Below are 56414 nucleotides of genomic sequence, written 5' to 3' on the forward strand. Positions count from 1 at the left end.
ACGATCTTTAAAAGTAACCGAAAAACTGGGGTTTTATAATGAGGGTACTGCTTATAAGTACTTAAAGATTAATGGAATATGGGAAGACCATATCCATATGGTTTTATTAAACGATAAAGTTTAGAAGGAAAGTCTGTTTGAAAAAATTATCTAAGCACATAATAGAGATTCACTGCCATTGATTTCACCGCCAAGGCATTGCCAGCTTCAAGCGGCATCTTTTTTGTATACTCAAGGCATGTGGAGAGTATAATTCTGATGACGTATTGTGATTCAGGGGAAAATAGTAGAATTTGACCACAACATATAGTGGTTCAAGGACGAAAATTGGGTCGAAAATCGGTGAAAAAACACCGTTTTTTGACCCTTAAAAATAGGGTGTTTTATAGATGACATAAGATAATTCGAGAGATGATAGCGGGAAAATGAGAAAATAGGGAGTTAGGAATATGGAAATAATAATTAGAGAAGAAAGAATAAAAGATTATGAATCATCGGAAATAGTAGTAAAAAAAGCATTTAGAAATGTGGAACAAAGGTAAGCGGTTAATAATCACATGGATTTAAAAGTATCATTTAACATGAGATAATATCCCTACAAAATACTTTTAATGTTAACAAAATACTTTGTCAACATTAGAACAGTAGGGAGATGATAATTTGACTACTATGAAAGCAATAAAACATGAGATGCTTAAAGCACAATGGCAAAAAATGATTAAGGATTAAGATGAAATAAGAAGAAAAATCAAAAAAGACAAAAAAAGGAATATAAAATGAAATGTATAAGATGTATTTACAAATATACTTATATGGGATACAATGTAGGTATATTTGTAAAACAAGAAGGTGAAGAAGATGGACTACATTCAAAGAATAGAAAAGATTATAAATGAACAGAATGGAACCTTACTTAGCTCAGATTTAGATGAAAATAAGATCCCAAGAACTTATCTATCTATGATGGTGGCAGAGGGTAAAATAGAAAGAATAGGTAGGGGTGTCTATGTATTGCCTGATTTATTAGAAGATGAAATGTATATAATGCAAAAAAAATATTCTAAATTAATCTATTCACATGAAACAGCTCTTTTTTTACATGAATTATCAGATAGAATACCTTTTGAATATTCAGCAACTGTACCAAGCGGATATAAAGTTGTAAGTAATATAAGTGAAAGATTTAAAATCTATTATATAAAAAAAGATCTACACCTAATGGGTGTAATAGAAGGAAAAACATCCTTTGGGAATACCATAAAGATATATAATGTGGAAAGAACCATTTGTGATATATTGAGAAGCAGGAACAGGATAGACATTCAAATATTTACTGATGCCCTTAAAAGAGTAGCAAAGAAAAGGAATTTAGATTATGCTTTGCTTATTGAATACGCAAAAAAACTTAATGTAGAAAAGATATTAAACACCTATATGGAGGTACTTATATGAGTAGAAAAGCCATGAGTTTAAAGGCTAAAATTAGGAACTTAGCAAAAGAAAAAGATATATCAGCCCAAGTTATACTACAAAACTATATGTTTGAAAGGTTTCTTGAAAGACTATCCAAATCTAATTACAAAAATAACTTTATATTAAAAGGTGGTATGTTAATAGCTGCTCTTGTTGGAATTGATAACCGTTCCACAATGGATATGGATGCTACAATTAAAAATTATCCTATAACCATAGATTCATTGACAAAAGCCATTACAGAAATTTGTAATATAGAAGTGGATGATGATGTAAATTTTTCTTTCATGGGAATTGAGCCTATAAGGGATGATGACATATATGGCGGATACAGGGTAGGGATTAGAGCAGATTATGATACCATAATTACTCCACTTTCCATTGATATAACCACAGGAGATGTTATAACTCCAAGGGAAGTATTTTATTCTTTTAAAATGATTTTTGATGAAGGTACTATTGGAGTATGGGCTTACAATATAGAAACTGTTCTTGCAGAAAAACTAGAAACAATCTTGCAAAGAGGAGAGTTAAATACTCGACCAAGAGACTTTTATGATATTTATATATTGGTCAATACTCAAGAGTTTAACAGCTTAGTATTTTCTGAAGCATTAAAAAAGACAATAGAACATCGGGAAACAATACATATACTTAATGATACATTAGAAAGGATAAAGGCTATTGAAACAAGTGAAATATTAAAGGATAGGTGGGTGAAATATTCAAAAAACTATCCATATGCAGAAGATATTTCTTATGAAGATACTGTAAAAGCTTTAAAAATGCTACTCTGGGGATGAGTTATCTACATTAAACGGTGTGGTTTCTTCTTATCTCGAGTTTGTTGCAATGCAGGCTCGTAGAAAATCGGTGAAAAAACACCGTTTTTTGACCCTTAAAAACAGGGTGTTTTATAGATGACATAAGATAATTCGAGAGATGATAGCGGGAAAATGAGAAAATAGGGAGTTAGGAATATGGAAATAATAATTAGAGAAGAAAGAATAAAAGATTATGAATTATCGGAAATAGTAGTAAAAAAAGCATTTAGAAATGTGGAACAAAGTGACCATAAAGAACATTATTTAGTTTCCAGATTAAGAAAAACTAACTCTTTTATTCCGGAACTTTCTATAGTCGCAGATTAATATATTTCATTGGCACTCGCACCTGTTTCAGTTTTGCCAGAATATCAAGACAGAGGAATAGGAACTAATTTGATTAATAAAAGTATAAATATCGCAAAAAAGCTTGGCTATAAATCCGTAATTGTTCTTGGACATGAAAATTATTATCCAAGGTTCGGATTTAAACCAGCAAGCAAATGGGGAATAAAAGCACCATTTGATGTGCCAGATGAATCATTTATGGCACTGGAACTTAATGATGGAAGCCTTGATGGAGTTACAGGAACTGTAGTTTATGCTAAGGAGTTTTTCGAATAATACTAATAATTATCTCACATTACTTCACTCTTATAACAACATCTATAGATATATTATAAGGGGTGAATTTATTATTTAATTGGAGGGTTACAATGGAAATAAGAGTTATTAAAGTAAACAATATTGGAATTGCTATTGTAAATAGGGATGAAATTTTGATAACAGATGTACAATCAGCATTGGATTTTTTGCTACAGTAGATTATGAAACAGGATGCAGTCGTATGATAATAAATAAATCATCAATATGTGAAGAGTTTTTTGATCTAAGCACCAAGATAGCAGGTGAGATATTGCAGAAATTTATAAATTATCGAAAGAAAATTGCTATCATAGGAGATTTCTCTATATATACAAGTAAGAGTTTGAAAGATTTTATTTATGAATGTAATAAAGGAAAAGATATATTCTTTGTATCAAATGAAAAACATGCTATCGAAAAATTAAGTATGGATTAGCTCTTACGATAATGAATATTATTTATATATTGTAATTTAAGTATTACTTATATTCAAATAGATAAATAGGAATTTATCATTTTACTTGAATGTTAAAATGCGTTGCTTGTGGCAACGGGCAGTTTCGCCTACAATAGTGGTAACAACTGAAAGAAAGGAGGTTATTTCCAATGTTAAACGAAAACATTAAAGCACTTAGGAAATCAAAAGGACTTTCGCAACAAGAACTTGCTATCAAATTGAATGTGGTGCGACAAACAATCTCTAAATGGGAGCAGGGGTTGTCAGTTCCCGATTCTGATATGTTGATTTCCATATCAGAAGTACTGGAAACACCTGTAAGCACTTTGCTTGGAGAAACTGTTGTTACGTCGGAGGTTGATGACTTAAAAGTGATTTCCGAAAAACTGGAAATTATAAATTTACAACTTGCACAAAGAAGCACCACGAGAAGAAAAATGTTTCATTGGCTATTTATCTTATTGTGTGCAGTCATAGTGACAATTTTTGCGGTCTTATGGGTATTAAATAGCCCTTACTTGGATTGGAATTATTTCAACCCTGAAACCGCCGTTTTAGGAGTGGCTTTTCACGCATTTGAGTGGCTATTTGTCAGATTAGCACCGATTATCCTTATTGTGGCAATTGTTGGAATCTTCTTGACACGAAAGAAAGTATAAAAACCACTCTGCTTTTTGGAGACAGCTAAGATGTAAAAATTCCAATTTAAACAGGAGGGAACATCCCAATATTCGCTCTTAAAAAGCAGAATTAAAGCACTCTATATTTCAAAGGCTCTTCTGTTAGGGGATAAAACAATAAATTATACAAGCAAAGATTTGAAGGATGCTCTACCTCCTATAATTTCAATCATAAATAAAACCACAAAGGCTCAAAGTAAATATGAAAAAGAAAACTCACAATTTAATCGTTTTAAACACATAATTCAAGCTATGCTCATTTTAAAAACATTTATCGAGAACCAAATAAATAGTGATTCATAGCTATAATTAATTCCAAGTTCTATAAAAAAATAAGAATATCTAGATAAGATATGCAGTGAACTAGGAATAGGAATGATTACAGAACAAAATTGTTATATTGAAGATAGCATGGATAGAAATTTTCTAGGGATACTGCATGATAAAAATTGCCGAGGTACGACTAGTCATAATCAACTATTGAGTATACTGGAATCTTTAGTCAATAAAGGAGAGAATATTAATCTTAAAAACTATGAAATAGTTTTTAAGAAGCTTATACAATTTATTGAAGAGGAAAATAGATGGGCAATTGAGCTTATGTATGATAGATGTTTATTAGCTATAGGCTGTATAGTACAATAACTGTAAAAACTGCCATAAATTTTGAAAGGAGTGGTTGGTATGTTGAAAACAACAATGAAAACTAAGCGTGCATGGAGGGTACACATGTCATAAACCTTTCAAATAATTTACTGGGGGAAAGTATGAGAATAGAAAAAGCAAGAAATGTAATAAAGTATGTTGGCCCAAAAGGTGGTTTTCGCTATATAAGTTACGAATATATATCGGAGGATGGTATAACTAATCATGTTTCCAATGGCTCTAAAAGCGATGCTGATAAATTAATTGGGGTATTTAATCAGTATGGAATTAATGTTGTAATAAAAACTATCTAATAGTTTATGAATGGGAGGGTAATTATCAAAAATATAATCTTCCACCAAGGGGATACCAGATGATCATGACATTATTATTGTCATCTCAAGACACGTCGAGACAGTTGTATTGATGTCACAGCTTCGCGGATTAGTACAGATGTGCACCTCAACGAGTTTCCTCAAAAAAGCTCTAATTAAGCCACTTCATTCCCCATTCACTCATTTTAATGAAGACCTCTTCGAAGTCACTGCCTTTTTCTGTTAAGGCATACTCTACAGTTATCGGCGCAGCCGAATGAACAGTCCGCGTCACAACGCCGTTTGCCTCAAGATTCTTTAAGGCGTCGGACAGCGATTTGGTACTGATCTCCAAGTCATTGCGTATTTCATTAAATCGTTTGGGACCTGCGTGTAACTCACATATGATGGCAAAGGACCATTTACCACCGAAAATATCCATGACCTGTCTGATGGATCTTGCACAAGGATGGTCAGCGTTTATCATGTTTCACCTCACAAATTCTGCATCAGTACATCAAGTATACTAATGGTAACTTAGTTAAATTATTTTGCGTACTTCACTTTTTATATTACTATGATATAATAAAATTGTCAATATAAATTTTTGTAAGGATGGTGTCAAAATGAAAACAATGGTGATCGCAGGTGCCGGAAAAGGGCTAGGTTTATCTCTAGCTAAGGTTTTCGGTAAAGAGGGTTTTCAAATAGCCCTTATAGCGCGAAATGCGGAAAAGCTCCAATCCATAGTGAATGAATTGCAGGCTCAGGGAATTGAGGCTTCTTATTATCTAGCAGATCTAACGAAAAAAGAAGCAGTTGAAAAAGCTATGACTGACATAAAAGTAAAATATGGCGTAATAGACATCATGGAGCTCAGCCCGGTACCTACAACGTTCTTACCTGCCACAGCAGTAAAAACAACTGCAGAAAATGCAATGGCTCCATTTGAAGGGTTTGTGATAAGTGCGATTAATGTGGCCAACAGCTTACTTCCAGATATGCTGGAACGTGGTGAAGGTGCATTGCTTTTTACCACCGGACTGTCTGCTATGTATCCAATACCTATGCTGGGCAACATTGGCATCGCAATGGCAGGATTGCGCAGTTATATTATGAATCTGCATACAGAATTATCTCCCAAAGGAATTCTGGTGGCGCATCGCTCATTAGGGTTGATGATGAAAGCGGGGACAGGCGCTGTAAATGACCCCGATGTGATTGCGAAGATGTGGTATCAGGTATATTCAGAAAAGCTTGACGGCGAACAGGAATATCCCAAGGGCGTTACCCCGAAAACCATGGTATTTTAATGCAAGGAGGCAATAAAGTATGAATATTCGGGTCATTTACCATTCATCAAAGAGTGGAAACACCGAAAAGCTCGCCAAGGCCATTGCGGAGGCATTGGGCGTTAAGGCTGAACACATTGGCAAGGGCAGCATATCGTTTTCTCGACCGGTTGACCTCCTGTTTGTCGGCGACGGAATTTACTGGGCTAAGCCGCACCGGATAACGAGAAAGTTCTTTAAGAAGCTTAATCCAGCGCCAATAAGGAATGCTGCTGTTTTTGCCACCTACGGAAACCAGTTCAAGATTGGGGACGACCTTAAAAAGCTCTTGCAGGATAAGGGAATCAATGTTGTGGGTGATCCGTTCACCTGTAAAGGAGCTTCCGTAGGCACGAAGAACCATGGGCATCCGGATGAGACGGATTTGCAAAATGTCATGGCGTTTGCTCAGAATATTGTTGCTTTAGTGAAATGATGGAGGTGTGATAATGAAAGCAATTATTTACACCAAGGTCGGAAGAATCGTTCAGAATCGTGGAGATCTAGAAACCTGTACCGAAAAATCAGGTATTGGTAAAAGTTGATGCTTCCGCTATCACAAATATAGAGTATATTCTTATAAAACATCCGCAGGGTAAAGCTGCCTTGCGAATGGAGTTCTAATTCTTGTGGGGATGAAATGGCTTTGAAGGATGGATTGGATGTAACGCAAGAAAAGGTGTATTTCAATTTGTATGTAAACTCATATACAAACAGGGCACGCAGCGATGTAATTTCGCAGAGTGCCTTGCTTGTTTTTTGGCTTATTCTTTCACATCTACCTTCATGTCAGACTTGGGTCAAATGATTATGACTTGTTCCTAATAGGGAGGAATAATGAAACATTTACGAATAATTACGGGTAAAGGCATCACGGGAGTCGAAGCATTGATTTGGTATGTTTCTCATAGTATATCCAGACATGAAGATATCCCTAAATCGTTTGGTGTATTCAAAAAAGTCCACCCAAAAAGCAAAATAAAGTCTTACCTCGCCCTATGTGTTAGGATAGTTTATAGTAAGGTAAATATAGTATATAATATAATTACGACAATAACCTAAGGAGAATAATTATGTCTAAAGAAACGAGTAAATGTAAAAGGTTAATTTTGGGTTAAAGGATTCGGATAGAGTACTAAATTCGATAAGTGGAGGCATGAAATGAACTTTGGTTTTTCATATGTAGGACTGATTTATTTAGTGATGCTTTTTGTTCCGAATTTCTTCTGGACAAATAATCAGCCAAAGGATTATGATAAATATGTTGTAAATGAGAAAAGAGACTGTATAGTCGGTACAATAGAATATGGACCTGCCAGTGACCTATGCACAGAAAATATGGAGGAAAAAATTTGGTGGACCTGAGTATTTTCTAGAAAATTATTGGGGAGAGGGAATCTAATCACAGAAAGAGTAAATAAAGAGAATCCGTTAGATTATAAGATTTTGTTAAACCGGTTAAATGATGTAAAGAAATATAATGGTTTTATATTTTAGGAGTTTGAAGGATTTTATTTATGAATGTAATAAGAGAAGAGATATATTCTTTGTGGCGGATGAAAAACAAGCTATAGAAAAATTAAGTATGAATTAACTCTTACGATAATCAATATTATTTGTATTGTAATTTATGTAACTATTTTAATCAAATAGATAAATAGAAATTTGGGGAGGAGTATAAAGTGGTAATCAATTTTAATGAAATTCCGGAACGTAGATTTCCGGGAATGAATAATGGAACCGGTGAAATGTCAGCAAAAATGTTTATGAATGAAGGTGGGAAGATTATTCCCTGCCGAATCTATAAAGGTGGTTCCATTGGAATGCATCGTCAGGAAACAGGAGATGACATAAATTACATTTTAGCTGGTTTAGGTAAGGCTATATGTGATGGAGTAGAAGAAACACTCGTTGCTGGAGTATGCCACATTTGTAAAAAGGATTCTGAACATAGCATCATCAATACTGGCGATGATGATCTTGTCTTGCTAACAGTAGTTGTTGAAAGATAAATGGGAATTTATAGGAGTAATAAATTTGAAAAAGATATATATTGTTGGTGGAACAATGAACAGTGGAAAAACTAAAATACACAAATTTAAATAGTTTAATTCAAGGTAGGATATATTTTGACTCATTATTGAAAAGAAATGCAGTTATCAAAAGAATTTATAGAATATTGTAAAAGTAAAATTGGGGGAAGTAGACGATATCTTGTAAGTGAAGCAAAAGAGAATAGCCATTAGTTTAACATTTCTTAATTTGCCAAGACTTTCTATAGATATTGATATGGATTATTCATTACTGATAGTAGGGAAGAAATGCTTGAGAAAAGAAATAAGAGGATACGCGTTAGACCTTATCTAGTTATACAGAAGTTGGGATAAAATTATGTAGAAAAGGAAAGTGAGGGGAGTAGATATGAATAAGTGGGAAAATGTAACTGATTGTTTTTCGGAGAATGACAGACATTATAAGAATACTTATCTGGAAATCAGTGAAGTATATGATGACGAGGTCGAAGTGAGTTTATTCTCTTCTAAAGAGGACCCATATGAAATATATTTTTCATATGGCATATTTTATGGCATTATTTATGCCGATGAGGAAAATGCTGTTGCGAAATGTGAAGAAGTAAAAAAAGAACTTGAAAAGGAATATCATAATCATAAGGAACCAACAAATGAATTTATAAATGCATTTGCTAGGAAACACGAGGTGTGTATGCCTAATGATATCCTATTTGATGCATCATCTTTATTTGATTTCTAAATGAAATAAGACAGGGGGCTGTGACAATGTCTTAGAATCAACTTCATATCATAGGGACGTTAGTATTGATGTCAAAAATGGAGAAAATAGATAGGCGAAAACTAAAAAAATGTCGCACCGCAGAGATGTATCAAAAGCAGGGATTTTTAGACTACTTCTAATTGTTTAGACTGGGGAATGGATCGAGGTAAAATTGAATGAAGAGGTTGGATATTGAAATATTAACTGAAATTATCATACATGAGATTAAGTATGCATTGGATAATTAATTTGTCTCACGGTTATCTTCAATACAAATCTAATATCGAAAGTAGAAATTATGAAAATAACTGTTTTTGGAGCAAAAGGACGAACAGGAAAAGAAATTGTTAAACAAGAACTGGTTCGGGATATGATATTATTAATCGCTTACTGTTAAGGATCAGAAAGATTTTCTTAATGACATTGAAAAAATTCAACAATCTTGTTTGTTGGCTTTCTTAATGGATAGACAAGTAAGAACTGAAAGCATGGTCAATTTCTTTTAAAGTATAAGAAATATTAGGGCGCAGGTTTTTTTATAGTTAATAGAATTTGTGTTGATAGAAAGGGTGGTAATATTAATCTGGAATATTTACGTAAATTTATTGTTTTAGCAAAATATTTGAATTTTACTATTGCAGCTGAGATACTTTATATTACACAACCTGTGTTAAGTAGACATATAAAAGTTCTTGAAAATGAAATTGGAGTTAAGATTTTTATGAGAACAAGGCAGTCTGTGTGAAATTAACTGAAGAGGGGAGATATTTCATAGAGTTAGCGAATAATATAGTCAAAGCTTATGATGAAGCTCTAGATAAAATGAGGATTTTCAGAAATGGCTTTTCTGATGATCTTAAGATTGGCATACTTTATTATGCCATTAATCAATATCTTACACCTGTTCTTGATAAGTTTAAAATAACGTATCCAAATATTAATATTAGCATATTTCCTTCATACCCTATACCAGTTATTGAAAATCTACTAAATGGACTGTGTGATGTAGGAATGATACTTAATACGAGGTTCAAGGGGCATGAGAGATTTGAGTTTCAAACAATAAGGCGCGAATTCCTATTTGTGGCAATGAGATATGACCATCATTTAAATAAGATGGAAGGAGTTCAACTTAAAGATATATTTGAAGAAACTTTTATTGATATTGATGATTTTTTCTTTAATAGTTATTCGCATTATATTTACCTATTGTTTCATAAGTATAATTTACATATCAAAAAATCAATTTTAACAAATAATCTTGAATCTGCAATTTTAGCTGCTCAATCAGGAGAGGGTATAATAATTTTACCATCACAATTGGTAGATGTACATTTTTCTAATATTGTTTATTTACCTATCATGGATGAAGCTTGTTACATTGATATGTCTATTGCTTATAAACCTGAAAATGAGAATACTGCAATATATCCATTTATAGATTTATGTGTAAAAACATTTTCTTAATATTAAGAATCTATTCTATAAAGTTAAAGCCTACCGAGCGTAAATATAGTTCGATAGGCTTTAAAAATATTTCTTGATTTTTGATTAAGATATTAATGGTTCAATAGAATGCCTTATTTTTACATTTGCACTTTGCCACATTCTATTTAAAACCATAAGGGATTTTACTAGTATCGACTTGTTCATTACGGTCGGTATCAATATATGGATATCTTGAAACATTAGTCTTGATTTTGATTTGGTCAGTACCCTGATTTCCCCAAAGAACATCAACTTCTGTTCCTAAATCAGAATATTTAGTTTCAATTGTAGCCATTGAGATCATTTTGCGATAATATGGACTAAACATTCTGCCAGAACTTATACCTATTATATCTCCATCTTTGTTAAGTATGGCATCGCTATGATACTCATTACTACCACGATTATTTGAAAAATCTTCTCCCCATTCCATAGTGGTTACGGTTTTGTCTTTGTCAAATTGAGCTCTATATACACTTAAAACACTTTCGGAATTCCACTCCAACATTACTACTGTATATTTCGACTCATCAACTGCCTTTTGCAAAGCTTCTTTACCGACAAAATTTTGATCAAAATTAATCCAATTACCCCAACCAACATCAAGTGGCGTTCTCAATTGTAATTCATGGTCTGCTGGCATGCTACCAACAAAATTAGGTAGTGTTAAATTTGTTAGATTAAGTCCCATATAGTATTCTATCATACCCTCGCGATTAGCAAATGGAAAATGAACTGTAACTTGAGGGAAACCTGCCTCATGCCTCCTTCACTCTGTACATAGGTAAATACATTTGAGTCATAAGGAACATACGGTGTGTGTTTTAATAAAATTTTTTCTTGCATACTAAATTCCTCCTTTAAAATTAATGTTTATTTGTAATTTTGCATAGGGTATTTTGTGTGAGAATTCTTTATATTCAGTATATATCTATCTTTTCATAAAAGGAAATTCTGATTTTGCATAAATTATGCATATAATGCAAAAGGGATATGAAGTAAGTGTAAAAATAGCTGCTAATTAGTATGTCGATTTTTATTATACAGTTAATAAAATGTGTTATATAATTATAATGTGATAATCGTATTAGTAGATAACTGCGAATGGAAGATTACTTATATTATTGGGGGTTCAGAAGATGAACTTGAAGTTAGGGATTTCTGAAAATATTGGTATTAAAGCTGATGATATACTAGCTTCAATCGAATATAGGATAATAGAATCTATAAAAGAATCTGGGTATGAAAGACAGCTTATAGAGTATAACTCCAATGGAGATACAGTCATTGCCTTTCTTTTAATTTCCGAAGTTTTTAATAATAATCCTGCAATACTAATAAATCACCAGCATAACAGTGAGCGTCATTTAGGGAAAAGTGAGGTATGTGGAATAGCTGGTAACCCCTTGTAGGCTTTTGGGCTAGAATTAGCGAGAAAGGGATTTGTTGTTTTAGCATCTGACTCGATATGCTTTGAAGAAAGACGGAAAAATGCACGGGGGATAGTACCTCTACTAGGAGATGAGGATTTTTTCAACATTTAAATGAAATGTGTTACCTTTTTTAAATAGTGATAATCTGATGAAAAAAGTACTACTTGACGCTATGATTGGAATAACTTTATTGTCTAAACTTACTTTTACTGATAATAAAAGAATTGGCACACTGGGGCATTCTTATGATGGAAATACTGTGTTATTCCTGTCTGTATTAGATGAATGGATTTATTTTAGCTGTGCAAGTGGAAGTGCATGTACCTATAAGAACCGAATGCTAAATGATGTAGGTATAGAACTGGCAAGTGTGATTCCGTGTTTCAACAAAAGCTATGATATATTTGATTTAGTACGTTGTATTGCTCCAAGACCGCTATTGATTGTCTCTGCGATGAAGACAAATACTCGAGGGATGCAGACTTTATTGTTGAACAAGCTCGTCCATCATATGCAAAATATGGGACTGAGAATAAATTATGTCATAAGAGATATAGTGGTGGTCATGAACTGACAAAAGAGAGAGGTTTGATTACATTATCGAATGGTTGTGTATTAGTGCTGAATACATCGTATGATGAGCATTATTTGAAGATATTTTACTTACGCTCTCATTATCGTACTTTCAAGGTATGTAGAAGTTGTATGCAAATTAGTTAGGATTTAGCTGAAAACCAAAGATGATTTATAAATAAATATTCTATAGAGTTTTTATCAAGAATAATAAAAATAAGCTAGGTAAAAAATTATATAATAAAAATATAGGACTTAGGAGTGATTATCAATGAGAAGTGCCAAAGAAAACAATTTTCCGTATAAAATGAGTACTATTTGTTATTTTGAGGTAGATAAGGATGGTAATGTATCACAAATTCCACATAAAAACAAATCAGATCGAGCAAGGCTTCTAGAAGTTTATCAAAGAGCTATAGATAAAACCATAACGTTATATGCGGTATGGCCAGGTAATTGGAGTAGTGATTTGTTTATAATTGATGATCTTGATGCCTTTGCGAAGGAATTTGATTTGTTTTAAGAATTATTTATATTTTGTTTTCTCGAACTGTTAGTGCAAAGATGTTAGTTATTGCAGTGTTTAGAATATGTTCTTAATGTGAAATTATAACTTTCTCTGCGACATCTTTATTGTCACCCCAAGGCATGTTGAGGTAGTCGTTAAGCTTCAAAAGCGATAGAATGTAGTAATATCAATAATTTAAGCCATTGAGTGTGTAGATGACCTTTGATGGATTTATGTCTTTGGAACATGGTACTAATTTATATATTGATAATTGAACATAAGTTCGATATAATATATGCAACAGTTTATTTCAATTTATAAGTTGGGAGGGAGCATGTTTGGATACAAATCAAAAAGGTGAAATTCTTATATATCAAACTGAAAAGGGAGAGACTAAGACTGACGTACAAATGAAGGCGATGCCTAGTTAAATATTGGAGCGCAAGAAACTGCGATCCACGCCAAGGTTTAGAAGTAATTTTGCCACAACGAGCAAAGTCGGCAATGACATATGCATCAAGAGGATCAGTTTTATCCATGTCTATGAAAGTCTCAAACGAAATATAGACTTATACCACGAGTTTACTAAATAGGAATTTAGAAGGAGGATTGAGGCTTTGCAAGAGCAGAGATTTACAAAAAGGGACTGGACGCTTTTCAGAAATAAAATCGCTGATTGGCAGGAATCATATATGGATAGGCTTAATAAGGAATATATAGAATTATTAAGTGAAGATGCTAATCCATCAGAAAAGTTTTGGAGCCTGGACAAGAGAATAAAGGAAGATAGGAAGAAAACTGGCGTTCAGTTGGAAATGAGCCGATCAAAACTTATTTATAACATTATTTCCCTTATAAATGATGGCGCGATTAGCTTTGAAGATCTCAAAGAGTTCAGTGATGAGTTGAAGGAAACGGTAAGTGCTTTTATTGATAGATAGTTTAAAGTATATTGAGTTTTGAATTGTAATTCAGATAGAAATATAAACGGAATAGTTCTCAAATGAGAATAAATATTGTGTTTGTGAATTTATATGAGATGGTATTTTACATACAATGAAAATTAACAAGAAAATTAATTTTAAAGGGCTTTCACAATGAAGACAGATTGTAAAACAAAATATTTTTGCATATTGCATATAAACTTGACACGAACTTTGCTGATATTGTTGTTCATAAGCAGAGCCTTCAGAGGTTCTCTCATCTAATAATATAGAAAAGAGGTACATAGAGCATGAGTGAATATAAACCAACGTTTCATATGACGGACAAAATAACAAATTTGGTTGCCTCGATCAGCGAGCAGGTTGGACGTATTACGGTGCTTTCCCACGGCAATCTGAATCCGCATCTGCGGAAGGAAAACAGAATCAGGACAATTCACTCGTCCCTTGCTATAGAGCATAACTCTTTGTCTCTGGAGCAGGTGACGGCGATACTTAATGGCAAGAGAATACTTGGCAATCCGAATGAAATCAAGGAAGTTAAGAATGCCTATGAGGCCTATGAGATGATGCTTGAGCTTAATCCGGCGTCGGTAAAGGATCTGCTGATGGCTCATAAAATGATGATGAACGGTCTGATCCCGGAAAGTGGCAGGTTTCGCTCAGGTGGAGTAGGCGTGTTTGACGGCGATGTTGTTGTCCACATGGCTCCTCCGGCAGAGCTTGTGCCGGGGCAGATTCAGGATTTATTTGACTGGTATAAGGCATCAGAAATGCATCCATTGATCAAGAGTGCAGTCTTTCATTATGAATTTGAATTTATTCATCCTTTTGCTGACGGAAATGGGCGCATGGGAAGAATGTGGCACAGCTTGCTTCTGGGTAAGTGGAATAAGCTTTTCTACTGGCTGCCAATAGAGGAACTTATTCGCTCGCGGCAGCAGGAATATTATGACGCGCTCGGAAAATCTGATAAGGTTGCTGATAGCTGCACCTTTGTGGAACTCATGTTGGAAATCATTCTGGATACCCTAAAAAAAACATCTGTCGTTGGAAGTACGGATGATCCCGCTGAGGATGCTTTACCTGAACCTATTAAAAAGCTCCTGAATGTACTCGGAGATAAGAAACTGGCGGCTGCTGAGATCATGGAACAGCTCGGCCTTTCCCATAGGCCAACATTCCGTAAGAATTATTTGAATCCAGCACTTAAACTTGGACTGATTGAAATGACGATACCTGACAAGCCGAACAGCCGGAATCAAAAGTACAGAAAAAAATAACTTGGTCGCTCACCGCTCAAGAAAAACGATTAAGATACCGACCAAGATAGCTTCGGAGGGAATATCCGATATGAGGGCTGGGATAATGGCAATCCGGGCTTGTTAAAGAATATATCTCAAATTTAATGATATTAGAAAAGGAAGAGAAAGAATTCTTGAAGAGATTTTATAATGGCGAGTATATTCCAGAATTTTTGTTTAAGGATAAGGAATTCTAGGTCGTATTAAAAACCACCCAATGGCTTTGTGGAAAACTAGATAAGTAATAGGAGGGAGTAGAAGAAAATGGAAAACAATATAAGGCCAATAAAAAATGAAATTACCCCAGTACGACTTCATTTAGAATTAAAAGATGACTATCTCACAGATTATCAGAGAAGAATGTTTAGAAGATACGGTGAATCTATTAGTGGTGATTCAATAACTAGGGATATTCTTATACCATCGGATATGCCACTTCACAATCTCCATTATGCAATTCAAAAATTATTTGGATGGAAAAATTCACACTTGCGTAGATTTTATTTGCCAGAGGATATATATAATAAATTAACAGAAAGGACTGTTAAGAGATGGTTAGATTTAGTAGGTATATTATTTCAACCGCCATCTGAAGCAGAAGAAGATGTTTTTTGGGATGATGACTATGAAAGAGGCAGTTTTAAAGTTTGGCTAAGAAAAAAATATACTGGTCCCTATATATATGGGGGAACTATGGAATATCCAGAAGTAGCAAGGCAAAATGTACAAGAACTATTAGATTATTATAGTATGGTAGAAGTAAGAGAATCCTTTAGCGATTATTATAATCGAAAAGAAAAAGATGAAAATGCACAAATAAGAATAATAAAGGAGGCTCCATTAATCGATTTAACCCTTGAAGAGATGAACTCATCCATTATAATTGAAGGTGGTACAGAAAGTCTGTTAGAACGATTAGAGGTTGATAAGCTTTTAGCAGCTCAAGATGAAGATATTAATTTGGATGAGCTATTTCCCGTAACTAAAGAACTTGTTTATAACTATGACTTTGGAGATAATTGGATAGTTAAGATAACTAAGTACAAAGGCTGTGAAGACCTACTTAATGATAATATGATTGATGAGTATGAACTTGAAGAAGCAGAAGATATAGTAATAAATAAACATAAACCAGTTTGCATTAATAAGGAAGGTATATCTGTACTTGATGATGTTGGTGGATTAAGTGGGTTTGCTAATCTCTTAGGAACTATCTATGAGGGGGAAGATAAAGAGGAAGCATCTGGTGCTCGCGCGTGGGCAAAGAGCCTTGGCTGGAGTGCTACAAAAGTTTCAAATAAAATGATGTTGTAGCTATAAATTTGATATTATTAATGAGTTAGATGAAGAGAATTATATTAGGCAGGGGAGTTATCGTTCTAAATTTGTCGCAATTACAGAAGATGGTATAAGGTTAGCATAAGATCTTCTAAATAAATATAATATAAAGGACTGGGACGAAGTATAGAAATTTAATTTAATTGTAGTAAACAAAGCCCTCAAAATAATTTGTCTTTTAGTGGTTTTGTTCAAAATTTATAAAACAGATTCTCCACCAAGGGACTACTATCAATATACGACATCTTTATTGTCATCTCAAGACACGTTGAGGCGGTTGTTTCATTGTCCCACAAAAAAGTAGACACACATATTAACATAAATGTAGAGTTTGGTGATGAGGAAGGGCAAATACCTATTGATAGGATAGTTAGAAAAGCAGAGGAATCAAATCTTACGAAAAGGTAATATAATGGAAATTTTTCATTGAACCATGTATAATAAAGGAAAAGCGTATAAGGGGAATGGATATGAACTCTGAAATTATAATGTATCAAACAGATGATGGTTTGACAAAAATAGAAACTACTTTTGACGGTGATACAGTATGGCTATCTATTGATCAAATGGCAGAATTATTTCAGCGTGATAAAAGTGTAATTGGAAAACATATAAGAAATATTTTTAAAGAAGGTGAACTCGAAAAAAATTCAGTGTGGGCAAAATTTGCCTACACTGCTTCTGATGGTAAGAGTTATCAAGTAGACTTCTATAACTTAGATGTAATTATTTCTGTTGGTTATCGTGTAAAGTCCTTGCGAGGCACTCAATTTAGAATTTGGGCGAGCAATGTTTTAAAAGAATATATGAAAAAAGGATTCGCCATGAATGATGAACTTCTAAAAAATAATGGCGGTGGAATTTATTTTGATGAGTTACTGGAGCGTATTCGAGATATTCGTTCATCAGAAAAAGTATTCTGGAGGAAAGTACTAGATATTTATGCCACAAGTGTTGATTATGACCCCAGAACAGAAGTATCTACTTTGTTTTTTAAAACAGTACAGAATAAAATGCATTGGGCAGCCCATTGGCATACTGCGGCAGAAAAGATTTATTACTCAGCAGATGCAGACAAGCCTTATATGGGAATGCTTAGCTTTAAAGGAGAACAACCTAGACAAGCAGATTCATTAGTAGCAAAAAACTATTGTACTAAAGAGGAGTTAGATGCATTAAACAGCATAGTTTCTGCTTATCTTGAATTTGCCATAATGCAAGCTCGTAGAAGAATACCCATGTATATGTCAGATTGGATTGAAACATTGGATGGATTTTTGAAATTGTCCAAGCATGAAATACTTACACATGCAGGGAAAATTAGTGCTAAGACTGCTGAACTTAAGGCTAAGGAAGAGTATAAGAAATATAAGGAGTTACAATTAGGGGATATTTCTATGGCAGAAAAAGATTATATAAAGGCATTGGAAGATATGGAAATGAAGTTATTAGGTGAAGAAGAAAAAAACAAATATATATTATAGAAATAAAGTAAGTTGAAGAGCAGCTACTGCAATATTTGAAGTATAATGTTTTAGTTTTGAGTATTAAATAATTTAGGAGGACGAATAGTGAAAGTAGGAAATGTATATGTGGTAATGAAAAGAACTATAGGGGCTGTTGCTGTATGAATAAAGAGCAGGAATCATCTTTTATATTAACTAAAGAGGTCTATGAAAGGGATTTCTTACCTGTATATAACTTAGAAAAGTGTAGACCAAAAACTTTTATTGAGTTTGAGGTTGCCTTACCGTTCCATATACCTATGTGTATAGGTAGGACAGTTACGTTGGGGTCTGAACAAGGATATTTCAGCTTTAGATTTGATATGGTAACAACAAATAAATCTTATATGTATTCGTTAGGCGAAGAATTGCCGACATTAAAGGTTCATAAAACTAAAATACATATGATGGCAGCTGTTGATTTAGAATATGAAACATTTGTTAATGATAGAGAACGATATAATAATGATTATTTTGATTTATTACTTGCAGAATTAAACAATATAGTATTGAGCTATATGATAGCGATGAAAGATGATGACTGTCACTATCTCACCAAAGAAATGTTACCTGCAACAATATTAGTAAAGTCAACAAATATAGAAACATGGGAAAATGATATGGGCCTATTTATGCTACATATGCATATACCCATAGAAAAAGAGCCATTAATAGAAGAGGATGTACAAGAAGTTATGAGGTTGCAGTCGGTTGTTGTATGGGATTTGAATCCTTTTGTAAGTAGTGAGGGATTTATATATATGGCAAAAAGGTATTTCAAACAAGGATTCTATCTAGAAGCTGTAAATCATGCTCAGACAAGCGTAGAGATTTTGATAAGAACGCTATTTGAACAATTATTGAAAGATGAAGGTAAATCAGATAAAGAAATAGAACAAAAATTAGAGGACACCGCATTTATGCCAATAATTAAAAATATGATGCCTAGTTTTTTAGGCGGAAGTTGGGATGTTACAAAGGATGCAACAGTAGTTGGTAAGTGGTATAAAAATACTTATACTCTTAGAAATAAGGCAACCCATAGAGGAAGAATACCAAGTTTTCAAGAAGTTGATGAGGCTATATTTGGTGCTATAGAGTTTAGAAAATTCATTGTTCAGAGGATTAAAGCAAATAAAAAGAAATATCCCAAGTTAAATGAGTACTTTCTATAGTATTTCAAAAAAGTATTAGGGTGTATATAAGCTCATTGAAAAAAATGTTCTAGAACAGTTGGTATCCCATTTGATAAGATTTCATGATAATAGTTTGTGGGGATATGTGTTCAAATTATATAACCGTTGAGAGTATAATTCTGATGACATATTGTGGTTTGGATGAGGAATAATAGGGCTTGACCACAACATATAGTAGTTTTGTGGTGAGATTTGGGTTGAAAACGGCAAAAAACACCGTTTTTCGACCCTTAAAAACAGGGCGTTTGACAGATGACATTTGATAATTTAAGTGATAAACCTGATGGGAGTGATACTTTGTTGTTTCGTACTTTTAATTCACAAGAGGAACGAAGAGAATTTGGTGGTTCAGATTTTATAGAATTTCAATACTGTAAATTAGATAAAAGATCTAAAATCAATAAGATCGTATCGATTGATGCTATTGGGAAATGGAAAGATGATTCGTTATATCTATTTGGTGATGACATAGATGAGTTTTTTTCGCATTACGGTAAAATCTTTAATGGTGGGATCTATAATAACGAAAAATGTGGTATTGTAGATTTTTATGGAATAAATTATTATACATTAGAGCAGTCCAATCTAATCATAGAAAGAGTAAATAAAGAGAATCCGTTAGATTATCAGATTTTGTTAAACTGGTTAGACGATGTAAAGAAATATAATGGCTTTTATATTTTAGGAGTTTGAAGGATTTTATTTATGAATGCAATAAAGGAAAAGATATATTCTTTGTGCCAGATGGAAAAGAGGCTATAGAAAAATTAAGTATGAATTAACTTTTAAGATAATTAATATTATTTGTATGTCGCAATTTATGTAACTATTTGCAATCAAATAGATAAATAGGAATTTGTCGAGGTGAGTATATGAACAACATTTATGATGATAAGCACTTTTTTGACCAGTATGCGAAGATGTCACGAAGTCAACAGGGCCTATCCGGAGCAGGTGAATGGCATCAGTTCAAAGCCTTATTTCCAGATTTAAGCGGTAAAAGCGTACTCGATCTTGGGTGCGGTTACGGCTGGCACTGTAAATATTCTGTGGAATGTGGTGCAAAGGAGGTGCTGGGCATCGACTTGAGCGAAAAAATGATACATGAGGCAAACGAAAAAAACGCTGACCCCAAAATTATCTATAGGGTCTGCGGACTGGATGATTATGATTATCCCGCCGATTCTTATGACTGTGTAATTTCCAATCTGGTGCTTCATTACATTGCAGACATTGATTTAATTTTGAAAAAGATATACTTGACGTTAAAAACTGATGGTATTTTCCTCCTTAACATGGAGCATCCCGTCTTTACGGCAGGTGTGAACCAGGATTGGATTTATGATTCGGGCGGCAAACCGCTGTATTGGCCTGTGGATGATTACTTTTATTCAGGAGAAAGAGTTACTCATTTCCTTGGGAAGACAGTCACGAAGCAACATCACACACTGACACAGATTCTGATGGGCCTCATAGACACTGGATTCCGGCTGGAAGTTGTTGAAGAAGCAATGCCGAGCGCTGACATGATGGACATTCCAGACATGCCAGATGAAATGCGTCGCCCGATGATGTTACTAATTAAAGCGCTGAAACAGGGAGCACGATAAATTCCAATTTGTATTGTAGCTAATGCATATAATTCAAAAATATGTAATGTAGGAAATTCTATTTTTGGTTTTGATTGGGTATGACTATCATAACAATATTGTAGTATAATAAAAGCACACAATTAAATATACACCAAAGTATCAAGAGTTAGGGTAGAGATTTAGCTCTATGACCCTATACCAACCTGCAATATGCAAGGTGGTTCAGCTAAAAAACGATAAGGAGGTGAAAATATAGTAATTTCCGGTCTTCTTATCATTGATAAGGAGATTTTTTGTTTTACAAATATTTTATAGGAGATGATTATGTGAATACAACAGGTTTTATAAGAGGCTATATGTCAAAGAATATGGCGGGAGAAGATTTTATCGGGGTGGTTGTTTCAGCTTTAAACAGAGAATTTGAAGAAATAGAAAATGGAGTGAAGCTTGATAAATTTAACGATAAGTTTGTTATAACAATGGATGGATATAGTCTAACACTAAGTAAGGAGTTAATTAATAGCTTGAAAAGTCCTTACGGGATAGACAAATATATTTTAGAAGAATTTGAAAAGCAAGGTTTTGAAGTTGATAGAAATAGAAGCCAATATATTCAATATTGTTTCGGGAATTATGTTGGAGATCAAGTCTTATAGATTTTATAATACTCTAAATTAATAAAAATAATAAATATTATTGTATAACTCAAAACTAAATATAAAAATAGAAAGAAAGGATTGAGAACAATGTTAAAATTATTTATGTATGGAACATCATTAGGAGGCATAGAACAGCTGATGGTTATGGCACCTAATTTCCAACCAAGAAGAAGTGGCATAGTAATTAATAATTATTTTAATTGTGAGGGAGGTGTTAAGGATTGTAATTCCAGCTTAATTAATGTTAGTAATAGATGCAATGATTGTGGACACGTTCATTCTAGATTCCTATCTAATGTGGATAAGGTTAGGTACAAAAGTTTAATAAATGAATGCTTTGGGAAAATAAGAAATTATTCATTCAAGGATAGGGCGAAACTTCTTACAGATAGCTTTAAAGGAGAGAATATTAATCTTAAAAACTATGAAATAGTTTTTAAGAGGCTTATACAATTTATTGAAGAGGAAAATAGATGGGCAATTGAACTTATGTATGATAGATGTTTATTAGCTATAGGCTGTATGGTACAATAACTGTAAAAACTGACATAAATTTTGAAAGGAGTGGTTGGTATGTTGAAAACAACAATGAAAACTAAGCGTGCATGGAGGGTACACATGTCATAAACCTTTCAAATAATTTACTGGGGGAAAGTATGAGAATAGAAAAAGAGAATATTGTAATAAGAAGTGCTAATGTAGATGATGCTATTCAATTAAACAAGTGGTGGAATGATGGTAAGGTTATGGAGCATGCAGGATTTCCCAAAGGATTAGGACAATCCTTGGAAGAAACCATAGATGAAATTAGAAACTGGGAAGGAAAATTAAGCCAGCTTTGTATAATTGAAATAGATGGCAAACTCGTTGGAGAACTAAGTTATAGAATTAAAGGTGATGGTGCTGTATATCCTGGATGGAAAATATGTGATTCTGCTTATCAAAACCAGGGGTATGGTCCACAAATTATTAAATTACTATTTGAATTTCTATTTACAGATAATAATATTAATTCTAAAGTCCCTATAAATAGAATTATATGGGATACTATGCTTGAAAATAAAAGAGCTCAGTATGTTTATGAAAATAAAATAGGGGCAAGAAAGATTCAGATTAAGGAAAATTCCTGGCAGGATCAATTAGGAAACTGGCGAAGTTCGGTAGATTATGAGATAAGAAAGGGGGAATTTCTTAATGCTAGATAATAAAGGCTTTGATTTGTGGGCAGATGGGTATGATAAAAGTGTAGAGTTAAGTGAGGAGAATGATGAGTATCCGTTTGCAGGCTATAAGGATGTTTTAAATACTATTTATAATATAGTCCACAAGAGAGGAAAAGCAAGAATATTAGATGTTGGATTTGGTACAGGAATATTAACTAAAAAACTTTATGACGATGGTTATAAAATATATGGCATAGATTTTTCACAAAAGATGATAGAGATAGCAAAAGAAAAAATGCCTCTTGCAAGGTTAATTAAATATGATTTTTCAAAAGGATTACCAGAAGAAATAAAAGATAGTTCCTTTGATTATATTATTAGCACGTATGCAATGCACCATTTGGAGGACGAAGAAAAAGTTAAGTTTATTGAAAAACTTGAAAACTACCTTAATAAAGATGGAAAGATCATTATCGGAGATATAGTCTTTGAGACAAAAAAATTATTAGAAGAATGCAAAGTAAACTATAATGAGTATTGGGATGATGAAGAAGTTTATTTTGTTTTCGAAGATTTGAGGAAATCTTTATTGAATAAGAATATCAGCTTCACAGAAATATCTCATTGTTCAGGAGTCATTCAAATTTCAAAATCATAATATTACTATAATTTAAGTGGGAATATTAAAAGGAGTGAATAAGGTGAGCAGACTAAGAAATCTTCTTCAAATTAGATAATAAGATTTGAGGAGGAAAATAATGAATAAGATAGAAATTAAAGAGGATATTATACTTGGAATTGAGGAAATAATAAACCTATATGAGGATGTAGAGTGGCATGCATATACAAAAGATAAAGTTAAGCTTAAAAATGGTATTGAAAATTCGTTAAAAGTACTAACGGCTTGGGAAGATGATAAATTAGTTGGACTAATTCGTGTTGTAGGAGATAGTCATACAATTGTTTATATTCAAGACATACTAGTTTTGAAAAAATATCAGGGAAAAGGTATAGGGAGTAAATTATTAAGTTTGATTTTAGAAAAATATAAATCAATTCGCCAGATAGTTTTAATGACGGATAATACTAAAGAAACCATAAGCTTCTATAAGAAGAATGGAATGGTGGATACTGCAAAGTATAATGGGGTAGCTTTTGTAAGATACAATTTGAATTAAATTATATTAAATAAAAAAATATAAGGGTATTTTGAAATTTCAATATATCCTTATATTCCATTATAGTATTTGTTAGCTTGGGTTTTAATATTAAAATTAGAAAAATCAAAAGTTATTTAAGTTAAAAAGCCATTATTTTAGAAATAAATCTTTCCGCCAAGGGGTATCTATCTCCACATGACATCTTTATTGTCAACTCAAAACACGTTGAAGTCGATGTACATCTCATGTCAGGAATAAGCGATAGCGAAGGCTGATTGGGAACATTCTACGGGGAGAATAAATTTAAGATGACGTTATAGGAATTCATTGGAACCACAGAAAGGAATTATATTAAATTTAAAAGATGAATTCATATAGAAAAAATAAAGCAGTACATAGAAAAAAATATGCTGTAGATATTGCTTGTTCGGTAGAGATTTTTAATTACGGTTACACAGTCCGTGAGCAGTTGGTCATTTATGCAGTTAACTCCTAGGATATTTGGAGATGTATGAGCAGTTAAATTTATTTGATGTAATGATAGGTGGATTATATACTATAGATAAACGTTAGTAGATAAGTGCATAGTAAGACTCTTGAAATTGAATGCTTAAAGGAGATTTTAGGTATGCAAAAAGCAATTGTGATTGGTAGTCCCGGTGCAGGAAAGAGTGAATTTGCTCGCAAACTTAGAAACGTTACGAAGATTCCACTTTACTATTTGGATATGCTGTGGCATAAAACAGATAAAACCAATGTCAGTAAAGGTGAATTTGATATAGAGTTAAATAAGATATTAAATCTGGATAAGTGGATAATTGATGGGAATTATCTCCGCACACTGGAAATTAGGTTAAAAGAATGTGACACTGTATTTCTGTTAGATTATCCACTAGGTATCTGCCTTGCAGGTGCTAAATCCCGTATTGGGAAAAAGCGGGAGGATATGCCATGGCTAGAAACAGAATTTGATGAAGAGTTCAAGCAATGGATTGAGAATTTTCCAGAAGATCAATTACCGAAAATATATAATTTACTAAAAGAAAACAAGCAAAAGAATATTGTTATTTTCAGGTCGAGGGAAGAAGCGGATAAGTACTTGGAGTCTATATGAAGCCGCCTGTAAATGTGACATATTTGCCGATTTCTCTTGGTGGCATTCCGTCCAACGAAGGATTACACTTATGGTATACTGAGAAGGAGGTATGTTAAATGGAACTTGGAAATAATTTGTATAACGCAAGGAAAAAAAGCGGGCTGTCACAAGAGGAAGTTGCCGAGAAACTAGGGGTCAGCAGGCAGACGATTTCAAAATGGGAACTTGGTGAAACTCTCCCTGATATTCGGCAGTCAAAAAAGCTTTCCACCCTGTATCATCTGTCTTTAGATGAGCTGATTGATTTTGACTTGGATGTTCAGGAAATTCAAGAGGTAATTGATAAGACAAACGAGGAAATCTCAGATAAGGTTGATTGGACAAAGGCTTGGGGAAAGAAATATCCAATTCTTGTGAACTATCAGCAGCGAGTGTACACGAGTGCCTATGCTAATGAATTGGAAACCCTATTGGATGATTTGCAGAAAAAATATGGCTATAATGAGCTGGATGCTTTCCTTGTGCTGAAAGATATTCTGGCAGTTGTCTGGAAAAGCAGGAGAGCAAACGATAAATAATCAGGGTACGTTGAGGCAACAATTCTGATGATGTATTGTGGTTTGGAGGAAGAATAATGGGATTTGACCACAACATATAGTGGTTTGGAGGAAATTTTGAACCCAAAAAAGAGCAAAAAAACACCGTTTTTTGACCCTTAAAAATGGGGCGTTTGACAGATGACATTTTATAATTTGAGTGATGACAGAAAAAAATTCATAAAATCGAAGCTGAATAGATGGGATAATAATATGCTGAATTTTTAGAAGATGTGGCTATCATTTCAATTGGATTATTAGAGAACAAAGAATTATACAATGTATAAAAAGATGAACATTTTCATAAGGGATGGTTTTATAGAGCTGTATTCAGGAGAAAGGTTAATAATATGACGATTAAAAACATATGTTTAAATTGCATAGGGTAATAATTTCCTTAAAAATTACATTACGAAAAATGGAAAGAACGGTAAGTGTGCTTATTGTGGTAAAGAATCTTTGATTGTATCTATAAATAACTTAGCATCTGAAATAATGATCGAAATTAAGCAGAAACTTGTAGAAGCTAATATTTATGCTATAAAGGGAAATGATGATTATCATTACCGCAACTAATAGAAATAAATGTAATTGTGTTTTGTTTTTTGACAATTCTTGTTTTACAGATAATATAAAAAATGAGGATAAGCCTTTGAAACTTATTATTGAAGAAACGAAACACTATCCTCCTAATCATTTTAAGGACAAATTAAAAAGTAGAGTAAAGATTAATTATTTCTGGATTACAAAGCATTAGTGCCGGCCACCCAAAAATTGATAAATCGATGGATGAAATGTATTATATAGTAGTGCAGAAGTAGAGAGGTAAAATATGAACTATATATATGTAATTAGATAAATAAGAATTTATGAGGGGAAAAACTTTGAATATACAACTTATTTATGGCACCCCGGCAGAAGAATATGTGAATCCTGGATTACGTTAGACTAGTAATACTAGATAGAGAGTCATAAAAAGTTAAATGATTAATTTAAAGGAAATGTATATTATGGATGATCCATTAAAATTTGCAAGTGTAGCAGAATATAACACTATGATGCATACTTTAGTACTATTGATATTGTCTGAATGTGTGATTATGCTCATGACTTCAAGCGGAAGACGTAGCTAACGACAAAATTCGGATCGTGGCACAGTATGGATAGTGCTGATTGGTTGGTGTTGCAGTGTTATTGCTGGAGCCTTTTTTAGAAGTCAAGATGTACCGGAAACTATTCGAGGCTGGTTGCTACCGCATCAATTCAAACTACAAATGAACAGCATTTGATAAAAACAGGGTTGTATCATATAATAAGAAATCCAGCTTATACTGGCAGTATAATTAGTTTACTTGGGGTAGCCCTAGTTTACTAAATAGGAATTTGAAGAATTAAGGAGGCAAAGCGAATGTTTCATTTACCAACTATTAAATTTTGGAGGATTGCTGGTTTTGTAATTCTTGCGTTATGTTTTTGTTTTGTGTTGTTAGGTACATTTGGAATTAATGAATCTATTGTTTACAGGTGGGATACAAATTAGAGCCTAATTCATCTGGCGGAAAATGGTTATTATGGTCATTTTTAATATTAACTATATTATCTTTTTTTCTACTAAAAGTTTCACGAAATCGAATTTATGTCAATACGCCGTAAATGATGAAACTGCTTCTGCTTTAGCTATTGTACTTATGACGATTTTATATACACCTGTGGAGATGTTTATATTCAAATCTTTGAGGAATGGGCGGCTAAGAATGATCTCAATTTCAAATAGCAAACACTATTATATGAAATTGAAGGAGTATTATGCAAAACAGAAAGAAGAAATAATTATTTCATAGCTCAGCAGTTGAGTATTTGGAAACTTTATAGGGAAAAAATATTTGGATGGCAGAAAGATTATATGGAAGACTCTTTGAGCAATATTCAGAATTTTTATCTGGATTTGTTTACAAAGAGCATACTCTAAATATATATGACAAGGGAGCAGTCATCTTTATCATCATCTCTTAACACATGTTGATACGACCTGTAAGTTGGAAAAGCAATGAACTTAGTAATATCAATAACTTAAGCCATTGAATGTGTAGATGACATTCAGTGGCTTTTACGTGTTGGAGAACATATCCAGAAATAGTACATTTCGTATTTTTGTTAAAAACACGAGACTATATTGTTATGGCAAACTAAGTGTATGTTGTTTGTTGTGGTTTATAGCAAATTCTCCTGAAAGATAGCAGAATCTATTTATTTTATCATTATACTTACAACTTCATCGATCCATTTCTCGTAATCATCCTTCTTGGCAATGCCCCACTGTAAGGGAAGAATAACATCTGATTTCGGGCATATTTTTTTCATTGTATCCAGTGTTGCACTTATATTACCAAGTCCGGAAGTTGAAAACGGAATAACAGTTTTTCCTTCGAGGTCACAGTCTTTTATAAACGCTGCGACAAGCACTGGAACATCCAACCACCAAATAGGATAGCCAACAAAGACAGTATCATAGCCCGAAAGGTCTGGTATTTTATTAATTGCTTTTACAGGAACACTGCTTTTAAGCTCTTTTTTCGCACGCACAAGAGAGGAAAAATAATTTCCGTAGGGGTTTTCTGCTTCAAGTTTCAAAATATCGCAGTCAAAACCCTTTTGTATCTTCTTGGCAAGCTTTTCCGTAGTACCTGTCTTGGAGTAATATATAATCATCGCTTTCATTACAGTGCCTCCCTTATTGTATTTATCGATTCTTCTTTTTTGAAACCATGCAATGCCACTATGTAAATTACATCAAATATATAGCATATGATGCCCATTAGGAGTATATAGATGTTGAATGACTCAATTATACCACCGAGAATAGTGGGTGCAAGCGTTCCTATCCATTTAGCGACAGCCATTAACATGCTTTGTCCACGTGTGTTTCCACGCTGATACAGCATAACAAGGAACATGATGGACATTGCTGCATTTTGTGCAAAAGCTGAATATTGAGATGCTGGAACGGATTTAAAATGAAAGTAGAATGCAAATTGTATCACAAAGCAGGACATAAATGCCAAAATACTGAACATCACAAAATATTTCTTTGCCTTTATGGGAAAATACTCACGGCCATACTTAAAGTATGTGACAATGATGATTGCGTCCAGCATCGTCCATACGAGATTGACCCAGCCTTGAATCGGATCTGAACCAAGAAAAAGCTGGTCAACTGAATAAATCAGTTCCCATGCAAAATTAAGCCCTAATGCGAATAGAGGCATAGAATAAGTTTTGTCTTTAAATCCACCTCTGATAAGCTCTATATAGACAATCGACCAGCATATGCCACTTAGTATCATCAAAACTGCTTTTATATTCAAAACAAACCCTCCTATGTTATAAAACACTTCTGAATGCGTTTGAAAACTCTACTGCCATGTGAAGTGAATGGCCGTCCACAAGCTCTTGTGGAGTTTCAATGGGGAAATATGCTCCCGCCAAGATGTCAAGTCCACCTTTAAACTTTTTCACCTGATGCATGGCAACAGCATTTTTTTTACTTGGGTTGCTTGTTAAAAACGATGCCCCTATAAGCCTTAGATTATGTTCCTCGTCTACCGATTCAGGAGCAGGCTCTTTCAGCTTTCCGATCATTTGGGTCGGCATACCGTACATTCCCATAATTTCAGTTACACTGGTCATTGAAGCATCAATATGGTCAGGGTGCATATTAAGCAGAAACTTCTTCATCTTAAATGCCGAGCTGATGATTTTTAGATACTTTTCTACAGTAAGACCTGTCACGGTTAGGTGTGCACGAGCCACTTTTTTGCTGTAATCGCCATCGGATTTTGAGAGTATATCCAGCCACATTTCATCCGCCTGTCGATACTGCTTGTCATAAAGCCTGTTTAGTCCATCTTTGCCAATTCGTAACTTGTTATCAAGCAAAACACCACGGACTTTTTCGGGTGCAAGAGTGTTAATCTCGTTTTCTGTCATCTCTTTGCCATTTGCATCTAAAACTGTTGCTCCTAGTTTTTCCATTTCGAACAGAGTGTAGTAGCCACGACTGATATAGATTTCCGCTAGCTCCTGCTGAGTGTATTCTCTGCCATCTACAATCACTTTGATTTCTGTTTTTATCATGATTTCCCCTCACCATTCTGTTTGTTATATCGTGTTACGTAAAACGCTTCCATTCCATCTTGGTATAGTTCTGCTACCAAAGATATGAACTCCTCTGCTGATAGATCTTTACCTCTGCGTAACCACAGTCGAAACAATGCCAATGACCCAGAAAGACGATACTCTATCAAATATGGTTTTAGTTTGTGGTCATCTGGAAAATTTAATTCTGGAATGTCTATATTAGGCAGTGATATTATCTGTTTTAAAAAATGATTGTTGCCATAATCACCAAGCAACGCTTCCAAATATAGCTCTTTTTCTTCATACAGCTCCACTAAATCTTCTACAAAAGAACGGCCACTTTTTCCTGCTTGGCTACGTTTTTTGACAATGTCATCTAAGAGTTCCTGCTCAACAGTCGAGAGTAAATCATTAATGTCAAAAAAATACTGATAAAATGTACTGCGATTATAACCTGCTTTTCTCGTGATTTCTTGAACGCTTATTTTATCCAGCGGTTTTTGGCTATATAATTGGCAAAAGGTATCAATAAATGCCTGCCGTGTTTTATCGGTAATATCTTTTTGCTTTTTCATAATAATCCGACACTTCCTATCAATAGTGTTGTTGTCTTTAGCTAACTTATATTTTATAATAGTATACAACACGTTGTTAGTTTAGTCAATTAAAAAAGGAGGAATTTATTATGTCAGAGCTAAAATACACAATCACTGTTGATGGTGAAGTTTGGTCACCTACACAACTAGAACGCTTAGAATATGAACGTAACCTGCGTATGCTTCATCAACTAAAACGCCTAGGTGTGGAGATTAAAGATGGTGACAAAGTACTATCCGATGATAAAATCGACTATCTAAGCATGAAAAAGGCATGGGAAGTTTCAATTGAAACTCGCCTACAATACAAAGGCGAAACGGTTATCGAGCTTTACAAAGATGCTTTTAAGTTATCGGATGAAATGTGGAGAGAACTAGCCTTCTCACAGAATAAACCAATGAAAGTATCTCGTGCTAATTTGCTGGTTACAGGCAGTACATTGCAAGAATTTATGGCTGTTATGAAATCAATACAAGAAGAAGACCGAGTTGGTCTTGCAGTACACCCAGAGCATTTTATCTGCCATGTTTCTTTTGATGATGGCGAGCTTCTTGGAATTGAGCCTTTTGGTATGTATGGAACACCAACACTGGTTAAAGTTAGTGTGGTGGAAGATTCCCAGTTATCTGAGCAAATCTTGGCAGATAAAGACCCTGCTTTCCCTATAAATATGGCTGGTGAAGCATATCTTACTGATGGAACTCCTGTAAACTGTCCTTTCCATCAGTTCAGACCTACTAAAGATGGTTTTGAAGCTAGAACCGCAGTTTACTGGCCAGAGAATACTCCGGATGAGATTGTTCATGGACACTCACTACACCTTGCAATGGAATTCTACCGTGGTGTAGTGCTAACTGAAAAATAAAATAACTACAATAATAAAATAACTACAATAATAAAACTCCTAAAGAGATAATGCTCTTGGGAGTTTTATTTTTAAATCATATCATTAAAGCACTATTGTTTTATCTCTTCAATTTTCGTCAGGTGTTTGTCTTACAAACTTTGTGATGGAGAAAAAGAGATAACCCACCCGAAATCTTGGCATATTTGAAGATTTCCCTTGGTGAAACTCTCCCTGATATTCGGCAGTCAAAAAAGCTTTCTACCCTGTATCATCTGTCTTTAGATGAGCTGATTGATTTTGATTTGGATGTTCAGGAAATTCAAGAGGTAATTGATAAGACAAACGAGGAAATCTCAGATAAGGTTGATTGGACAAAGGCTTGGGGAAAGAAATATCCAATTCTTGTGAACTATCAGCAGCAAGTGTACACGAGTGCCTATGCTAATGAATTGGAAACCCTATTGGATGATTTGCAGAAAAAATATGGCTATAATGAGCTGGATGCTTTCCTTGTGCTGAAAGATATTCTGGCAGTTGTCTGGAAAAGTAGGAGAGCAAACGATAAATAATCAGGGTACGTTGAGGCAACAATTCTGATGATGTATTGTGGTTTGGAGGACAAATAAAGGATTGACCACAACATATAGTGATTTGAGGATGAAATTTGGGTCAAAAAATAGTGCTTTTTCACTGATTTTTGACCCTCTAAAATAAGGAATTTAGCAGAGGCACTCTATGCAAAATATGTGTAGAGTGCCTTGTTAGATATTGTTAAACAAACAACTGTTAGCTCAAGGAAGTTTGTCCTATTTGGTCAATTTATAATGGACTGGATTCTTGCGGAAAGATGAATTCAAACAGTTTACAATATTATTACAGTATTGTACAGGGAGGAAACCTTACTAATTTATGTGATATTATATAGCTGAGATATTAATAGATATAAGCGATGATTTTATATTGATGGCAGAATGAAAAGGAGGGAAAATAAGTGTTTAAACAATGGAAGGGATTTTTATCAGGAATTATTTTTACGCTAACAATCATGATAGTGACAGGTGCAGTGTTTGCCGCTGCAACAAACACCAATATAGAAGTATACTATGACAATATAAAAGTACTGCTAAATGGTAAGGAAATTGAATTTAAAGATGCTAAAGGCAATAATCTGGAACCCTTTAATCATAAGGGTACTATATATGTACCAATTCGTGGAGTTTTAGAAGCATTGAATAAGGTTGTTGATTGGAGTGCTGATTCCAAACAAGTAAAAATATATGACACAGAAATTGATAAATTCTGGGATAACTTAGTAGAAGTACCAAAAAACCTCGTGGGATTTGATTTTTATTGGAGACATATAGATGATGATATTATGGAAGCTGTAGATAATTTAGTTGAAAAACATGGCGTGGACGTATTGTTTAAAGGATTAGAATCGACGAATATATATAGCCAATATTATTGTATAAATAGGCTTGTTGAATATTATAATGAAAACGATATAAGGATAAGTGCAATAGAAAAAATCACACCATTTTTAAACAGCAGCAACACAAAACTTAAAGATGGTGCAGAATTTGCAATATCCGTATTGACTAAAAAGTTTGATAGTCCTTATATTGTAAATGTTGATGAGAATACTAAAATCTTTGCATTATTCAATGATTATTCCGACTATGGAAGCTATAACGAACTATGGATAATAAGAAATGATAAGCTATCAAAACTTCATTCTTTCTCTAATTCACAAGACTATATTGATAGAGGTGAAAAAATTCAAGTCTCTCCATCTAAAGATAAAATAGCAGTGCAAACATCCAGCAGAAGAAGCAGTTCAATAAATATTATTGATTTAAACAGTGGAGAGATTAGTCCGGAACTTATGAAATTAGCTATAGAAAAAGTTGCAAAGGATAATAAAGATTATAATAATACCTATCCTGATGGTCGATATAGTTGGGGCAGCAACTTAAAATGGGTGGATAATAATACATTGGAGTTTGAGGCAGGTCTATCATATAATTTTATGGAGATAATTGAAAATGTAATTGTAAAATATGATGTATTAAATAATTCTCTGGAATATATAAAGCAATTTACTGAAACTGCCTTGACGAGTTATTAAAGGAGGATAAGAGTATGATTAAATACTTAGAAGAAAGTACAAACAATGTTAAGAGCAGACGGAAGTTTTCTAAGATGATGCAGATTATTGTTTATTTAGTAATCTGGTCAATGTCAATAATTGTATTTTGGATTGGCGGAAGATTAGATGCCATGGGGTATTCGCTTGCGGTATTTTATTTGGTTTTACCTATCACAACCTTTGTTATTTCCATATTCATGGGAAAAGATAATAGTTGGGCAAATTACAAATGGCTTATGCTTTTATTCTTTGGTGTGATGTATATGTTAGCTTTATATGCTACGTTTAGCTTAGCGAATGCAATTGCTTTCGACAAGAATAACTTACCGAAAGTGGCGGATATGCTTCCTGGAATTTTATGTTCAGCCGCCGGATTACTTACTGGGACGATAATAAATGCCATTAAAACAAAGAAATCCCATTGATGTGGAAATCAAAATAACATAAATATTTCAATCACTTATCAGCACCCTTGTGAAACCTTATGCTCATTAACACAAAATTGATTTATTTTATCACTATGTGAACTAAGTATTATTTGTATTCAAATAGATAAATAAGAAGATTGTAGGGGAGGGTGCAATGGAACTTGTAAAGATAACACATGAGAATCTTGAAAAGGAACACATTTGTTGCGCTATTGCAAATAATAAGGATAGTCAAGTAACGTCAAAAAAATCTTGGTTGAAAGGAAGGTTGGATGAGGGGCTTGTTGTATTATCTTCAAAAAAGAAAATGGGATATCTTTCAGACCCTAAATATATGAAATACAAGGGTTTTGAAACCGTAGATAATGCAAATTCATATTTTGAACTGATGTATCTACCATTTAGCCATGAAACTGAAAACCCACATTTCAAACAACATCTAAAAGAAATAAAACATAATGATTCACAGAATGGTTTCTGGTTATACTACACAAATCAATGCCCTTTTACAGCTAAGTATGTTCCACTTCTTGAAGAAATAGCGAAAAAGAGAAGTGTGGATTTTCAAGTGGTTCATATACAAGCAAAGGATTATAATTTTTTATAATGCTGTACCCTTTTTCGGTATAAACAAGCGAGACATATCCACCCCCTCTAATTCCAATAATTTAGTTTTCATGCCAACACCTCCGGAATATCCTGTTAGGCTCCCGTTTGAACCGACTACTCGGTGACATGGGATAATAATAGATATGGGATTGTGTCCAACTGCTCCGCCAACAGCTTGACTTGACATATTTTTCTTATTCATCTTTGCTGCCATTTTTTTAGCAATAGAGCCGTATGTGATAACCTCACCATAAGGGATTTCACATAATATATTCCACACACCTTGACGAAATTCACTACCAATAGGAGCTAATCGTAATTCAGATATTTTGGGTTTTTCTCCTGAAAAGTATCTATTCAGCCACCTTTTTGTTAGATTAAATATGCCTATATCGTTTTGCCCTATTGTTTCTAGTATGGTATTGCCGTGATATTTTTGCCCCTCCATCCATAGACCTACAAGATTTTCACCATCGCCGTCACACGCAAGTGTAATAAGTCCCAATGGAGACTTATATGTTGTTGAATAATACATTTTTATACCTCCCTATAGAGTATTCCACAAATTTACGGTGGCATAGCTGCGCCATGGTCGCCATGCTTCCGAAATTTTTAGTAGTTCTTTCGAAGTGTAGCCCGGAAGAGCCTTTTTTATGCCTGCGTCCGTTTCAAGAAAAGCGTCTGGCCATTCCATAGAGCGCATGGCAATATATTGTGCCGTCCAGCTTCCAATGCCGCGGATCTTCATAAGTTTTTTGATTTCTTCCTCCGGTTGGGATGGGAGGTCAAAATCTATTTCCTTCTGTGTCAATGCCCGCGCCAATTCGTAAATAGTATCCGACCTTGCAGAAGTAACACCCAGAACACCAAAATTATCGCTAATATCACTACCCATATCCAATATATTTTTGGGGGTCGGGAAAACATGAGTCAATCCATCAATCCCGGTTAGGATAGGTATGCCGTAGTTTTTCACAATTCTTGCTGCCAGTGTGCTTGCAGCTTTTATTGAGATTTGTTGCCCAAGCACAGCTCGTACCGCCATTTCAAATGCATTGAAGCTACCTGGCACACGGGTTCCTAAAACACAAAGACCGGGATGAATATTGTTCATTTCTTGTAGTATTTCATATACTGCATCCGGGTTGCAATATAGATCAAACAAGTGCCGTATTCGTGCCAATGTCTGGGGAAGTACCGGCAACAATGTTTCGCTTACGACTGCATCTAATGCATTTTTTTTAGGATTATGACTTATCTTCACACATCCAAATATACTGTTTCCCTCCGTGTTTTCCAAATGAACGGTGCGCATATATTCATTATTTTTTACGATCTCTATTCCTGTGATTGCTCGTTCAGAAAGGAAGTGGAGCATCTCCTCCCAATGATAGGGCGGACGATAACCCAAAGTCAACGTAATGTCCCCATTTGTTCGTTTTTTTTCCGATATTTTTTTCCGGAGCTCCGTGGGAGCGAGATGGTAATGATCTTTAAACACATCATTGAAGCGGCGTAAACTGCCAAATCCTGCCGTCATTGCAACGTCCAATACTGATAAATTTGTATCCGTAAGTAAGTTTTTTGCAAGGAGCAATCGGCATGTTTGTAAATATTGGACTGGCGATACATTATATTCTGTTGTAAATACGCGTCTCAAATGGCGACTTGTGCAGCCAAGGCGCCCGGAGAGTTCATCTAAGCTTTGTCCGCTGCCGCAATTTTCCTCTAACATTCTAGCTGCTCGAATAGCTAAATTTGCAGTTGCATCGGTTATGGAAGTGCCGGGGGCGAGTTCCGGTCTGCATAAAAGGCATGGACGGTATCCAGCATGTTCGGCTTCTGCTGCCGTATGATAAAAGGTGCAGTTTTTAGCTTTAGGCTGTTTTGCTCGGCAGACCGGACGGCAATATATCCCTGTCGATGATATTCCCACAAAAAAACGTCCGTCAAAACGAGCATCCTTCGCTTTGAATGCAGCATATAAACCGCTATCATTTTCAATCATTTTTTTGCCTCCTATATTGAAGTTTAGTTCATTATAGCATATTTCTTACAGAATGCTCGCTGTTTTCGGACAAGCTTTTTCTTTAAGAATTTGCTAAAACTGGACTGACACAAGAAGCTGTCGTAGAAAAAATAGGTTCTAGCCGTCATACAATATCAAAAAATATGGCAGCCGAAGATTTTATTGTAGCGGTAGTTTCAGTTTTAAACAGAGAAATTGATAAAAATTCAATACATGAAAAACCTTATTTAGTACATGAATAAAACTAAAACATAACTTTCTATTTATAGTTTAATTGAATGATTGTGTAAAAAAATAGAAAGGGAGTGTGAAAATTGAATAATAAAAAAAGAAATAGCAAGACATCAAGATACCAGAAATTATTATCAATGTTTTTGGTAACCCTTATGCTTATTACTATTTTACCTCAAGGGAATATATCTGCCTATGCCTACAGTTCCAACATAAGTCTGAAAGTTGATAAAACCAGCATTTCAGGCAACGAAGCAAAAAATGGAGGCGGTATTTTTGGAGAAACCGGCTCTGAAATAATTATTAAAAATGGTAGCAAAATAAAATGCAACATAGCAAATAATAGCGGCGGAGGCATTAGTATCAGTGAATTGGATAATCTATATATTGCCAAAGATGTAGAATTTTCACACAATGAAGCTGAGAAAGAAGCAGGAGGAATTCTCGAAGAACATATTCCTATACATGATAAAAATATAAAAACAGATACGCGATCCATACCTACAGAATATCTATATAACAATTACGATGTGGGATACGATACGTATAAAGTTGAACTTTATATAGATCATGAACTTAAAGATACCTTAAATGTTCAAAAAGGCCATAACATAAATGGAAAAATTCCGGAAGAGATTGCTTCATTAGTTGTTGGAAACTGGTATGAAGATGAGAACTATTATTTTGAATTTTATATGAATACCAGTATAACAAAAGACACTAAAATATATGCCAGAGGTAAAAAAATTACACTGACCTATGACGGCAACGGAGGAACCGGAGTACCGGAAGCAGAACTACAACAAACTGTATGTATACTAAGAGACGGCTTAGGGTCAAATTATTAAGTATATTATACCTTTAACCGGCTATAATATACTTAATTCTTGTCTAGCAACATGAATCTAAATGGTAAGGAGGATAATTTATGACAATACTTGCCATAGGAATGATAATTATATATTATTATTTATTTATTATTATCAAAAGATGTTCCCACCAAAGAAATCAAAGCATATACAAGCACTATGCTCTATGCTAATAGTTGCATTTACTTACGTATTCTTCCATAAAATTGATATGTTTTGGGTGGTTATGATATTGATTATAATCATAATGACATTCTCACTGCGTTTAACTACGGGAATGAATTGGCTTCAATCATTATATGGAGGTGCCATGTGCGTTTTAAGCGCCTACTGTTTCCGGGGTATATTGATTTCTACTTTGTCACTTTTTTTTGGTTCTAAAAACTTGTTACATAATAACAACATTTATTATACTATTACAGTATTTGTATTGCCTCTTTCTCTTTTATTTTTGTTTATATTGCGAGCCACTATTTTATCCGATGAAAAACTAAAAATTCTATTAAATAATTCTGCTCAACTGAAATATATCGTAGTTTACGAAATAATAGCTGCAATCAATCTGGCAATTATAAATTTCGGGCGAGTATTATCTCTTGACGTTGTTTGGTATACGGAAATAGCATTAACAGCAAGTGTATTGACCATCGGTATGCTTATGTATTCTATACACCAATCTATTAGAAGTATTGAACTTTTAGAATACAAATTAAGAGCTCAGATGTTAGAAGAACAATTTGATAGGCAGGTATCACATTATAAATCCTATCAGAAATATACTGAGAGCTTTCGAAAATTCAAACATGATTATAAATCATTGATGACAACATTAAAGACGCTGCTAAGAGCAAATGAGATTGATAAGGCCATTGATTTAATTGATGATATCTATGATGATATGAATAATAAGGTACAAGTTCATAAAAAATACTCTGATAATGTAGTTTTAGACGCCATATTACAGGATTTAGCCAATTTCTGCCAGGAGAAAAAAATCCGATTTACATCTAAGGCATTTGCTCCAAAGGACACTGAACTCACTTTACTAGATGCCCTTAGAATCATGTCCAATATTACTAATAACGCTATTGAGGCTTGTTTGAAGGTTCCTGAATCAGAACGATTTATTGATATTCTTTGTGCAGATTATTCTGAATGGGCAATGCTTCAAATGACCAATTCATATGATGGACAAGAGATATTTAAAAATGGGGAGCTAATGACCACAAAGACTGATGAACATGGACATGGCTTTGGATTGAGTATTGTTAAGGATATCGTGGAAGGGTTTGGAGGGTTTGTTTTATATGATATTGGCCCAAAGGAGAAAATTTTTACAATTAAGATTCATCTGCCTAGAGCAGATAAGGGAGATTAGACAAATGGAATAGTGGAAGAGACGAAACTCTAATAAATATCATTGTAATAGCATGTCACATAATTGGAAAAGCCTTAATATAATAATATAAGATAGTGTAAGTATAAAACTATCTAATTATTATATGCAAAGGAGTATTATTTATGAGTTACAATTATAATTATTATAATATGTATAATCAGAAATGTTCTTATGATATGTACCAGAAGAATAAATACCCATGCTGTTGTGATTATCAATTCCCGTGGTCGATGTGCATTGTATGTCCACCCGGACAACAAGGGCCACCGGGACCGGCAGGTCCACAAGGTGCAACAGGGCCACAAGGACCGCAGGGTGTAACAGGCCCACAAGGACCTCAAGGTGTAACAGGTCCACAAGGACCTCAAGGACCGGAGGGGCCGCCGGGACCGATATCACAGGGTGCATTTGGGGGATTGATGTCAGATGTAGGTTCTATCCAATTAACAACAACACCTTCTACTGTAATAATGACAGAGCGCTCACAAGCATCTGCGGATATAAGTTATTCAACTGCAAATGCCATTACAATTGAGAATGCAGGAATATATCGTGTAGATATTTTAGTAGTAGGAAATTCAGTAATTAATCAAAATGCCCGTGTTGGTCTTAATATCAATGGTGTTTCAAGTGATGATATTAGACAAACTCTAAACCTTACAGCTCTTTCAGTTGCCACATTTGCCCTTACAAATTTCCTTACCTTAAATGCAGGTGATATTTTAACTCTTCAAATGGTAGCAGCTGAAGAACTCGTCTTTTACTTTGCAAGTGAAGGTCCGGGAGCTATTTTAACTGTTGAACAAGTCGCATAAAATAATAATAGAAACCCTATTGCTAGTCGAAGCAATAGGGTTTCTATATGTGGGAACATAAAGACTACAAGGTGGCTTTGTATTTCATCTACACTGTCTGCAGAATATAAATGCAGATTATGGTAATACTTATTTGATATACATAATTAAATAAGGAGCAGAGTTATGGGTAGATTTAACAAATCCAATAAGAATAATGGTCAAGAAAATATGGATTTTAGTTCACCTGAGAATCTTGGTACATTATCTGGCAACTATGAAGAAGACATAAAGTGGCTTAAAGAGATTTTTAAAGATGATGACTCTATTGTATTTCGCAGATTAAATATTGGGGTGGATGGTAGTATCAATGCGTCATTGATTTTTTTTGATGGTTTGGTTGACTCCGCAATAATTGATAATAATATAATTAAACCTCTCACAGAGCTGGAACAAATACCAAAGGAAAAGTCGGCTGAAGATATATTTTTATCTAAGGTTGTTCAAATAGACAGTGTAAAGAAAGTTAAAGATCTGGATGAGATTATTCAAGAAATTACTTATGGTGATACTTTATTGGTGATTGATGGAATAGGTGAAGGATTATTATTTAGTACTAAAAATTTTGAGTCTAGGTCTATTTCAGAACCGGAAGGGGAGAAAATACTAAGTGGTCCCCGAGAAGGATTTACTGAAGTTATAATAACCAATCTTTCCTTAGTAAGACGAAAACTCAGAACTAACAAACTTAAAATGAAATACTTTAAATTAGGAAAAGAGACCAATACTCAAATTTGTGTTGCATATTTAGATAATATTGCAGCTCCTAAAACACTTAAGGAATTATATAGAAGGTTGGGACAAATAGATATTGACGGTATTTTGGATGCGAATTATATCAATGAATTGATTAGGGATAATCCCTGGTCTCCATTCCGTTCAATTGGATATACAGAACGACCGGATGTAGTTTCTGCTAAACTATTAGAAGGACGAATTGCTATATTTGTAGATGGCACACCGGTAGTATTGGCATTACCATATTTATTTATTGAGAATTTTCAGAGCAATGAGGATTATTATTTAAGTTTTTATTACACATCTTTTTCTAGGATTTTAAGAATTCTTGGTTTCTTTCTCACAACGCTAGTTCCGGCAATATACATTGCCGTTACTGCATTTCATCAGGAAATGCTTCCGGCACCATTATTGATTAGTGTAGCAATAGAGAGACAAAAAGTTCCTTTACCTGCAGCTGTAGAAGCATTTATTATGTTGATTGTTTTTGAAATATTGAAAGAAACCGCTCTTCGAATGCAAACCAATGTAGGGCAGGCACTTAGCATTGTAGGGGCTTTAGTTTTAGGTCAGGCTGCAGTGGAAGCAAACTTGGTAGCAGCACCTATGATTATAGTTATTGCAATAACAGGAATAACAAGCATCTTAGTTCCAAGAATGAATGCTCCAATCTTTTTAATTAGGTTTATTATGCTCATATTAGCTTCCTTTTTAGGTTTTTTTGGGGTTACTATTGGATTTGCACTGATGCTTACACATATATTGAGCCTTAAATCCTTTGGAAACTGGCAGTTAGCATCTGCAAGTAAATTAAATTATCAGACAATCAAGGATACGATAATACGGGGACCTTGGTACAGAATGATTTTAAGACCCCGGCAACTTACCGGAAATGCAGTACGTCAAAAAAACACATGGAGGGGACATGATGAGACGTATGATTAGTTTTATTTCAATGATACTATGCTGTATATTTCTAAGCGGATGTTGGAATTACAAAGGCTTAGATGACATTGATATAGTGACTGGACTTGCCATAGATAAAGATCAAGGCAGTGATATTTATCAAATAACTATAGAAATAGTAGATACTCAAACAAGCGGGAGAGAAGGGGAAATCAGCGCAAAATATATAGATGCTGAGGGCAGAACTATTTTTGATGCCATACGTAATTCTAAAAAAAAACTTATTAACAAATTATATGGCGGGAATATGCAGACACTGATTATAAGTAAAGAAATTGCAGAAGCAGAAGGTATATCAATTATTATAGAAGAGTTACTTAGGGATGGAGAACCACGAGAAACCATGAGCATTGTCATATCTGAGGAAGAAACTGCAAAAGAGATTTTACTAACAGATGGAATTGATTCCAATATTATTTCCTATGAGATTCATGAAATGATTATAGAGGATAATAAGGTAACCGCATCTACAGTTGATATGCCATTATATCAAACATACAATTCAATCAAAGGAAATGGGAAAGCCCTTGTACTTCCCGTAGTTCGTCGTATAAATAATATAAACAAAAATGTAGCAGAAGGGAATGGTATTGCTTTATTTAAAGACGATTATCTGCATGGGTTCTTATCTCCAAGGGATACTATGTACTATCTTTTTATTGTTGATAAGGTTAGAGGTGGTGTAATCTCATTTCCTATAGGAGACTTGGATGAAAGCATATCTATGGAAATAAAAGATAGTAAGACCGATACAAAAATTTCATCTAATCAAAATAAGATATATGTGGATATTAATGTGAAAGTTAAACTTAATATTATGGAAGTAAAATCTCAGCTTAATATTTCAAATGTAGATGAAAGGGACAAATTAGAGACCCAAACAGAAGAATATATAGAGAAACATATTACTGAATTATTTGAAAAGGCTCAATCGGAGTATGAGATTGATATATTTGGGTTGGGGAATTTGCTTTATAAAAAAGATCCTGATTTATGGCGTAAAATTGAAACTCATTGGGATGAACTATTCCAAAGTGCCGTGATAAAAGTAAAAGTTGAAGCAGATATAATATCTTCCGGGGTTCTTAAAAATTATTAGATATAAACATATTTCATAAGAAAAGACAATAAGAAAGGAGTTTAGTATGGATACTAACAATATATCATCGCGGAATTTAACAAGTCTTTTGGTGGTAGTGATATTATGTGGTTCATTGGTAAATGGTGCTTTTACAATAGCTCAAGATACATGGATTGCTGTTTTATTGATGGGAATTTTGTTTCTTCCTGAAATACTCATTTATAGTAGGATATGTGCACTGTTTCCCGGTAAGAACTTATATGATATCATTTATTCAATATTTGGAAGGACTAGTAGATTTATATTGACATTGTTAATGACTCTGTATGTAACTGTAGTAACCGGACTTCAGCTAAGAAATTTCGTAGAATTTACTGCTGTAATTTCATTACAGGATACTCCAAGAGTAGTATTGATGGTATTGTTGCTTCTTCCTGTTTTATACTTAGCTAAAGAGGGGATTCAGGTAATGGCCAGATGGTCCTTTATTGTGTGTGCAATTATTGTGCTAAATATAGCACTTACAATATTGCTTTCTCTAAATATAATTGAAGTTTCACATATACTCCCGGTTATGGATCATAGTTTTTTAGATATTGCCTCTAATTCTTTTACAGTAGGTACAATAACTTTAGGCGAATTGGTCATGATGATGGCAGTCATGGGACATCTAAACAAAGGAGAAAGTCCTTATAAGGTATATTTATGGGGAGTTCTAGTAGGCATTTGTTTATTTGCTTTAATAATCCTTAGAAACATTCTAATACTGGGTCCTGACATGGAAGAGGCAGCTAAATTTTCTACCTATATGGCTGTAAGAGTTATTGATATAGGTAAATTTTTTGAGCGGATTGAAAGTTCTATATCATTTATATATGTCCTTCTTGGAATTACAAAGATGAGTCTATTTATGTTAGCATCAGCTACGGGATTATCTAAGATATTTAAGGATATGGATTATAGAAAACTATTATTACCTATTAGTGTTATTGTAGTAGGTATTGGCACAGTTGTTTTCAAAAATGTATTTGAAATGTTTGAACTAGCCTGGGTGTATCGATATTATGCTTTGCCTTTTCAGCTATTGATTCCAATTATAATTTGGATAAAAGCTGAAATCAAAAAATCATATTCAATGAAAAATAATTAGATGTTTTAGCCTTATTAGATTGAAAGACCAATTTAATAAGGCTATTTTTATGATTGATGTTTTAGAGATGCGGAGATATAATTTAATGTAATAAATAAATAGAAATTTACGTAGGAGAGAAGTAGATGAACCTAAAATTGTTAAAAGCAGCTATTATTAAAACTTTGCCCATTATGGCAGGATACATGGTACTTGGAATGGGTTTTGGAATTCTTTTAAAAATAAATGGATATGGTGTCTTATGGGTACTGGCTATGAGTATATTTGTCTATGCAGGTTCCATGCAATATGTAGGGATCTCACTTATAACCGGAGGTGCTTCCATAATTTCAACTGCGTTGACTACGTTAATGGTCAATGCGAGACATCTTTTTTATGGAATATCCATGATTCAAAGGTATAGAGGAGCAGGACTTAAGAAGTTATATTTGATGTTTGCGCTTACAGATGAAACGTATTCGCTGGTCTGCAATGGAGATTATCCGGAAGGAGCAATCCCCCATGAATATTATTTTTTGGTATCATTATGCGATCAAATTTATTGGGTCATTGGAAGTGTGATGGGGTCTTTAATTGGTTCTGTCATTACTTTTAATACAGAAGGAATTGATTTTGCCATGACAGCACTCTTTGTGACAGTTTTTGTGGAACAATGGGTTGATACAAAGGAACATCGTCCCTCTCTTATTGGAGTAGGCGCGTCCGTGTTGTGTTTGTTGTTATTTGGGAGGGAAAACTTCCTGATTCCAACAATGATTTCCATTATCATTCTTCTTACAGTATGCCGCGGCGCTTTAGAAAGAGGAGGTGTGGCAAGTGAGTAATACTCATGCTGCAATTTTGATTGCAGTCATGGCTTTAGTGACCATGATTCTGCGATTTCTTCCTTTTATGATTTTTAGGGATAGGGAGACACCGGAATACATCAACTTTCTTGGGAAATATCTCCCATACTCAATTATGGGAATGCTTGTGGTGTACTGTCTGAAGGATGTTTCCATAACAAGCTCACCTTTTGGAATACCGGAATTGATTTCTGTTGTTTTGGTGGCAGTATTACATTTTTGGAAGAGAAATACTCTTGTCAGTATCGTGAGCGGGACAGTCTGCTATATGCTTCTGATACAAGTATTTTAAAAATTAATTTGTCAGACACTTTTAGATAATTGAAGCACATAAAACCGTAACTAATGGATTTTTGATTGGTTACGGTTTTTTGTAGTGAGAATAAAAATTCGATACATTAAAAGCCTTATTAAGTACATGTATCTGATTTTGAATCTATTTTTTTATTATAATTATATAGCTCAAATTATGTAGCTTAAATGTTAATCAAAAAAGGAGGGAAAAACATGTTGAAAAAAGTACATTATAAATTGCATAAGATATTGTGTCTATTTATGTCTATTTTGCTAGTATGTGGGGCATTACCTATAAAGACATTGGCAGAATCCAGTGATGAAAATCATGATTCTGCAGAATGCATAGTAGCATATGATCCAGATGATGGTAAGACACAGTATAAGGACTTTTACAAAACAACAGTTCACAAAGGAGATAAAGTAACAGATATTCCAGAAGACCCGAAAAGAGATGGATATATCTTTAAAGGTTGGTATGCATATTTAGATGAGGACAATAATCCGGCGTATTGGAGTTTCGAGGAAGATGAAGTTAAGGAAAATACGACTCTATGGGCCGATTGGGAAGAAGGATGCATAGTAGCATATGATCCAGATGATGGTAAGACACAGTATAAGGACTTTTACAAAACAACAGTTCGCAAAGGAGATAAAGTAATGGATATTCCAGAAGACCCGAAAAGAGATGGATATATCTTTAAAGGTTGGTATGCATATTTAGATGAAGACAATAATCCGGTGTACTGGAGTTTTGAGGAAGATGAAGTTAAGGAAAATACGACTTTGTTGGCTGATTGGGAAAAACGAGAAGAAAAGCCGGAAGAGAAACCAGAGAAACCAAAAGAAAAACAAAAAAAGAAACCAGAAGATAAAGAAACCAGGGATAAATCAAATGGTCATGAGGAAGAGTTAGTTCCTAATGAAAAGAACCCTTTAGGATTAGTGAAAGATAACCATATTACCTATGTACAAGGCTATCCGGAGGGAGATTTCAGACCGGAAAGACCAATTACTAGAGCAGAAGCAGCACAAATCTTCTATAATTTATTAACCGGGGTAAAAAAGACCGGATATTCTTCAAGTTTTTCTGATGTAAAATCCAGTTCATGGTATGCAGATGCAATTTATTGTTTAAGTGCCAATAATATTATCTCGGGATACCCAAACGGAACCTATAAACCGAATGAATATATAACTAGAGCAGAATTTGCAACCATTGCAGCAAAATTTGATAATTTTAGTAGTGATAATAAAAAGAGCTTTATAGATTTAGCAAGCAGTCATTGGGCATATAAATATATAATGTCAGCCAGTGACAAAGGTTGGATTAACGGTTATCCGGATAATACATTTAAGCCTGAGAAAAATATTACCCGGTCTGAGGTTGTAAAAATGGTAAACAATATACTTGAAAGAGGTATAAAATCAGAAGGCATACCAGTGAATTTGCATACGTTATATAGAGATTTAACTATTGAACACTGGTCATTTGCAGATATAATCGAAGCTTCGGTTGAGCACTCATATACACGAGATAAGGATGGATGGGAGATCTGGAAATAAATTGATGGTGAAATAATTAATTAAGAATGCAAAGCAAAATAATATAGTGTAGAAATATATTTATTGATTGATCTATCAAGAGTTAAGTATGTTATACCTTTAGCTGGCTATAATATACTTAATTCTTATCTGGAAACAGATAAGACACATTTGGTTAAAGGCTCAGCCATTCATGTGGGGGTATATAGAGTATGTTAAAAATAGCATTATGCGATGATAATAAGAACACAATTACAAAATATGCAGAATTAATTTCTGAGCTTGTGGAAAAATATCAGCTGCAAATTGAGATTTCTTGCTTTAGTAGTGGAGAATCTTTGTTTTTTCATTATAGTAATATACCTGAACAAATAGATATTATTTACCTTGATATTTTAATGGATAAAACAGATTGCATGGAAACAGCCAGGAAATTGAGAGATATTGGGTGCAAAGCACAAATCATATTTCTAACTAGTTATGAAGACTACGTTTATGAAGCATTTGAAGTAAATGCCGCACAGTATCTTATAAAAGAAGATACAAGTAAAGAAAAATTTGAAAAGGTCTTTTTGAAGGCAGTAGAGATGGTTTCAGAAAACAAAGAAGAGTTATTTTCAATAAAATTTGATGGAAAGACAACTGTGATTCCAATTAGTGAGATTGCATATTTTGAAATATGGAATAGGGTTATTACTGTGTATTATGGGGATGGAAAATCAGCTAAATACTACTATAGTATAGATCGATTGGAAGAAGAGATGTCGGGGAAGGATTTTGTACGGGTACATCGTTCTTATTTAGTTAATCTATCCTATATTGAAATGTTCCGGAATCAAAATATAAAGCTTAAGACAGGAGCAATAATCCCAGTAGGAGTTACCTATTCAGAAAGCCTTAAGAAAACTCTCTCTAATTATATATCTCGTTTTCACATTTATAATACGACTGATATAAATGGTAAAGAGGAAGACCTATGACATAATTTTTATCAATACTTGTTTTCTATGTCTAAGAAGTAACATAATGGAAATTCGATACATGAAAACACTAATTGAATACATGAATCTAAAATAAAACAATTTTTCTATTATACTTTATTTTAAGTTATATCATTTGCTGTAAGCCAATCTAAAAGCATGTCAATATAAAGTGGAATAGAAGAGGGGGATTCATGTATGAAAAAAACTAGTAATAATATAATTGGTCAGAAATTCGGAATTCTTACTGTATTGAAAGAGTTTAAAAATGAAAAAGGGTATCTTGTTTGTGAATGCAAATGTGAGTGTGGCAACACAAAAATTGTCTATAAAAGCAATGTAGTAGCAGGAAGAACAAAATCTTGTGGTTGCCTTGAAGAGAAAAACAGGCGAAAATATAGAGATTTAAGAGGGCAACGTTTTGGAAGACTAATAGCTAATAGACCTACTGAACATAGAAGTAGCGGAAGTGTTGTTTGGAAATGCAGTTGTGATTGTGGTAATACCATCTTAGTTTCAGCGCCAAATCTCACAAGAGGATTTACCAAGAGCTGCGGATGCCATAGTTTGGAGAAAAGAGATATTACAAACCAAAGATTTGGGAACCTTACAGCATTATATCCGGATACTTCAGATGAAAGTCTATCACAAAAATGGATATGCAGATGTGATTGCGGTAATTTATGCAGTGTTAGTATTTCTAATCTAAAAAATGGACATACTCAAAGCTGTGGTTGCCTACAGAAAATTGATTATAGAACCTTGATTGATGGTACATGTCTTGAGATTGTAGCATCCACAAAAATTCCTATCAATAATCGAAGTGGGATAAAAGGTGTTTCATATGAAAGCAGAAGTAATTCATGGATTGCAAAGATTAGATTTAAGGGTGTAGATTATTATCTTGGAAAATATGATAATATAGCAGATGCTGGGCAGGCTAGGTGGGAAGCAGAGGAACGGCTGATAAGACCATTCTTAGAAGACAATTCATATTTGCTTAACAGAGAAAAAGAGAGTTAAAAATAATAGTCTCACCCTTTGAAATACCAGAATTGATCTCTGTTGTTTTTGTGGCATTATTGTATTTTGAAAGAGAAATACTCTTGCTAGTATCGTGAGTGGGGCGGTCTGCTATATGCTTCTGATACAAGTTTGTTTATAATGGTGTGAAAATGACTTCCCATTTTCAAGAAGAGCTACCTAATGCATTGTTGATGTTTTTCTTATAATAAACAAGAAATGCAACAGAGCTAATAAACCAAGTTAGAGGATATGCCCAGAAAATTACTCTTATGTCTGGTATTATTTTCACCATTATAGTTATGTATGCTATTCTGATAAGACACCAACTTACTAGCATAACAATCATAGGGATATTAGTTTTTCCGGCTCCACGAAGTATTCCGGACAGACAATGTGAAAGTGCAAGCAAAAAGTAGAAAAGACATATAATCCTTGCCCGAATAACTCCTTGTTCTATGACTGCAGGATCAGAATTAAAGAGACCTATTAGTTTTGGTGCGAAGATCCATATTATTATGCCAATTATTTGTGCTAAGGAAACACCTGCTATTATTCCAAAACGGGCGCCTTGTTTTGCTCGGTCGTATTGTTTTGCACCGAGATTTTGTCCGATAAAGGTTGTAAGAGCGACGCTAAAACTTGTAATTGGTAGAAATGCAAATCCTTCAAGTTTTGAATAACTGCCGCTTCCAGCCATGGCTATAGATCCAAATTGATTAATATTTGATTGGACTATAACATTAGCAAAGGCAACTATAGAATTTTGGATTCCTGTAGGCAAACCCATTTTCATTAAGATTTTAAGCATTTCACCGTCAATCTTTATTTTCTTTATGTATATTTTATAATCGCCATCTACCTTTGTAAGTTTAATAAAGCCCAGAATTGCACTGATAAATTGAGAAATAACCGTAGCTACAGCAGCACCGCCTACACCAAAATTAAATACAGCTACAAACAATATATCTAATACTACGTTTGTAATTGCTGCTACAATCAGATAGTAGAGAGGACGCTTACTATCGCCAATTGCTTGAAATATACCTACACAGGCATTATACATGACAATACCTATTCCCCCAGTAAAGTATATTCTTAAATATGTTACGGAATCCGCAAAAACATCACTTGGAGTTCCCATTAATTTTAATAACCACGGGGTAAATATAACTCCAAAGGCTGTTACTATTATTCCAGCTATAAATCCAAATGCAATAGTGGTATGAACAGCTTTGGGTAGGCTTTTATTGTTTTTAGCTCCATAATAGCGAGCTATTATAACACCTGCACCTACGAATATTCCATTAATTAAACCGACAATTAAATTGATTAGGCTACCGGTAGAGCTAACTGCAGCAAGAGCTTCTTTGCCTAATACATTTCCGACTACAATGGAATCTACTACATTATAAAGTTGTTGAAAAAGATTTCCTAATAAGATTGGTAATGCAAATAATATTATTGATTTTGAAATTTTCCCTTCTATCAAGGTTGTCCACTTCCTGTCATAAAATTGCTACACCTATTATGATAGATTAAAGAAGGGTAATATGCAAGCATAAGAATTTAATAAATGAAGCAATAGACGACTATGAAAGATTTGTTGCAGAGTTTTGTAAAGCAAAAACCTCTAGACAACATGCAATTAAGGCTGTTTAGAGGTTTACTTTTGATGGGGCAAATGGCATTAAGTTATACTATTGAAGCTTCGTAAATTTCTTTTATGGAACTCTCTAAAGTTTCATTAAACTCTTCGTCAGTTTGCTTATCATTTAATCCTTCAACTAATGCTCTTGAGAAGCTTGCTATTAATCCATGGTTTTTCTTAAGAGCTTTTACTGCTTCTTCTCTCGTATATCCTCCGGAAAGTGCAACTACTCGCATTACTTGAGGATGATTTATTAATTCAGCATAGAAATTATCTTCTGTTGGGATTGATAGTTTTAGCATGATGAAGTCATCTTTAGGCAATGAATTCAGGTGCTTTAAAATTTCCTCTTTCATTATTCTTTCTGATTCACTTTTATCTGGACTATTGATGTCAACTTCGGGCTCTATGATAGGAATCAGTCCCTTTTCAATTATTTGTTTTCCATAATCAAATTGCTGCTGAATAATTTGTCTTATCCCTTCCGGATTGGCAGATTTGATAACTGATCTCATTTTGGTCCCAAATATATTTCTCTCTATGGCTCGGTCTAATAAAGAATCCAAGTTTGGTATTGGGTTCATAAGTTGGACACCATTTTTTTCAGGAGCTAAGCCTTTATCAACTTTTAGAATGGGAACAATACCCTTTTTCTCCCATAGATAATCTGCAGTCCACATGCCTTCGATCTTGCGGTCCATAGTTTGTTCAAATAAAATTGCAGCTAAAATATATTCTGACTTGAATGCCGGGCTCGTTATAATTCTGGTTCTCATTTCATGTATCAAGTCAAACATTTCTTCTTCATTTTTATATCTTTCCTTTGATATTCCATAGCCCATTAATGCCTTGGGCGTACTGCCTCCGCTTTGATCCAAAGCTGCAACAAACCCATTACCATTTTTCATAATTTCTACTTGTTTATTATTCATTTGATAATCCCTCCAATGGTATAAATAATTTTTCATATCTCATTAAACCTTATATCCAATAAACTTAATGTTAAACTCAATCTCGGGAGAAAATATAAAATATATTTAGTTCTATTTTATATTTATGCGAAAGTAAATATTCACTATAATTTATTTATTCTATAAATTCTTTAAATTTATTTTTAAATTCATGCAAATCTACTTTTTAGTTACTAGTTAGGTTATACTAAATAGGACAAGTAAATTAATCCTTTAAGGACTAAAGATTTCAAGATTTGAAGAGAAGAGGAAAGATTATATATATGATAGAAAACAAATATGATGGACATTCCAGGTATGAAACGCAAGGGCAGGATTTAGAGATAATATTAAGTAAAAATAGAAATTCAAGAAGGATAACCAACTTATAGATTGATATACTCTACAATCTGGAATACTAATAAATAGGAATTTGAAAGAGGGGGGTAGGAATATGTGTGAAGAATGTTATAGTGATAAAAATAGAGTAACGCCATTACTTAATCCATTGGACTGCTTACAGAAACATACACAGTATATTTGTGGCACTTGTGGTCGTTGTATCTGTATAGAGCGTGATGAAAAGCGAGGATTACAAAGATGGAATTTTCCATTTAAATCATTGGAGATTGCAAAATTATATTTAAGAACCGCTGATCATACGGTGAAAAAATCATGTGGTATTTATGAAATTAGTAATAGCAAAGGACGAGTATCATATAAGATCTTTGTGGACACTGAAGATTTAGAATTGTTCTTGAAAAAGAATAAAGACAAAATTTGCAAGAAAATGGCTCCTGTTTTTAAAGTAGAAAAATATAAAGAATATCCAAATACTGAAGTGAGAAAATTGACTTCCAGAGAAATTGAAAAATATATGTCAGAGCGATAAGTTCCAATTTGTCTTATCGTAATATAAAAAAGAATCATTGAAATTAATATAAAATCGAATATATATAAATATTTATAAAAAAATGTTGACAAAATTTCAAACTGATAATATTATATTATGAAAGTAAGAATCAATATGACTATGAAGACAGGAAGAGTAAGTCAAGTATAGATCTATAGAGAGAAATCCCCATTGGCTGGAAAGGATTTTAGGTTGAGATTGACTGAAGTGCATCCTTGAGTACCGGGTTGAAATATAGTAGATACCGGCGGGTATACCCGTTATAGTATTAAGGTATATTAATTGTACCGAAAATAATGAGATACTTGATTTTTTATCAAGTAATTAGAGTGGAATCGCGGAATATACTTCTGCCTCTGAACAAGGGGTAGAAGTTTTTTTTATCTTTTATAGAGAGGTGAGGTAATGAATTTAAATTGGGACTTTATTATAGAGAGTTTACATCTTTATGGTGAAGCGGCTTTAACTACATTTAGATTAGGGTTTTGGGGTATATTATTTTCCCTTTTTATAGGCGTAATATGCAGCATAATACTGTATTTTAACATTAAAGGTCTTGGGAAAATTGTAAAAATATATGTTGAACTATCTCGAAATACACCGCTGCTTATTCAACTGTTCTTCCTGTACTTTGGTCTTACTAAGGTAGGTATAGTATTAAGTGAGGAAGCCTGTGCCATAATAGGTCTATCCTTTTTAGGAGGAAGTTATATGACTGAAGCATTTAGAAGCGGTTTAGAGGCAGTAGGGGTTACACAAATAGAGTCAGGTCTTAGCATTGGACTTTCAAAATTACAATTGGCTAGATATATTATATTTCCTCAAGCGATTTCTGTCAGCATGCCTTCTCTTGGTGCAAATTGTATATTTTTACTTAAGGAAACTTCAATAGTAGGCGCGATTGCTGTAATGGATCTTATGAATATAACTAAAAACCTTATAGGTATGTATTATCAAACTTATGAATCCTTGTTTATGTTAGTGGTATCATATCTAATCATGATATTGCCATTGTCGTTTTTCCTTACATGGTTGGAAAGGAAGGTGCGATATGCAGAATTTGGGAATTAAAGTTTTGTTTCAAGGAATGAATTTGCAGCGTTTAATTCAAGGACTTGGAGTAACCGGAAGAATTGCTTTTACTTCAATTATAATAGGTTCGATTTTTGGTATGCTTTTAGGAATAGTTTGGACTTCTAAATCCAAGATAATAAAGTTTTTATGCCGTTTATACCTTGAAGTTTTTAGAATAATACCTATTCTTGTATGGTTGTTCATTATGTATTTCGGAGTTACTACTGCACTTAATGTTGATTTAAGCGGCGAGACCGTTGCAATAATAGTATTTACCCTTTGGGGGATAGCCGAAATGGCAGATATCGTTAGGGGTTCTTTGGAATCCTTGCCCAGACACCAGATTGAGTCGGGGAAGGCCATAGGGTTAAGTAATTTAGGACTTTATAGGTATATTCTTATACCGCAGGCTGCAAGGAGGATGTTACCGGGTGCTATTAATCTTGCTACAAGAATGATAAAGACCACTTCTTTAGTAGTTCTAATAGGTGTTGTAGACGTTATAAAAGTCGGTCAACAAATTATCGAACTATCACGTATTGAAGTGCCTACAGCATCGTTTTGGGTTTATGGATTTGTATTTATACTGTATTTTATAATATGTTATCCTCTTTCTAAATTATCTAAGAAATTAGAGGCTAAATGGAGTGATTAGGAGGTATTAAAATGTATGAACAAGATAATGAAGAGTTGTTGGTAATAAAGGGTTTGCACAAGGAATATAATGATTTAATTGTCCTGAAAGGGATTGATTTAAAAATAAAAAAAGGTGAAGTAGTTGTAATACTGGGACCTTCAGGCTGTGGGAAAAGTACACTCTTAAGATGTATAAACGGTTTGGAGAAAATTCAAGGGGGTGATATAAGGTATAAAAATGAGAGTATAGTTAGTAAAGATGTCAATTTGCAAGATATTCGCCAGCAGATAGGTATGGTATTTCAAAGCTATGATCTATTTCCGCATATGACGGTTATTGAGAATATACTCTTGGGGCCTTTAAAGGTACAAAAAAGAAATAAGAAAGAAGCGATGGAGCAAGCTTGTGAACTATTGGACAGGGTAGGTCTATTGGACAGACAAGACTCATATCCCAGACAGTTGTCAGGAGGTCAGAAGCAGAGAATCGCCATTGTAAGGGCATTATGCATGAATCCTGAAATAATGTTATTTGATGAGGTAACCGCATCATTAGACCCTGAAATGGTAAGGGAAGTTCTGGATGTAATTTTAGGTCTTACAAAGCAAGGGATGACAATGATTATAGTAACTCATGAGATGAACTTTGCGAGATCCGTTGCCGATAGGATAATATTCATGGATGAAGGAGATATTTGTGAAACATCAGAAGAACCGGAAGAATTCTTTACAAATCCAAAGACAGAACGTGCTAAGCACTTCTTAAATATATTTCAATATTAATACGCAAAGAAAGGAATGATTATAATGAAAAGGCACAATAAAATATTAGTATTTTTAATTATAGCTGCATTGGCTGTTGGGGTTCTAACAGGATGTGCAAGAAATGCAGATGAAGTTTCTACAGGAAAAACAAATTCCATTGAAGAGATTAAGAAAAGAGGTACGATTCGAATAGGTGTATTTAGCGACAAGAATCCCTTTGGATATTTAGACGAAAATGGTGAAAATCAAGGCTTTGACGTATATATTGCCAGAAGATTTGCTAAGGATTTACTGGGAGATGAGTCAAAAGTTGAATTTATATTGGTAGACGCAGCAAGCAGGGTAGCATTTTTGGAATCAAATAAGGTTGATATCATCATGGCGAATTTTACAGTTACAGATGAAAGAAAAGAAAAAGTAGATTTTGCAAATCCATATATGAAGGTATCACTTGGAGTAGTTTCTCCGGAAAGTGCTCCTATTAACTCCATTGAAGATTTAGAAGGTAAAAAGGCTATCATTGCTAAAGGAACTACAGCTGAAACCTATTTAACAAAGAACCACCCTGAAATAGTTGAGCTTAAGTTCGACCAATATACGGAGATATTTGAAGCATTGAAGGATGGTCGTGGTGCTGCCATAGTAAATGATAATACCGAAGTAATCGCGTGGGCAAACCAAAATCCTGGATTTGTTGTAGGAATTCCAAACTTAGGAGACCAAGACACAATTGCGCCGGCTGTTAGAAAAGGAAATCAGGAGCTTCTTGATTGGATAAACAATGAATTAACTGAACTAGGAAAAGAAAACTTTGTGCACGAAGCTTATGATGAAACCCTTTTGGATGTATATGGGGAAAACTTTAGGGAAGAACTCGTAATCGAAGGTGGCATAATAGAATAATTAGATATAAACTCCCTCTAGATCATATGGGGAGTTTTTATATGAAACAGTCACTAACATTTTAATATGAATAACAGTTAATTTTTTTGAGGAATACTTAACATATATTCAGTTGTTAGATATAATGATTCTTGATATGATTAAAACAGCAAAGGCAATTGCTTACTAAAACAGAATCAGGAGGTTATTTATATGCAGATAGGTGAAGTAATACGAGAATACAGAAAAAAGAAGAACATAACTCAGGAGGAAATGGCAAATCGCCTTGGAGTCACAGCACCAGCAGTTAATAAGTGGGAAAATGGGAATTCACAGCCTGATATTATGCTATTGGCTCCTATTGCTAGATTACTCAATATTACTCTTGATACTCTATTATCTTTTGAAGAAGAACTTACCGCAGAAGAAATAAACAATATTATTTATGAAATGGATACCAAATTAAAAAACGAAAACTATGAAGAGGTTTTTAAATGGGCAAAGGGGAAAATTGAGCAATATCCTAATTGTGAACAGTTAATTTGGCAAGTATCACTGGTTCTAGATGCGTGGCTTTTAGCAAAGGATATACCAAATGCAGAGGAATATGAAAGTTATATAAATGATTGTTATGTACGGGCACTGGATAGCGAGGATGAAAACATTAGAAGTAGAGCAGCCGATTCCTTATTTGGATTTTATTCAAGAAAAAAGCAGTATGAAAAGGCGGAGGAATATCTAAATTATTTTTCTAACCAAAACCCAGAGAGAAAAAGAAAACAAGCATTTATTTATAGCAAGACAAATAGAGTAAATGAGGCATATAAGTCATATGAAGAATTATTATTTTCCGGGTATAACATGATGAGCATGATATTTCAAAACATATATATTTTAGCTATGAAGGAAAAAAACAAGGAAAAGGCTTCTATCCTTGTTGAGAAACAAAAAGAATTAGCGAATATTTTTGAAATGGGCAAATATCATGAATCATCGTGCAGACTTGACTTTGTAGCAGCAGAAATGGATGTGGAGGGAACCATAGAAACTATGGA

74 protein-coding genes, 2 pseudogenes and 1 other annotated feature (2 of these 77 cut by a window edge) are annotated in these 56414 nt (G+C 33.9%); of the genes and pseudogenes, 65 read left to right on the forward strand and 11 right to left on the reverse strand.

Features of this window, described 5'->3' with window-relative positions:
• The 9 genes from H8707_RS05740 to H8707_RS05780 form a co-directional block, all read left to right on the forward strand.
• Positions 1-124: the 3' end of a GNAT family N-acetyltransferase gene (locus H8707_RS05740; RefSeq protein WP_262429408.1), read on the forward strand. It extends 245 nt beyond the left edge of the window; only the last 124 of its 369 coding nucleotides appear in the window; the start codon falls outside the window, past its left edge; it ends in the stop codon at positions 122-124.
• 734 nt (positions 125-858) lie between these two features.
• Positions 859-1452: a type IV toxin-antitoxin system AbiEi family antitoxin domain-containing protein gene (locus H8707_RS05745; RefSeq protein WP_262429171.1), complete on the forward strand. Its 594-nt coding sequence runs from the start codon at positions 859-861 to the stop codon at positions 1450-1452.
• On the forward strand, positions 1449-2276 hold the full coding sequence (locus tag H8707_RS05750; protein ID WP_262429172.1) for a nucleotidyl transferase AbiEii/AbiGii toxin family protein: 828 nt from the start codon (positions 1449-1451) through the stop codon (positions 2274-2276). Before H8707_RS05745 ends, H8707_RS05750 begins: the two co-directional genes overlap by 4 nt.
• Before the next feature lie 177 nt (positions 2277-2453).
• Positions 2454-2624 (forward strand): hypothetical protein, encoded by a 171-nt coding sequence (locus H8707_RS05755; RefSeq protein WP_262429173.1) that lies wholly within the window; start codon positions 2454-2456, stop codon positions 2622-2624.
• Positions 2625-2633: 9 nt separating this feature from the next.
• Positions 2634-2921, forward strand: a complete 288-nt coding sequence (locus H8707_RS05760) for a GNAT family N-acetyltransferase (protein WP_262429174.1) — start codon at positions 2634-2636, stop codon at positions 2919-2921.
• A 223-nt stretch (positions 2922-3144) separates the two neighbouring features.
• Positions 3145-3378, forward strand: coding sequence for a DUF4180 domain-containing protein (locus H8707_RS05765; RefSeq protein WP_262429175.1), 234 nt, complete (start codon positions 3145-3147; stop codon positions 3376-3378).
• 170 nt (positions 3379-3548) lie between these two features.
• Positions 3549-4058, forward strand: coding sequence for a helix-turn-helix domain-containing protein (locus H8707_RS05770; RefSeq protein WP_262429176.1), 510 nt, complete (start codon positions 3549-3551; stop codon positions 4056-4058).
• A 396-nt stretch (positions 4059-4454) separates the two neighbouring features.
• A complete protein-coding gene (locus H8707_RS05775; RefSeq protein ID WP_262429177.1) occupies positions 4455-4724 on the forward strand; it encodes a hypothetical protein in 270 nt (89 codons plus the stop codon).
• 71 nt (positions 4725-4795) lie between these two features.
• Complete coding sequence (locus tag H8707_RS05780; protein ID WP_262429178.1) at positions 4796-5038, forward strand: hypothetical protein; 243 nt, start codon at positions 4796-4798, stop codon at positions 5036-5038.
• A 172-nt stretch (positions 5039-5210) separates the two neighbouring features.
• On the opposite strand, the gene H8707_RS05785 is transcribed toward H8707_RS05780, so the two are convergent.
• On the reverse strand, positions 5211-5525 hold the full coding sequence (locus H8707_RS05785) for a winged helix-turn-helix transcriptional regulator (protein WP_262429179.1): 315 nt from the start codon (positions 5523-5525) through the stop codon (positions 5211-5213).
• A gap of 139 nt (positions 5526-5664) precedes the next feature.
• Between H8707_RS05785 and H8707_RS05790 the strand changes: the two genes are divergently transcribed.
• From H8707_RS05790 to H8707_RS05825, 10 genes are all read left to right on the forward strand, one after another.
• Entirely contained in the window at positions 5665-6351 is a 687-nt protein-coding gene (locus H8707_RS05790; protein WP_262429180.1) for an SDR family NAD(P)-dependent oxidoreductase, read from the forward strand.
• A 19-nt stretch (positions 6352-6370) separates the two neighbouring features.
• On the forward strand, positions 6371-6805 hold the full coding sequence (locus H8707_RS05795) for a flavodoxin family protein (protein ID WP_262429181.1): 435 nt from the start codon (positions 6371-6373) through the stop codon (positions 6803-6805).
• Between the two features lie 401 nt (positions 6806-7206).
• Positions 7207-7431, forward strand: a complete 225-nt coding sequence (locus tag H8707_RS05800; RefSeq protein WP_262429182.1) for a hypothetical protein — start codon at positions 7207-7209, stop codon at positions 7429-7431.
• A gap of 99 nt (positions 7432-7530) precedes the next feature.
• Complete coding sequence (locus H8707_RS05805) at positions 7531-7734, forward strand: hypothetical protein (protein WP_262429183.1); 204 nt, start codon at positions 7531-7533, stop codon at positions 7732-7734.
• Positions 7735-7849: 115 nt separating this feature from the next.
• Positions 7850-7963 carry a DUF4180 domain-containing protein gene (locus H8707_RS15230; protein ID WP_394354639.1) on the forward strand — a complete coding sequence of 38 codons (114 nt, stop codon included), beginning with the start codon at positions 7850-7852 and terminating at the stop codon, positions 7961-7963.
• Between the two features lie 88 nt (positions 7964-8051).
• Complete coding sequence (locus H8707_RS05810) at positions 8052-8381, forward strand: cupin domain-containing protein (RefSeq protein WP_262429184.1); 330 nt, start codon at positions 8052-8054, stop codon at positions 8379-8381.
• Positions 8382-8589: 208 nt separating this feature from the next.
• On the forward strand, positions 8590-8736 hold the full coding sequence (locus H8707_RS05815; protein ID WP_262429185.1) for a hypothetical protein: 147 nt from the start codon (positions 8590-8592) through the stop codon (positions 8734-8736).
• A gap of 54 nt (positions 8737-8790) precedes the next feature.
• Complete coding sequence (locus tag H8707_RS05820) at positions 8791-9141, forward strand: hypothetical protein (protein ID WP_262429186.1); 351 nt, start codon at positions 8791-8793, stop codon at positions 9139-9141.
• A 604-nt stretch (positions 9142-9745) separates the two neighbouring features.
• The gene (locus H8707_RS15235) at positions 9746-9907 is read left to right on the forward strand and encodes a helix-turn-helix domain-containing protein (protein ID WP_394354643.1); all 162 of its coding nucleotides are present in this window, start codon (positions 9746-9748) and stop codon (positions 9905-9907) included.
• Positions 9904-10629 carry a LysR family transcriptional regulator substrate-binding protein gene (locus H8707_RS05825; protein ID WP_262429187.1) on the forward strand — a complete coding sequence of 242 codons (726 nt, stop codon included), beginning with the start codon at positions 9904-9906 and terminating at the stop codon, positions 10627-10629. The genes H8707_RS15235 and H8707_RS05825 overlap by 4 nt, the downstream gene beginning before the upstream one ends.
• Positions 10630-10771: 142 nt before the next feature.
• On the opposite strand, the gene H8707_RS05830 is transcribed toward H8707_RS05825, so the two are convergent.
• Entirely contained in the window at positions 10772-11293 is a 522-nt protein-coding gene (locus H8707_RS05830; protein ID WP_262429188.1) for a hypothetical protein, read from the reverse strand.
• Between the two features lie 496 nt (positions 11294-11789).
• On the opposite strand from H8707_RS05830, the gene H8707_RS05835 reads away from it, so the two are divergent.
• From H8707_RS05835 to H8707_RS05845, 3 genes are all read left to right on the forward strand, one after another.
• The gene (locus H8707_RS05835; RefSeq protein WP_262429189.1) at positions 11790-12062 is read left to right on the forward strand and encodes a hypothetical protein; all 273 of its coding nucleotides are present in this window, start codon (positions 11790-11792) and stop codon (positions 12060-12062) included.
• Between the two features lie 169 nt (positions 12063-12231).
• A complete protein-coding gene (locus H8707_RS05840; RefSeq protein WP_262429190.1) occupies positions 12232-12657 on the forward strand; it encodes a hypothetical protein in 426 nt (141 codons plus the stop codon).
• A 270-nt stretch (positions 12658-12927) separates the two neighbouring features.
• Positions 12928-13179 (forward strand): hypothetical protein, encoded by a 252-nt coding sequence (locus H8707_RS05845; RefSeq protein WP_262429191.1) that lies wholly within the window; start codon positions 12928-12930, stop codon positions 13177-13179.
• Positions 13180-13628: 449 nt separating this feature from the next.
• Here the strand turns inward: H8707_RS05845 and H8707_RS15240 are convergent.
• A pseudogene (locus H8707_RS15240) lies at positions 13629-13703 on the reverse strand (hypothetical protein); the annotation flags it as partial.
• Positions 13704-13781: 78 nt separating this feature from the next.
• Between H8707_RS15240 and H8707_RS05850 the strand changes: the two are divergent.
• The 20 genes and pseudogenes from H8707_RS05850 to H8707_RS05930 all read left to right on the forward strand — a co-directional run bounded on the left by H8707_RS05850 (position 13782) and on the right by H8707_RS05930 (position 27730).
• Positions 13782-14105 carry a multidrug transporter gene (locus H8707_RS05850; protein ID WP_262429192.1) on the forward strand — a complete coding sequence of 108 codons (324 nt, stop codon included), beginning with the start codon at positions 13782-13784 and terminating at the stop codon, positions 14103-14105.
• Between the two features lie 293 nt (positions 14106-14398).
• Positions 14399-15391 carry a Fic family protein gene (locus H8707_RS05855; RefSeq protein ID WP_262429193.1) on the forward strand — a complete coding sequence of 331 codons (993 nt, stop codon included), beginning with the start codon at positions 14399-14401 and terminating at the stop codon, positions 15389-15391.
• A gap of 285 nt (positions 15392-15676) precedes the next feature.
• Positions 15677-16726: a plasmid pRiA4b ORF-3 family protein gene (locus H8707_RS05860; protein WP_262429194.1), complete on the forward strand. Its 1050-nt coding sequence runs from the start codon at positions 15677-15679 to the stop codon at positions 16724-16726.
• A gap of 10 nt (positions 16727-16736) precedes the next feature.
• Positions 16737-16835, forward strand: a pseudogene (locus tag H8707_RS15245) (hypothetical protein); the annotation flags it as partial.
• A 200-nt stretch (positions 16836-17035) separates the two neighbouring features.
• A complete protein-coding gene (locus H8707_RS05865; RefSeq protein ID WP_262429195.1) occupies positions 17036-17158 on the forward strand; it encodes a hypothetical protein in 123 nt (40 codons plus the stop codon).
• Positions 17159-17220: 62 nt separating this feature from the next.
• The gene (locus H8707_RS05870) at positions 17221-18234 is read left to right on the forward strand and encodes a virulence RhuM family protein (RefSeq protein WP_262429196.1); all 1014 of its coding nucleotides are present in this window, start codon (positions 17221-17223) and stop codon (positions 18232-18234) included.
• Positions 18235-18377: 143 nt separating this feature from the next.
• Positions 18378-19430 carry a hypothetical protein gene (locus H8707_RS05875; protein WP_262429197.1) on the forward strand — a complete coding sequence of 351 codons (1053 nt, stop codon included), beginning with the start codon at positions 18378-18380 and terminating at the stop codon, positions 19428-19430.
• Positions 19431-19703: 273 nt separating this feature from the next.
• Entirely contained in the window at positions 19704-20144 is a 441-nt protein-coding gene (locus H8707_RS05880) for a hypothetical protein (protein ID WP_262429198.1), read from the forward strand.
• On the forward strand, positions 20141-20233 hold the full coding sequence (locus tag H8707_RS15250) for a DUF4180 domain-containing protein (RefSeq protein WP_394354640.1): 93 nt from the start codon (positions 20141-20143) through the stop codon (positions 20231-20233). Before H8707_RS05880 ends, H8707_RS15250 begins: the two co-directional genes overlap by 4 nt.
• Positions 20234-20323: 90 nt before the next feature.
• Positions 20324-21061, forward strand: coding sequence for a class I SAM-dependent methyltransferase (locus tag H8707_RS05885; protein WP_262429199.1), 738 nt, complete (start codon positions 20324-20326; stop codon positions 21059-21061).
• A 308-nt stretch (positions 21062-21369) separates the two neighbouring features.
• A complete protein-coding gene (locus H8707_RS05890) occupies positions 21370-21699 on the forward strand; it encodes a hypothetical protein (RefSeq protein ID WP_262429200.1) in 330 nt (109 codons plus the stop codon).
• 90 nt (positions 21700-21789) lie between these two features.
• On the forward strand, positions 21790-22236 hold the full coding sequence (locus H8707_RS05895; RefSeq protein WP_262429201.1) for a hypothetical protein: 447 nt from the start codon (positions 21790-21792) through the stop codon (positions 22234-22236).
• Between the two features lie 122 nt (positions 22237-22358).
• The gene (locus H8707_RS05900) at positions 22359-22907 is read left to right on the forward strand and encodes a GNAT family N-acetyltransferase (protein WP_262429202.1); all 549 of its coding nucleotides are present in this window, start codon (positions 22359-22361) and stop codon (positions 22905-22907) included.
• Positions 22897-23523 carry a class I SAM-dependent methyltransferase gene (locus tag H8707_RS05905; RefSeq protein ID WP_262429203.1) on the forward strand — a complete coding sequence of 209 codons (627 nt, stop codon included), beginning with the start codon at positions 22897-22899 and terminating at the stop codon, positions 23521-23523. The genes H8707_RS05900 and H8707_RS05905 overlap by 11 nt, the downstream gene beginning before the upstream one ends.
• A gap of 100 nt (positions 23524-23623) precedes the next feature.
• Positions 23624-24043 (forward strand): GNAT family N-acetyltransferase, encoded by a 420-nt coding sequence (locus tag H8707_RS05910; protein ID WP_262429204.1) that lies wholly within the window; start codon positions 23624-23626, stop codon positions 24041-24043.
• Between the two features lie 610 nt (positions 24044-24653).
• Positions 24654-25139 carry a P-loop NTPase family protein gene (locus H8707_RS05915; RefSeq protein WP_262429205.1) on the forward strand — a complete coding sequence of 162 codons (486 nt, stop codon included), beginning with the start codon at positions 24654-24656 and terminating at the stop codon, positions 25137-25139.
• A 98-nt stretch (positions 25140-25237) separates the two neighbouring features.
• A complete protein-coding gene (locus H8707_RS05920; protein WP_262429206.1) occupies positions 25238-25699 on the forward strand; it encodes a helix-turn-helix transcriptional regulator in 462 nt (153 codons plus the stop codon).
• Positions 25700-26700: 1001 nt separating this feature from the next.
• Entirely contained in the window at positions 26701-26850 is a 150-nt protein-coding gene (locus H8707_RS05925) for a hypothetical protein (RefSeq protein WP_262429207.1), read from the forward strand.
• A 128-nt stretch (positions 26851-26978) separates the two neighbouring features.
• The gene (locus tag H8707_RS15255; RefSeq protein WP_394354645.1) at positions 26979-27092 is read left to right on the forward strand and encodes a methyltransferase; all 114 of its coding nucleotides are present in this window, start codon (positions 26979-26981) and stop codon (positions 27090-27092) included.
• A 512-nt stretch (positions 27093-27604) separates the two neighbouring features.
• Positions 27605-27730 (forward strand): hypothetical protein, encoded by a 126-nt coding sequence (locus H8707_RS05930; protein WP_262429208.1) that lies wholly within the window; start codon positions 27605-27607, stop codon positions 27728-27730.
• A 234-nt stretch (positions 27731-27964) separates the two neighbouring features.
• Here the strand turns inward: H8707_RS05930 and H8707_RS05935 are convergent, their stop codons facing one another.
• The 4 genes from H8707_RS05935 to H8707_RS05950 are packed head-to-tail and all read right to left on the reverse strand — an operon-like array spanning position 27965 to position 30429.
• Positions 27965-28435, reverse strand: a complete 471-nt coding sequence (locus H8707_RS05935) for a flavodoxin (RefSeq protein ID WP_262429209.1) — start codon at positions 28433-28435, stop codon at positions 27965-27967.
• Positions 28435-29082: a transmembrane-type terpene cyclase gene (locus H8707_RS05940; RefSeq protein ID WP_262429210.1), complete on the reverse strand. Its 648-nt coding sequence runs from the start codon at positions 29080-29082 to the stop codon at positions 28435-28437. The genes H8707_RS05935 and H8707_RS05940 overlap by 1 nt, the downstream gene beginning before the upstream one ends.
• A 16-nt stretch (positions 29083-29098) precedes the next feature.
• Positions 29099-29851, reverse strand: a complete 753-nt coding sequence (locus tag H8707_RS05945; RefSeq protein ID WP_262429211.1) for a hypothetical protein — start codon at positions 29849-29851, stop codon at positions 29099-29101.
• Complete coding sequence (locus H8707_RS05950) at positions 29848-30429, reverse strand: TetR/AcrR family transcriptional regulator (RefSeq protein ID WP_262429212.1); 582 nt, start codon at positions 30427-30429, stop codon at positions 29848-29850. The genes H8707_RS05945 and H8707_RS05950 overlap by 4 nt, the downstream gene beginning before the upstream one ends.
• Positions 30430-30539: 110 nt before the next feature.
• Between H8707_RS05950 and H8707_RS05955 the strand changes: the two genes are divergently transcribed.
• The 5 genes from H8707_RS05955 (at position 30540) to H8707_RS05975 (ending at position 34482) form a co-directional block, all read left to right on the forward strand.
• Positions 30540-31316 carry a hypothetical protein gene (locus H8707_RS05955; protein WP_262429213.1) on the forward strand — a complete coding sequence of 259 codons (777 nt, stop codon included), beginning with the start codon at positions 30540-30542 and terminating at the stop codon, positions 31314-31316.
• Between the two features lie 176 nt (positions 31317-31492).
• The gene (locus H8707_RS05960; protein ID WP_262429214.1) at positions 31493-31867 is read left to right on the forward strand and encodes a hypothetical protein; all 375 of its coding nucleotides are present in this window, start codon (positions 31493-31495) and stop codon (positions 31865-31867) included.
• 422 nt (positions 31868-32289) lie between these two features.
• On the forward strand, positions 32290-33426 hold the full coding sequence (locus H8707_RS05965; protein ID WP_262429215.1) for a copper amine oxidase N-terminal domain-containing protein: 1137 nt from the start codon (positions 32290-32292) through the stop codon (positions 33424-33426).
• 14 nt (positions 33427-33440) lie between these two features.
• Positions 33441-33872: a hypothetical protein gene (locus tag H8707_RS05970; RefSeq protein ID WP_262429216.1), complete on the forward strand. Its 432-nt coding sequence runs from the start codon at positions 33441-33443 to the stop codon at positions 33870-33872.
• 157 nt (positions 33873-34029) lie between these two features.
• A complete protein-coding gene (locus H8707_RS05975) occupies positions 34030-34482 on the forward strand; it encodes a hypothetical protein (protein WP_262429217.1) in 453 nt (150 codons plus the stop codon).
• Here the strand turns inward: H8707_RS05975 and H8707_RS05980 are convergent.
• Positions 34477-35019 carry a methylated-DNA--[protein]-cysteine S-methyltransferase gene (locus H8707_RS05980; RefSeq protein ID WP_262429218.1) on the reverse strand — a complete coding sequence of 181 codons (543 nt, stop codon included), beginning with the start codon at positions 35017-35019 and terminating at the stop codon, positions 34477-34479. The genes H8707_RS05975 and H8707_RS05980 overlap by 6 nt on opposite strands.
• Positions 35020-35031: 12 nt before the next feature.
• The gene (locus H8707_RS05985) at positions 35032-36492 is read right to left on the reverse strand and encodes a DNA-3-methyladenine glycosylase 2 family protein (protein WP_262429219.1); all 1461 of its coding nucleotides are present in this window, start codon (positions 36490-36492) and stop codon (positions 35032-35034) included.
• Positions 36493-36827: 335 nt separating this feature from the next.
• Between H8707_RS05985 and H8707_RS05990 the strand changes: the two genes are divergently transcribed.
• From H8707_RS05990 to H8707_RS06040, 11 genes are all read left to right on the forward strand, one after another.
• The gene (locus H8707_RS05990) at positions 36828-37592 is read left to right on the forward strand and encodes a hypothetical protein (RefSeq protein ID WP_262429220.1); all 765 of its coding nucleotides are present in this window, start codon (positions 36828-36830) and stop codon (positions 37590-37592) included.
• 253 nt (positions 37593-37845) lie between these two features.
• Positions 37846-38991, forward strand: a complete 1146-nt coding sequence (locus H8707_RS05995; RefSeq protein ID WP_262429221.1) for a sensor histidine kinase — start codon at positions 37846-37848, stop codon at positions 38989-38991.
• 143 nt (positions 38992-39134) lie between these two features.
• On the forward strand, positions 39135-39827 hold the full coding sequence (locus tag H8707_RS06000; RefSeq protein ID WP_262429222.1) for a hypothetical protein: 693 nt from the start codon (positions 39135-39137) through the stop codon (positions 39825-39827).
• 165 nt (positions 39828-39992) lie between these two features.
• Positions 39993-41549 carry a spore germination protein gene (locus tag H8707_RS06005; RefSeq protein ID WP_262429223.1) on the forward strand — a complete coding sequence of 519 codons (1557 nt, stop codon included), beginning with the start codon at positions 39993-39995 and terminating at the stop codon, positions 41547-41549.
• On the forward strand, positions 41533-42669 hold the full coding sequence (locus H8707_RS06010; RefSeq protein ID WP_262429224.1) for a Ger(x)C family spore germination protein: 1137 nt from the start codon (positions 41533-41535) through the stop codon (positions 42667-42669). The genes H8707_RS06005 and H8707_RS06010 overlap by 17 nt, the downstream gene beginning before the upstream one ends.
• 46 nt (positions 42670-42715) lie before the next feature.
• Entirely contained in the window at positions 42716-43801 is a 1086-nt protein-coding gene (locus H8707_RS06015; RefSeq protein ID WP_262429225.1) for a GerAB/ArcD/ProY family transporter, read from the forward strand.
• A 125-nt stretch (positions 43802-43926) separates the two neighbouring features.
• Positions 43927-44625 (forward strand): AzlC family ABC transporter permease, encoded by a 699-nt coding sequence (locus H8707_RS06020; RefSeq protein ID WP_262429226.1) that lies wholly within the window; start codon positions 43927-43929, stop codon positions 44623-44625.
• Positions 44618-44938, forward strand: coding sequence for a branched-chain amino acid transporter permease (locus H8707_RS06025; protein WP_262429227.1), 321 nt, complete (start codon positions 44618-44620; stop codon positions 44936-44938). Before H8707_RS06020 ends, H8707_RS06025 begins: the two co-directional genes overlap by 8 nt.
• A gap of 215 nt (positions 44939-45153) precedes the next feature.
• Positions 45154-46506 (forward strand): S-layer homology domain-containing protein, encoded by a 1353-nt coding sequence (locus H8707_RS06030; protein WP_262429228.1) that lies wholly within the window; start codon positions 45154-45156, stop codon positions 46504-46506.
• Positions 46507-46697: 191 nt separating this feature from the next.
• Positions 46698-47465 carry a LytR/AlgR family response regulator transcription factor gene (locus tag H8707_RS06035; protein WP_262429229.1) on the forward strand — a complete coding sequence of 256 codons (768 nt, stop codon included), beginning with the start codon at positions 46698-46700 and terminating at the stop codon, positions 47463-47465.
• 198 nt (positions 47466-47663) lie between these two features.
• Entirely contained in the window at positions 47664-48488 is an 825-nt protein-coding gene (locus tag H8707_RS06040; RefSeq protein WP_262429230.1) for a hypothetical protein, read from the forward strand.
• 166 nt (positions 48489-48654) lie between these two features.
• Here H8707_RS06040 and H8707_RS06045 read toward each other — a convergent pair whose 3' ends face one another.
• Both H8707_RS06045 and H8707_RS06050 read right to left on the reverse strand, forming a co-directional pair.
• Positions 48655-49980 carry an MATE family efflux transporter gene (locus H8707_RS06045; protein WP_262429231.1) on the reverse strand — a complete coding sequence of 442 codons (1326 nt, stop codon included), beginning with the start codon at positions 49978-49980 and terminating at the stop codon, positions 48655-48657.
• 203 nt (positions 49981-50183) lie between these two features.
• Entirely contained in the window at positions 50184-51071 is an 888-nt protein-coding gene (locus H8707_RS06050) for a fructose bisphosphate aldolase (RefSeq protein WP_262429232.1), read from the reverse strand.
• A 275-nt stretch (positions 51072-51346) separates the two neighbouring features.
• On the opposite strand from H8707_RS06050, the gene H8707_RS06055 reads away from it, so the two are divergent.
• The 7 genes from H8707_RS06055 to H8707_RS06085 all read left to right on the forward strand — a co-directional run.
• Positions 51347-51481: a hypothetical protein gene (locus H8707_RS06055; protein WP_262429233.1), complete on the forward strand. Its 135-nt coding sequence runs from the start codon at positions 51347-51349 to the stop codon at positions 51479-51481.
• 62 nt (positions 51482-51543) lie between these two features.
• The gene (locus H8707_RS06060; protein ID WP_262429234.1) at positions 51544-51981 is read left to right on the forward strand and encodes a hypothetical protein; all 438 of its coding nucleotides are present in this window, start codon (positions 51544-51546) and stop codon (positions 51979-51981) included.
• Between the two features lie 135 nt (positions 51982-52116).
• Positions 52117-52363, forward strand: a binding site (T-box leader).
• A 44-nt stretch (positions 52364-52407) separates the two neighbouring features.
• Positions 52408-53073, forward strand: coding sequence for an amino acid ABC transporter permease (locus H8707_RS06065; RefSeq protein WP_262429235.1), 666 nt, complete (start codon positions 52408-52410; stop codon positions 53071-53073).
• Positions 53054-53731, forward strand: coding sequence for an amino acid ABC transporter permease (locus tag H8707_RS06070; RefSeq protein WP_262429236.1), 678 nt, complete (start codon positions 53054-53056; stop codon positions 53729-53731). Before H8707_RS06065 ends, H8707_RS06070 begins: the two co-directional genes overlap by 20 nt.
• A gap of 11 nt (positions 53732-53742) precedes the next feature.
• On the forward strand, positions 53743-54495 hold the full coding sequence (locus H8707_RS06075) for an amino acid ABC transporter ATP-binding protein (RefSeq protein WP_449406484.1): 753 nt from the start codon (positions 53743-53745) through the stop codon (positions 54493-54495).
• A gap of 24 nt (positions 54496-54519) precedes the next feature.
• Positions 54520-55380 carry a cysteine ABC transporter substrate-binding protein gene (locus H8707_RS06080; RefSeq protein ID WP_262429237.1) on the forward strand — a complete coding sequence of 287 codons (861 nt, stop codon included), beginning with the start codon at positions 54520-54522 and terminating at the stop codon, positions 55378-55380.
• Positions 55381-55572: 192 nt separating this feature from the next.
• Positions 55573-56414 carry the 5' portion of a helix-turn-helix domain-containing protein gene (locus H8707_RS06085; RefSeq protein WP_262429238.1) on the forward strand. The gene runs 214 nt beyond the window's last position, so only the first 842 of its 1056 coding nucleotides appear in the window; the start codon lies at positions 55573-55575; its stop codon lies beyond the right edge, outside the window.

This window comes from Paratissierella segnis (genome assembly GCF_014385195.1).
Classification (GTDB): domain Bacteria; phylum Bacillota; class Clostridia; order Tissierellales; family Tissierellaceae; genus Paratissierella; species Paratissierella segnis.

What these genes read in the sequence shown, in the direction of transcription:
- H8707_RS05745 (WP_262429171.1), top strand. Translation starts at nt 859, where the DNA reads ATGGACTACATTCAAAGAATAGAAAAGATTATAAATGAACAGAATGGA.
- H8707_RS05780 (WP_262429178.1), top strand. Translation starts at nt 4,796, where the DNA reads ATGGAGGGTACACATGTCATAAACCTTTCAAATAATTTACTGGGGGAA.
- H8707_RS06015 (WP_262429225.1), top strand. Translation starts at nt 42,716, where the DNA reads ATGGATACTAACAATATATCATCGCGGAATTTAACAAGTCTTTTGGTG.
- H8707_RS05975 (WP_262429217.1), top strand. Translation starts at nt 34,030, where the DNA reads ATGGAACTTGTAAAGATAACACATGAGAATCTTGAAAAGGAACACATT.
- H8707_RS05970 (WP_262429216.1), top strand. Translation starts at nt 33,441, where the DNA reads ATGATTAAATACTTAGAAGAAAGTACAAACAATGTTAAGAGCAGACGG.
- H8707_RS05755 (WP_262429173.1), top strand. Translation starts at nt 2,454, where the DNA reads ATGGAAATAATAATTAGAGAAGAAAGAATAAAAGATTATGAATTATCG.
- H8707_RS05930 (WP_262429208.1), top strand. Translation starts at nt 27,605, where the DNA reads ATGGCAGAAAGATTATATGGAAGACTCTTTGAGCAATATTCAGAATTT.
- H8707_RS06000 (WP_262429222.1), top strand. Translation starts at nt 39,135, where the DNA reads ATGAGTTACAATTATAATTATTATAATATGTATAATCAGAAATGTTCT.
- H8707_RS05790 (WP_262429180.1), top strand. Translation starts at nt 5,665, where the DNA reads ATGAAAACAATGGTGATCGCAGGTGCCGGAAAAGGGCTAGGTTTATCT.
- H8707_RS05795 (WP_262429181.1), top strand. Translation starts at nt 6,371, where the DNA reads ATGAATATTCGGGTCATTTACCATTCATCAAAGAGTGGAAACACCGAA.
- H8707_RS15230 (WP_394354639.1), top strand. Translation starts at nt 7,850, where the DNA reads ATGGTTTTATATTTTAGGAGTTTGAAGGATTTTATTTATGAATGTAAT.
- H8707_RS05870 (WP_262429196.1), top strand. Translation starts at nt 17,221, where the DNA reads ATGAACTCTGAAATTATAATGTATCAAACAGATGATGGTTTGACAAAA.
- H8707_RS05925 (WP_262429207.1), top strand. Translation starts at nt 26,701, where the DNA reads ATGATTAATTTAAAGGAAATGTATATTATGGATGATCCATTAAAATTT.
- H8707_RS05750 (WP_262429172.1), top strand. Translation starts at nt 1,449, where the DNA reads ATGAGTAGAAAAGCCATGAGTTTAAAGGCTAAAATTAGGAACTTAGCA.
- H8707_RS05900 (WP_262429202.1), top strand. Translation starts at nt 22,359, where the DNA reads ATGAGAATAGAAAAAGAGAATATTGTAATAAGAAGTGCTAATGTAGAT.
- H8707_RS06060 (WP_262429234.1), top strand. Translation starts at nt 51,544, where the DNA reads ATGTGTGAAGAATGTTATAGTGATAAAAATAGAGTAACGCCATTACTT.
- H8707_RS05805 (WP_262429183.1), top strand. Translation starts at nt 7,531, where the DNA reads ATGAACTTTGGTTTTTCATATGTAGGACTGATTTATTTAGTGATGCTT.
- H8707_RS05955 (WP_262429213.1), top strand. Translation starts at nt 30,540, where the DNA reads ATGTCAGAGCTAAAATACACAATCACTGTTGATGGTGAAGTTTGGTCA.
- H8707_RS05770 (WP_262429176.1), top strand. Translation starts at nt 3,549, where the DNA reads ATGTTAAACGAAAACATTAAAGCACTTAGGAAATCAAAAGGACTTTCG.
- H8707_RS05830 (WP_262429188.1), bottom strand. Translation starts at nt 11,293, where the DNA reads ATGCCAGCAGACCATGAATTACAATTGAGAACGCCACTTGATGTTGGT.
- H8707_RS05875 (WP_262429197.1), top strand. Translation starts at nt 18,378, where the DNA reads ATGAATAAAGAGCAGGAATCATCTTTTATATTAACTAAAGAGGTCTAT.
- H8707_RS05820 (WP_262429186.1), top strand. Translation starts at nt 8,791, where the DNA reads ATGAATAAGTGGGAAAATGTAACTGATTGTTTTTCGGAGAATGACAGA.
- H8707_RS05910 (WP_262429204.1), top strand. Translation starts at nt 23,624, where the DNA reads ATGAATAAGATAGAAATTAAAGAGGATATTATACTTGGAATTGAGGAA.
- H8707_RS06065 (WP_262429235.1), top strand. Translation starts at nt 52,408, where the DNA reads ATGAATTTAAATTGGGACTTTATTATAGAGAGTTTACATCTTTATGGT.
- H8707_RS06010 (WP_262429224.1), top strand. Translation starts at nt 41,533, where the DNA reads ATGAGACGTATGATTAGTTTTATTTCAATGATACTATGCTGTATATTT.
- H8707_RS05950 (WP_262429212.1), bottom strand. Translation starts at nt 30,429, where the DNA reads ATGAAAAAGCAAAAAGATATTACCGATAAAACACGGCAGGCATTTATT.
- H8707_RS06005 (WP_262429223.1), top strand. Translation starts at nt 39,993, where the DNA reads ATGGGTAGATTTAACAAATCCAATAAGAATAATGGTCAAGAAAATATG.
- H8707_RS05935 (WP_262429209.1), bottom strand. Translation starts at nt 28,435, where the DNA reads ATGAAAGCGATGATTATATATTACTCCAAGACAGGTACTACGGAAAAG.
- H8707_RS05785 (WP_262429179.1), bottom strand. Translation starts at nt 5,525, where the DNA reads ATGATAAACGCTGACCATCCTTGTGCAAGATCCATCAGACAGGTCATG.
- H8707_RS05980 (WP_262429218.1), bottom strand. Translation starts at nt 35,019, where the DNA reads ATGTATTATTCAACAACATATAAGTCTCCATTGGGACTTATTACACTT.
- H8707_RS06070 (WP_262429236.1), top strand. Translation starts at nt 53,054, where the DNA reads ATGCAGAATTTGGGAATTAAAGTTTTGTTTCAAGGAATGAATTTGCAG.
- H8707_RS05775 (WP_262429177.1), top strand. Translation starts at nt 4,455, where the DNA reads ATGATTACAGAACAAAATTGTTATATTGAAGATAGCATGGATAGAAAT.
- H8707_RS05835 (WP_262429189.1), top strand. Translation starts at nt 11,790, where the DNA reads ATGAACTTGAAGTTAGGGATTTCTGAAAATATTGGTATTAAAGCTGAT.
- H8707_RS05840 (WP_262429190.1), top strand. Translation starts at nt 12,232, where the DNA reads ATGAAAAAAGTACTACTTGACGCTATGATTGGAATAACTTTATTGTCT.
- H8707_RS05880 (WP_262429198.1), top strand. Translation starts at nt 19,704, where the DNA reads ATGACATTTGATAATTTAAGTGATAAACCTGATGGGAGTGATACTTTG.
- H8707_RS05855 (WP_262429193.1), top strand. Translation starts at nt 14,399, where the DNA reads ATGAGTGAATATAAACCAACGTTTCATATGACGGACAAAATAACAAAT.
- H8707_RS05845 (WP_262429191.1), top strand. Translation starts at nt 12,928, where the DNA reads ATGAGAAGTGCCAAAGAAAACAATTTTCCGTATAAAATGAGTACTATT.
- H8707_RS05915 (WP_262429205.1), top strand. Translation starts at nt 24,654, where the DNA reads ATGCAAAAAGCAATTGTGATTGGTAGTCCCGGTGCAGGAAAGAGTGAA.
- H8707_RS05885 (WP_262429199.1), top strand. Translation starts at nt 20,324, where the DNA reads ATGAACAACATTTATGATGATAAGCACTTTTTTGACCAGTATGCGAAG.
- H8707_RS05945 (WP_262429211.1), bottom strand. Translation starts at nt 29,851, where the DNA reads ATGATAAAAACAGAAATCAAAGTGATTGTAGATGGCAGAGAATACACT.
- H8707_RS05765 (WP_262429175.1), top strand. Translation starts at nt 3,145, where the DNA reads ATGATAATAAATAAATCATCAATATGTGAAGAGTTTTTTGATCTAAGC.
- H8707_RS06050 (WP_262429232.1), bottom strand. Translation starts at nt 51,071, where the DNA reads ATGAATAATAAACAAGTAGAAATTATGAAAAATGGTAATGGGTTTGTT.
- H8707_RS05985 (WP_262429219.1), bottom strand. Translation starts at nt 36,492, where the DNA reads ATGATTGAAAATGATAGCGGTTTATATGCTGCATTCAAAGCGAAGGAT.
- H8707_RS05895 (WP_262429201.1), top strand. Translation starts at nt 21,790, where the DNA reads ATGTTAAAATTATTTATGTATGGAACATCATTAGGAGGCATAGAACAG.
- H8707_RS06020 (WP_262429226.1), top strand. Translation starts at nt 43,927, where the DNA reads ATGAACCTAAAATTGTTAAAAGCAGCTATTATTAAAACTTTGCCCATT.
- H8707_RS05920 (WP_262429206.1), top strand. Translation starts at nt 25,238, where the DNA reads ATGGAACTTGGAAATAATTTGTATAACGCAAGGAAAAAAAGCGGGCTG.
- H8707_RS06080 (WP_262429237.1), top strand. Translation starts at nt 54,520, where the DNA reads ATGAAAAGGCACAATAAAATATTAGTATTTTTAATTATAGCTGCATTG.
- H8707_RS06040 (WP_262429230.1), top strand. Translation starts at nt 47,664, where the DNA reads ATGAAAAAAACTAGTAATAATATAATTGGTCAGAAATTCGGAATTCTT.
- H8707_RS06035 (WP_262429229.1), top strand. Translation starts at nt 46,698, where the DNA reads ATGTTAAAAATAGCATTATGCGATGATAATAAGAACACAATTACAAAA.
- H8707_RS06030 (WP_262429228.1), top strand. Translation starts at nt 45,154, where the DNA reads ATGTTGAAAAAAGTACATTATAAATTGCATAAGATATTGTGTCTATTT.
- H8707_RS05800 (WP_262429182.1), top strand. Translation starts at nt 7,207, where the DNA reads ATGAAACATTTACGAATAATTACGGGTAAAGGCATCACGGGAGTCGAA.
- H8707_RS06075 (WP_449406484.1), top strand. Translation starts at nt 53,743, where the DNA reads ATGTATGAACAAGATAATGAAGAGTTGTTGGTAATAAAGGGTTTGCAC.
- H8707_RS05905 (WP_262429203.1), top strand. Translation starts at nt 22,897, where the DNA reads ATGCTAGATAATAAAGGCTTTGATTTGTGGGCAGATGGGTATGATAAA.
- H8707_RS05860 (WP_262429194.1), top strand. Translation starts at nt 15,677, where the DNA reads ATGGAAAACAATATAAGGCCAATAAAAAATGAAATTACCCCAGTACGA.